The 55,813-nt window shown below is 67.4% G+C and carries 56 protein-coding genes (2 of these 56 running past the window's edge); 42 read left to right on the top strand and 14 right to left on the bottom strand.

What is annotated here, in order from left to right; genetic code table 11:
* The 3 genes in view from DIZ26_RS06850 to DIZ26_RS06840 are tightly spaced (at most 2 nt apart) and all read right to left on the bottom strand, a layout consistent with a single transcriptional unit that may run on beyond the window.
* Positions 1-300: the start of a 4Fe-4S single cluster domain-containing protein gene (locus DIZ26_RS06850; protein ID WP_112238840.1), read on the bottom strand. The gene continues 327 nt to the left of window position 1, outside the view; the window shows 300 of its 627 coding nt (coding positions 1-300); its start codon is at positions 298-300; the stop codon falls past the left edge of the window.
* 2 nt (positions 301-302) lie between these two features.
* The gene (locus DIZ26_RS06845) at positions 303-2,168 is read right to left on the bottom strand and encodes an AAA family ATPase (RefSeq protein WP_157979613.1); all 1,866 of its coding nucleotides are present in this window, start codon (positions 2,166-2,168) and stop codon (positions 303-305) included.
* A 2-nt stretch (positions 2,169-2,170) separates the two neighbouring features.
* The gene (locus DIZ26_RS06840; protein WP_112238838.1) at positions 2,171-3,226 is read right to left on the bottom strand and encodes a hypothetical protein; all 1,056 of its coding nucleotides are present in this window, start codon (positions 3,224-3,226) and stop codon (positions 2,171-2,173) included.
* A 100-nt stretch (positions 3,227-3,326) separates the two neighbouring features.
* Between DIZ26_RS06840 and DIZ26_RS06835 the strand changes: the two genes are divergently transcribed.
* Genes DIZ26_RS06835 through DIZ26_RS06820 form a run of 4 tightly spaced genes read left to right on the top strand, consistent with a single transcriptional unit; the run spans position 3,327 to position 6,388 of the window.
* Positions 3,327-4,022 carry a hypothetical protein gene (locus DIZ26_RS06835; protein WP_112238837.1) on the top strand — a complete coding sequence of 232 codons (696 nt, stop codon included), beginning with the start codon at positions 3,327-3,329 and terminating at the stop codon, positions 4,020-4,022.
* Complete coding sequence (locus DIZ26_RS06830) at positions 4,019-4,456, top strand: hypothetical protein (RefSeq protein WP_112238836.1); 438 nt, start codon at positions 4,019-4,021, stop codon at positions 4,454-4,456. The genes DIZ26_RS06835 and DIZ26_RS06830 overlap by 4 nt, the downstream gene beginning before the upstream one ends.
* A complete protein-coding gene (locus DIZ26_RS06825; protein WP_112238835.1) occupies positions 4,453-5,247 on the top strand; it encodes a hypothetical protein in 795 nt (264 codons plus the stop codon). Before DIZ26_RS06830 ends, DIZ26_RS06825 begins: the two co-directional genes overlap by 4 nt.
* 10 nt (positions 5,248-5,257) lie before the next feature.
* Positions 5,258-6,388: an OmpA family protein gene (locus DIZ26_RS06820; RefSeq protein ID WP_112238834.1), complete on the top strand. Its 1,131-nt coding sequence runs from the start codon at positions 5,258-5,260 to the stop codon at positions 6,386-6,388.
* A 326-nt stretch (positions 6,389-6,714) separates the two neighbouring features.
* Here DIZ26_RS06820 and DIZ26_RS06815 read toward each other — a convergent pair whose 3' ends face one another.
* The 5 genes from DIZ26_RS06815 to DIZ26_RS06795 form a co-directional block, all read right to left on the bottom strand.
* Positions 6,715-7,722, bottom strand: a complete 1,008-nt coding sequence (locus DIZ26_RS06815) for a helix-turn-helix transcriptional regulator (protein ID WP_157979612.1) — start codon at positions 7,720-7,722, stop codon at positions 6,715-6,717.
* Positions 7,723-8,160: 438 nt separating this feature from the next.
* Positions 8,161-8,625 carry a hypothetical protein gene (locus DIZ26_RS06810; protein WP_112238832.1) on the bottom strand — a complete coding sequence of 155 codons (465 nt, stop codon included), beginning with the start codon at positions 8,623-8,625 and terminating at the stop codon, positions 8,161-8,163.
* Positions 8,626-8,797: 172 nt separating this feature from the next.
* Positions 8,798-9,910, bottom strand: coding sequence for a DNA polymerase III subunit beta (gene dnaN / locus DIZ26_RS06805; protein WP_157979611.1), 1,113 nt, complete (start codon positions 9,908-9,910; stop codon positions 8,798-8,800).
* A gap of 99 nt (positions 9,911-10,009) precedes the next feature.
* The gene (locus DIZ26_RS06800; RefSeq protein WP_112238830.1) at positions 10,010-10,654 is read right to left on the bottom strand and encodes a dihydrofolate reductase family protein; all 645 of its coding nucleotides are present in this window, start codon (positions 10,652-10,654) and stop codon (positions 10,010-10,012) included.
* Positions 10,655-10,717: 63 nt separating this feature from the next.
* Entirely contained in the window at positions 10,718-11,386 is a 669-nt protein-coding gene (locus DIZ26_RS06795) for a peptidoglycan recognition protein family protein (protein ID WP_112238829.1), read from the bottom strand.
* A gap of 307 nt (positions 11,387-11,693) precedes the next feature.
* Between DIZ26_RS06795 and DIZ26_RS06790 the strand changes: the two genes are divergently transcribed.
* The 9 genes from DIZ26_RS06790 (at position 11,694) to DIZ26_RS06750 (ending at position 19,414) form a co-directional block, all read left to right on the top strand.
* Positions 11,694-12,686, top strand: coding sequence for a hypothetical protein (locus DIZ26_RS06790; protein ID WP_157979610.1), 993 nt, complete (start codon positions 11,694-11,696; stop codon positions 12,684-12,686).
* A 217-nt stretch (positions 12,687-12,903) separates the two neighbouring features.
* Positions 12,904-13,878 carry a glycoside hydrolase family 16 protein gene (locus tag DIZ26_RS06785; RefSeq protein WP_198675954.1) on the top strand — a complete coding sequence of 325 codons (975 nt, stop codon included), beginning with the start codon at positions 12,904-12,906 and terminating at the stop codon, positions 13,876-13,878.
* A 186-nt stretch (positions 13,879-14,064) separates the two neighbouring features.
* Positions 14,065-14,793, top strand: coding sequence for a GntR family transcriptional regulator (locus DIZ26_RS06780; RefSeq protein ID WP_198675953.1), 729 nt, complete (start codon positions 14,065-14,067; stop codon positions 14,791-14,793).
* 62 nt (positions 14,794-14,855) lie between these two features.
* Positions 14,856-15,662 (top strand): COG4705 family protein, encoded by an 807-nt coding sequence (locus DIZ26_RS06775; RefSeq protein ID WP_112238826.1) that lies wholly within the window; start codon positions 14,856-14,858, stop codon positions 15,660-15,662.
* A 121-nt stretch (positions 15,663-15,783) separates the two neighbouring features.
* Positions 15,784-16,293: a MauE/DoxX family redox-associated membrane protein gene (locus DIZ26_RS06770; protein WP_157979609.1), complete on the top strand. Its 510-nt coding sequence runs from the start codon at positions 15,784-15,786 to the stop codon at positions 16,291-16,293.
* A 13-nt stretch (positions 16,294-16,306) separates the two neighbouring features.
* Positions 16,307-16,819, top strand: a complete 513-nt coding sequence (locus DIZ26_RS06765) for a TlpA family protein disulfide reductase (protein WP_112238824.1) — start codon at positions 16,307-16,309, stop codon at positions 16,817-16,819.
* Positions 16,816-18,666 (top strand): ABC transporter ATP-binding protein, encoded by a 1,851-nt coding sequence (locus tag DIZ26_RS06760; RefSeq protein ID WP_198675952.1) that lies wholly within the window; start codon positions 16,816-16,818, stop codon positions 18,664-18,666. Before DIZ26_RS06765 ends, DIZ26_RS06760 begins: the two co-directional genes overlap by 4 nt.
* Complete coding sequence (locus DIZ26_RS06755; RefSeq protein ID WP_198675951.1) at positions 18,663-19,097, top strand: S26 family signal peptidase; 435 nt, start codon at positions 18,663-18,665, stop codon at positions 19,095-19,097. The genes DIZ26_RS06760 and DIZ26_RS06755 overlap by 4 nt, the downstream gene beginning before the upstream one ends.
* Before the next feature lie 122 nt (positions 19,098-19,219).
* Positions 19,220-19,414 carry a hypothetical protein gene (locus DIZ26_RS06750; RefSeq protein ID WP_112238823.1) on the top strand — a complete coding sequence of 65 codons (195 nt, stop codon included), beginning with the start codon at positions 19,220-19,222 and terminating at the stop codon, positions 19,412-19,414.
* Between the two features lie 51 nt (positions 19,415-19,465).
* Here the strand turns inward: DIZ26_RS06750 and DIZ26_RS06745 are convergent, their stop codons facing one another.
* Positions 19,466-22,282: an AfsR/SARP family transcriptional regulator gene (locus tag DIZ26_RS06745; protein ID WP_232828192.1), complete on the bottom strand. Its 2,817-nt coding sequence runs from the start codon at positions 22,280-22,282 to the stop codon at positions 19,466-19,468.
* Between the two features lie 212 nt (positions 22,283-22,494).
* On the opposite strand from DIZ26_RS06745, the gene DIZ26_RS06740 reads away from it, so the two are divergent.
* Positions 22,495-23,466, top strand: a complete 972-nt coding sequence (locus DIZ26_RS06740) for an alpha/beta fold hydrolase (RefSeq protein ID WP_112238821.1) — start codon at positions 22,495-22,497, stop codon at positions 23,464-23,466.
* Positions 23,467-23,521: 55 nt separating this feature from the next.
* Here DIZ26_RS06740 and DIZ26_RS06735 read toward each other — a convergent pair whose 3' ends face one another.
* Positions 23,522-23,926, bottom strand: a complete 405-nt coding sequence (locus tag DIZ26_RS06735) for a MarR family winged helix-turn-helix transcriptional regulator (protein WP_112238820.1) — start codon at positions 23,924-23,926, stop codon at positions 23,522-23,524.
* A gap of 61 nt (positions 23,927-23,987) precedes the next feature.
* Here DIZ26_RS06735 and DIZ26_RS06730 point away from each other — a divergent pair, with 61 nt between their 5' ends.
* The 7 genes from DIZ26_RS06730 to DIZ26_RS06700 all read left to right on the top strand — a co-directional run bounded on the left by DIZ26_RS06730 (position 23,988) and on the right by DIZ26_RS06700 (position 30,337).
* Positions 23,988-24,884 carry an LLM class flavin-dependent oxidoreductase gene (locus DIZ26_RS06730; RefSeq protein ID WP_198675950.1) on the top strand — a complete coding sequence of 299 codons (897 nt, stop codon included), beginning with the start codon at positions 23,988-23,990 and terminating at the stop codon, positions 24,882-24,884.
* A gap of 147 nt (positions 24,885-25,031) precedes the next feature.
* Entirely contained in the window at positions 25,032-26,075 is a 1,044-nt protein-coding gene (locus tag DIZ26_RS06725) for a glycoside hydrolase family 5 protein (protein WP_112238819.1), read from the top strand.
* 93 nt (positions 26,076-26,168) lie between these two features.
* Entirely contained in the window at positions 26,169-27,167 is a 999-nt protein-coding gene (locus DIZ26_RS06720; protein ID WP_112238818.1) for an ArsR/SmtB family transcription factor, read from the top strand.
* A gap of 49 nt (positions 27,168-27,216) precedes the next feature.
* Positions 27,217-27,981: a metallophosphoesterase gene (locus tag DIZ26_RS06715; protein WP_112238817.1), complete on the top strand. Its 765-nt coding sequence runs from the start codon at positions 27,217-27,219 to the stop codon at positions 27,979-27,981.
* A 3-nt stretch (positions 27,982-27,984) separates the two neighbouring features.
* Positions 27,985-28,707 (top strand): sulfite exporter TauE/SafE family protein, encoded by a 723-nt coding sequence (locus DIZ26_RS06710; RefSeq protein WP_112238816.1) that lies wholly within the window; start codon positions 27,985-27,987, stop codon positions 28,705-28,707.
* A gap of 48 nt (positions 28,708-28,755) precedes the next feature.
* On the top strand, positions 28,756-29,136 hold the full coding sequence (locus tag DIZ26_RS06705; RefSeq protein ID WP_112238815.1) for a nuclear transport factor 2 family protein: 381 nt from the start codon (positions 28,756-28,758) through the stop codon (positions 29,134-29,136).
* A 43-nt stretch (positions 29,137-29,179) separates the two neighbouring features.
* Complete coding sequence (locus DIZ26_RS06700; protein ID WP_112238814.1) at positions 29,180-30,337, top strand: epoxide hydrolase family protein; 1,158 nt, start codon at positions 29,180-29,182, stop codon at positions 30,335-30,337.
* A gap of 1 nt (position 30,338) precedes the next feature.
* On the opposite strand, the gene DIZ26_RS06695 is transcribed toward DIZ26_RS06700, so the two are convergent.
* Positions 30,339-31,283, bottom strand: coding sequence for a GlxA family transcriptional regulator (locus DIZ26_RS06695; RefSeq protein ID WP_112238813.1), 945 nt, complete (start codon positions 31,281-31,283; stop codon positions 30,339-30,341).
* Positions 31,284-31,353: 70 nt separating this feature from the next.
* Here DIZ26_RS06695 and DIZ26_RS06690 point away from each other — a divergent pair, with 70 nt between their 5' ends.
* From DIZ26_RS06690 to DIZ26_RS06680, 3 genes are all read left to right on the top strand, one after another.
* On the top strand, positions 31,354-32,574 hold the full coding sequence (locus DIZ26_RS06690) for an MFS transporter (RefSeq protein WP_112238812.1): 1,221 nt from the start codon (positions 31,354-31,356) through the stop codon (positions 32,572-32,574).
* A gap of 70 nt (positions 32,575-32,644) precedes the next feature.
* Entirely contained in the window at positions 32,645-33,460 is an 816-nt protein-coding gene (locus DIZ26_RS06685; RefSeq protein ID WP_112239111.1) for an AraC family transcriptional regulator, read from the top strand.
* A 106-nt stretch (positions 33,461-33,566) separates the two neighbouring features.
* Positions 33,567-34,328, top strand: a complete 762-nt coding sequence (locus tag DIZ26_RS06680; protein ID WP_112238811.1) for an SDR family NAD(P)-dependent oxidoreductase — start codon at positions 33,567-33,569, stop codon at positions 34,326-34,328.
* A 34-nt stretch (positions 34,329-34,362) separates the two neighbouring features.
* Here DIZ26_RS06680 and DIZ26_RS06675 read toward each other — a convergent pair whose 3' ends face one another.
* The gene (locus tag DIZ26_RS06675) at positions 34,363-35,184 is read right to left on the bottom strand and encodes a class I SAM-dependent methyltransferase (RefSeq protein ID WP_112238810.1); all 822 of its coding nucleotides are present in this window, start codon (positions 35,182-35,184) and stop codon (positions 34,363-34,365) included.
* Positions 35,185-35,256: 72 nt separating this feature from the next.
* Here DIZ26_RS06675 and DIZ26_RS06670 point away from each other — a divergent pair, with 72 nt between their 5' ends.
* The 3 genes from DIZ26_RS06670 (at position 35,257) to DIZ26_RS06660 (ending at position 37,978) form a co-directional block, all read left to right on the top strand.
* On the top strand, positions 35,257-35,859 hold the full coding sequence (locus tag DIZ26_RS06670; RefSeq protein WP_112238809.1) for a TetR/AcrR family transcriptional regulator: 603 nt from the start codon (positions 35,257-35,259) through the stop codon (positions 35,857-35,859).
* A 260-nt stretch (positions 35,860-36,119) separates the two neighbouring features.
* Entirely contained in the window at positions 36,120-36,677 is a 558-nt protein-coding gene (locus tag DIZ26_RS06665) for a hemerythrin domain-containing protein (protein ID WP_112238808.1), read from the top strand.
* A gap of 110 nt (positions 36,678-36,787) precedes the next feature.
* A complete protein-coding gene (locus tag DIZ26_RS06660; protein WP_112238807.1) occupies positions 36,788-37,978 on the top strand; it encodes a hypothetical protein in 1,191 nt (396 codons plus the stop codon).
* Between the two features lie 50 nt (positions 37,979-38,028).
* Here the strand turns inward: DIZ26_RS06660 and DIZ26_RS06655 are convergent, their stop codons facing one another.
* Positions 38,029-39,390, bottom strand: coding sequence for a serine/threonine-protein kinase (locus tag DIZ26_RS06655; protein WP_112238806.1), 1,362 nt, complete (start codon positions 39,388-39,390; stop codon positions 38,029-38,031).
* 21 nt (positions 39,391-39,411) lie between these two features.
* Here DIZ26_RS06655 and DIZ26_RS06650 point away from each other — a divergent pair, with 21 nt between their 5' ends.
* The gene (locus DIZ26_RS06650) at positions 39,412-39,984 is read left to right on the top strand and encodes an RNA polymerase sigma factor (RefSeq protein WP_112239110.1); all 573 of its coding nucleotides are present in this window, start codon (positions 39,412-39,414) and stop codon (positions 39,982-39,984) included.
* A 25-nt stretch (positions 39,985-40,009) separates the two neighbouring features.
* Here DIZ26_RS06650 and DIZ26_RS06645 read toward each other — a convergent pair whose 3' ends face one another.
* Positions 40,010-40,861 carry a LacI family DNA-binding transcriptional regulator gene (locus tag DIZ26_RS06645; protein ID WP_112238805.1) on the bottom strand — a complete coding sequence of 284 codons (852 nt, stop codon included), beginning with the start codon at positions 40,859-40,861 and terminating at the stop codon, positions 40,010-40,012.
* A 72-nt stretch (positions 40,862-40,933) separates the two neighbouring features.
* Between DIZ26_RS06645 and DIZ26_RS06640 the strand changes: the two genes are divergently transcribed.
* The 14 genes from DIZ26_RS06640 to DIZ26_RS06575 all read left to right on the top strand — a co-directional run.
* Positions 40,934-42,142, top strand: coding sequence for an ROK family transcriptional regulator (locus tag DIZ26_RS06640; protein ID WP_112238804.1), 1,209 nt, complete (start codon positions 40,934-40,936; stop codon positions 42,140-42,142).
* 288 nt (positions 42,143-42,430) lie between these two features.
* Positions 42,431-44,095: an ABC transporter substrate-binding protein gene (locus tag DIZ26_RS06635; protein WP_112239109.1), complete on the top strand. Its 1,665-nt coding sequence runs from the start codon at positions 42,431-42,433 to the stop codon at positions 44,093-44,095.
* Positions 44,096-44,113: 18 nt separating this feature from the next.
* On the top strand, positions 44,114-45,103 hold the full coding sequence (locus DIZ26_RS06630) for an ABC transporter permease (protein ID WP_112238803.1): 990 nt from the start codon (positions 44,114-44,116) through the stop codon (positions 45,101-45,103).
* A 147-nt stretch (positions 45,104-45,250) separates the two neighbouring features.
* Positions 45,251-46,129 (top strand): ABC transporter permease, encoded by an 879-nt coding sequence (locus DIZ26_RS06625; RefSeq protein ID WP_198675949.1) that lies wholly within the window; start codon positions 45,251-45,253, stop codon positions 46,127-46,129.
* Positions 46,126-47,070: an ABC transporter ATP-binding protein gene (locus DIZ26_RS06620; protein ID WP_112238801.1), complete on the top strand. Its 945-nt coding sequence runs from the start codon at positions 46,126-46,128 to the stop codon at positions 47,068-47,070. The genes DIZ26_RS06625 and DIZ26_RS06620 overlap by 4 nt, the downstream gene beginning before the upstream one ends.
* The gene (locus DIZ26_RS06615) at positions 47,067-47,912 is read left to right on the top strand and encodes an ABC transporter ATP-binding protein (protein ID WP_112238800.1); all 846 of its coding nucleotides are present in this window, start codon (positions 47,067-47,069) and stop codon (positions 47,910-47,912) included. Before DIZ26_RS06620 ends, DIZ26_RS06615 begins: the two co-directional genes overlap by 4 nt.
* Before the next feature lie 47 nt (positions 47,913-47,959).
* Positions 47,960-48,982, top strand: coding sequence for a YihY/virulence factor BrkB family protein (locus tag DIZ26_RS06610; RefSeq protein ID WP_112238799.1), 1,023 nt, complete (start codon positions 47,960-47,962; stop codon positions 48,980-48,982).
* Positions 48,983-49,169: 187 nt separating this feature from the next.
* The gene (locus tag DIZ26_RS06605; protein ID WP_198675948.1) at positions 49,170-49,835 is read left to right on the top strand and encodes a response regulator transcription factor; all 666 of its coding nucleotides are present in this window, start codon (positions 49,170-49,172) and stop codon (positions 49,833-49,835) included.
* Positions 49,807-50,868 carry a sensor histidine kinase gene (locus tag DIZ26_RS06600; protein WP_198675947.1) on the top strand — a complete coding sequence of 354 codons (1,062 nt, stop codon included), beginning with the start codon at positions 49,807-49,809 and terminating at the stop codon, positions 50,866-50,868. The genes DIZ26_RS06605 and DIZ26_RS06600 overlap by 29 nt, the downstream gene beginning before the upstream one ends.
* Positions 50,869-51,136: 268 nt before the next feature.
* On the top strand, positions 51,137-52,468 hold the full coding sequence (locus DIZ26_RS06595; protein ID WP_157979608.1) for a right-handed parallel beta-helix repeat-containing protein: 1,332 nt from the start codon (positions 51,137-51,139) through the stop codon (positions 52,466-52,468).
* Between the two features lie 271 nt (positions 52,469-52,739).
* Positions 52,740-53,381 (top strand): sensor histidine kinase, encoded by a 642-nt coding sequence (locus DIZ26_RS06590; protein WP_112238795.1) that lies wholly within the window; start codon positions 52,740-52,742, stop codon positions 53,379-53,381.
* Positions 53,378-54,037 carry a response regulator transcription factor gene (locus DIZ26_RS06585; RefSeq protein WP_112238794.1) on the top strand — a complete coding sequence of 220 codons (660 nt, stop codon included), beginning with the start codon at positions 53,378-53,380 and terminating at the stop codon, positions 54,035-54,037. Before DIZ26_RS06590 ends, DIZ26_RS06585 begins: the two co-directional genes overlap by 4 nt.
* Positions 54,034-54,750 (top strand): response regulator transcription factor, encoded by a 717-nt coding sequence (locus DIZ26_RS06580; protein ID WP_112238793.1) that lies wholly within the window; start codon positions 54,034-54,036, stop codon positions 54,748-54,750. Before DIZ26_RS06585 ends, DIZ26_RS06580 begins: the two co-directional genes overlap by 4 nt.
* A 91-nt stretch (positions 54,751-54,841) precedes the next feature.
* Positions 54,842-55,813: the 5' portion of a DegT/DnrJ/EryC1/StrS family aminotransferase gene (locus DIZ26_RS06575; protein WP_112238792.1), read on the top strand. The gene runs 246 nt beyond the window's last position; 972 of the gene's 1,218 nt are visible here — the first part of the coding sequence; it begins with the start codon at positions 54,842-54,844; its stop codon lies beyond the right edge, outside the window.

Genomic DNA, 55,813 nt, shown 5'->3' with positions numbered 1-55,813 from the left:
ATAGACGAGGATGTCGGCCGTCGGCCTGGTCCGGCGGGCACCGGCGATCAGTGCTTGCAGTGCTTCGGGTTGGTCGGTGGGCTCGCCACCGCTGATCGTCACGCCGTCGACCTCGTCGAACGAGACGAGCCAGTCCAGAACGTCGTCGACCTGCCGGCGGCTGGACCCGGGCGTACCCCAGGTGTCCTGGGCGACGCAGCCGGGGCAGCGGATCGAACACCCCTGCATCCAGATCGCGGCCCGGTCGCCGGGTCCGAGCGCCTGCACCGGGAAGGCCGTCCGGCTGATCAGGATCTCCATCCTCAGCCGCCCGTCTGCCGAAGGCCGTCGGGCGTGAGCGCGTCGACCCGCAGTACAGAGCCGTGACCGTGCTCGAGGAGTTCGCGGCCGAGCGGATTCACCAGCCGGCTCTCGACGACGTTCTTCACCCCGCGGCCACCGAACTGCCGAACCTCTTCGCCGGCGACGATGTCGCCCAGCTCGGACAGCACCTGTACTCCGAACCGGACCTCGACGTCCCGGCGTGCCTTGACGGTGCGGCTCAGGGTGTCGACCTTGTCTTTCAGAAGGTCGCGCGCGGTCTGCTCGGACAGGTAGTCGAAGACCAGGATGTTGTCGCCGATACGGTTCAGGATCTCCGGTCGCTTGAGCACCGAGGTGAAATGCCGGTTGACCTCCGCCCGAACCTTCGACTCGACCTGGTCGTACGGCTCGCCCGGAAGGACCAGCGGCTTCCCGCTGTCGATCTCACCGTCGCGGCGGTAGATGCCCAGGTTGGAGGTGAAGACGAGCAGCGTCTCGCCGAAATGCACTGTGCTGCCCGAACCGTCGGTGAGCCGGCCGTCTTCCAGGATCTGCAGGAACTTGTCCAGTACCAACGGATGCGCCTTGTCGATCTCGTCGAACAGCAACAGCGAGCAGGGCCGCTGCCGGACTGCGTTCGTGAGCTGACCGCCGGACTCGTAGCCGACGTATCCCGGTGGTGAGCCGATCAACCGGGCCTCGCTGTGCGAAGTCGCGTACTCGCTCATGTCGAACCGGACCATTGCCTCCACCCGGCCGAAAACGGCGATCGCGAGTTGCTTGGCGAGGAAGGTCTTGCCGACACCGGTCGGTCCGGCCAGGAAGAGGACGCCCCGCGGCCGGCTCGAGTGTTCCGACTCGTCCCAGTCGGACAGGCCGGTCACGCTGCGGCTGAGCACGTCGACCGCTTGACGAACCGCCGGCTTCTGCCCGCGGACGAGGCTGATGCCCGAGTCACCGGGTGGTTCCTTCTCGAGCAGGATGCGACCGGCTCGTACGACGCGGGCCCGCATCGCGTCCGAGCGCCAGGGCGACTCGCGCAGACCCGACCTGGTCCCGCGCACCGCGTCCTCGAGGTGGGCCACCTCGACCTTCCGGTCAACCGCGAACCGGCCTACCTCCCGCATCTGTGCCTGGGTCATGCCCTCGCACAGGTCGGCAAGTTGCCAGCCGGCCGAGGTACGCTCGTCTTCGCTGAGGTCGCCGTATCCCTGGAAGCCGGAGACGACCGAGCGGGCAACTTGTCGCCGGGTGGTCTGGTCCGGCAACGGGATCGACAGAACATGGACGCCCCTGGTCATCAGGTACCAGTTGGGCAGGTCGTGCTCGCGGTTGACCGTCCACAAGACGGTGTTGAAGAGCTGGCCACGGGTCCCCCCGGACGGCTGCGGTACGGCGGCGAGCGCCCGTTGCTGGGCCACCGCGAAGACCTCGCGCAACGGGGAGGCGGACGAGCTCTCGGCGAGGCGTTCGGCGCCGATGACGATCAGGGCGGCGCGGCCGCTCATGCCGGTACCACTCGGGCTGAAGGCGTCGACCACGCGCAGTGCCGTCATCAGGGACTGCGCGTCGCCGATCACCTGATCGCCGGACTGTCCGCCGTGACCACCAAGGAGCTGGCCGGCAAGGCCCGGTGCCGCCTCCGCAATCGGCGTGAGACCGCCGTCCACACTCCACTGGAGCACCAGTGAGTAGCCCGAGTTGAGGAGTGTGCCGGTGACTGCGTGGGTGAAGGTCCGCCACACCGGTCTGCCATCGCCGGCAGGAAGCAGGTGTTGCTCGTTCGGGGCGCCGACGAGGACGAGGTGCGGGCTGGTGGCCAGGCGGATGCTCAGTTCGCTGAGCCACTCCGGACGATCGTTCATGGTCATTCTCCGTGGTGCTTGTGGTGTGGATCAGGGACCGATCCGTTGGTTCTCGTTTTCACGACGGCCGTCGCGAGCGGTGCCGTCTCCTCGTTCTCCACTTCGCGATGGATCGTCTGAAGGCCCGCCTGACCTGCTCGTTGCTCTACTTCGGCAGCCGCGCCGCAGATGGCGTCGTACGAGCCTGGGGTCGGGGTGCGGCGTTGGCCGAGTTCGTTGGTGATACCGACCTGTTGGGCCACCGCGGCGCCGCTGACCACCCGGACCGTGACACCGCGGTCGTGGCCGGCGTGGGCAACGAACAGGTCGGTTCCGACGTCGACCTCGTAGCCGAGGTCGCGCCAGTGGCCGGCGAGGATCGCGAGAGTGTGTGCGTCGTCCTCGTCCTGGCTGAACTCCTGCCGGAGTTTGGTGGCGCTGACGACGAGCGCTTTCGACGGTACGTCGTGCCCGTCGGCATACCGCTCGGCCGCCGAGGCGAGGTCGGACTGCAGCTGCTTCACCTTCACTCGGAGGCTCTCGCGCAACTCGTTGCCCAGGGCACCCAATGCCTCGGTGATCGCGGCTGCGTGGTCGAGCTCGCCCTGGCTCCGCTCGCGATTGCGAGACCTCGCGATGGCCGCCTCGGCCTCCTCCTTCAAGGTCTCGATGGCCGCGCTGCGCTGCGCTGGCGATGCCGACCTGACCTCGGCCACGGCCGTCGTCACCGCTTCCGGTAACGACTCGACGGCGGGCACCCGGGCGAGAAGCGACTCGACCAGGCGGTCATCGGTCGCCGTACGAGCACGCGCCCGACTGAGCTGTTCTGCGAGTACGGCGGTCTGCCCCGAAGGCCGGTCGACATCTGTCGTGTTGTCGAAGGCCGCATCCACAGCTGCCCGCGACGGCAGCGCCTCGGCCGGGGCCGTCGCGGTCAGCCGGTCGAGTTGCGCGAGCATCCGTTGCCGGGCCCGCTCGACCCGGCCGGTACTGATGGCCTGGTTGAGGGCCACGACGCGGCGGACCTGGGCACGCTGGGCATCGGTCAGCTCGAAGCTGACGACTCGTTGACTGCTCACACCGGGTTCCTTTCGTCTTCACGCCCTGACGGACAGAACCGGGATCGGTTTGTCCGTCAGTGCGAGGCAGTAAGCCTTGCGTGGCGAAAGGGAAGCAACGATGCGAGTAGGCGGGAGTGCCGACGCGACCGAGCCGACGTCCGGTACTGAGCAGCTCGGCCCGCGGGAGCGACGCCGGCTGCGCCGGGATGCGCTCCGGGTGGCCCGGCAGGACGAGCCTCTGCTCGAACTGGACAACGGACCACTGACCACCCAGGAGCGAGAGCTCTTCTTCGCCCAGCGGAACGAGGCGCTCAGCCGGCTTCGGCAGATCCTGACATCCGAGCTTCTGTCGGCGGTTGAGGAGCTCGCCGTACTGGATCGGCAGATCACGGAACTGCGGGAGCAGGTGGATCGCGACCGCAGGCAGCTGGACCAACTGCAGGCGACACTTGCACCGACGCCCGAGTTGGACCAATTGACGCGTGCACGCCGGGCGCGGGTGCGGCGACGGGCCCTGACCGTGGCCGAGGCGGCGGCTTCGAAGACGTCCACGGAACTGGCCGCAGCGGTTGAGCGGCAGGCGAAGCTGGTGGCCAAGGTGCGGACCGTGAACCTGCGGTACGCGACGGAGCTCGAACTCGTCCACAGGCTGGCGGTGCTCCGGCGGTCGACCTTCGACGAGAGCCTGGTCAAGCATCACCGGCATCGCAGCTTCCTGGCGGATCGGCTCGATCAAGAGGTGCCGCCAGTACCGAAGGAGCTCGCCGAGCAGCTTGTTGGGATGGGCGGCAGGGCCGGCGAGGTGACGGAATGACCAGCATGTCCGTAGACGAAGCGGTGCCCGGAATCACCCAGCGGATCACGGCCTGGTTCCGGCGGCTCCTGCAGCCGGCCGCAGATCTCGAGATCGACCGGCAGAAGCCGGCCCTCTTCGAGGCCTATCCGTCATGTCCGGATCCGGCCGGACTGGTCCTCGAGATCCGCGACCGGATCGACGAGCTCTACGCCCGGGGCGCGATCGACGAGGGGACGCCGCGGGTGCTCGAGGACCGGGTCGAGCTTGTCCGGGACCAGTGGCAGCGCCAGATCGCCCTCGAACACCTCGAGCGGCGGCGCAAATACGGCTATGAACTCGCCGAACGCCAAGGCCACCTGGATCGCACCAACGCCCGGATCGAACAACTCGAGTCCCGGCTCAGGGACGTGGATCTCGCCATCCAGGCGGAGCGGACGAAAGGCAGGTCATGAGCATCTACAACGTGACGTCGATAGCGCCGCAGCGCTGGAACCGGTTGGCGCGGGAGATCGGCTGGTGGGTGCTGGTCCTCGCGCTGGCAGGAGTCGACGGCTGGGGCTTCTACCTGAACACGCAGCTGCTGCTGAAGGATGCCACCGACACGATCGCGCTCGTCGTCACGGCCGGCTGTACCGCAGTCTCGATCCTGCTGCCCTGGATCTTCGGTGCCACCCTCAGCCAGCGCCGTCGACGTGAGCACATCACGCTCCCGACCCTCCTGGCGACCTCCCTGTTGTGGCTGACGCTGGGGACGGCGATGGCCGTTATCCGGCTCACGTTCAGCCCTATCGGAGACCCGACCACCCTGGGCGCCGTCATCGATGATCCGTTCGCCGGCAACTCGGCAGCGGATTCCAACGCCATCCGCGAGCGGGTGTTCGTCGCCATCCTGCTGGCGATCGTATTCTCGGCGACCGCGATGCTGGCGTCGAAGCATGCCTACGACCGGCAACGCCAGCGCTTGGTGAACGAGCTGGCCAGAGAGCGCGACTGGCTGCTCCGCCACCTCAGGCGTGCGCGCGAGTCAGCCACCACGGAGGGTCATCTACTGACCGAACTGCGATCCGACGCCACCCGGCTGCGCGAGGCGCAGCTGCTGGAGGACGAGCTGGCGGAGAGCTTCGCCGGCATCGCCCACGAGGAGAAGGTCGAGCGCATCAGCCGCAACCTCGGCGAGCCCGAAGCGACCGAAGTACTGCTCACCTACGACCACCGCCGACGCCGTACCGACCCCGGAACCTGAGGAACAGCTCATGCACGTACTACGTATTGTCACGGTCGGTCTGGTCAGCGCCGGCCTGCTCGGACTGACCGGGTGCGGCCCGGCCGAGCAGCATGGCGGCGCGACGGCACTGGTCATCGGGAACCGGCAGAACATGCCGGCGCCCACGCTGACCCAAGCCGCTAGCACCGCCCTGAAGGGCGCGATCGAGCGTGGCGACCGGCTTGTCATCGTCTCTGTGACCGGGGAGCCGAGGGTGGTGGCACAGAGCAATCTGGCCTGTCCGTACGGCACCACGAAAGCCTGCGAGCAGTTCACCAAGCAGCGGCTGGCCGAGATCCCGTCGATCGTGACCAAGTACCCCGCGGATGCCAAGGAGGCCAGCCTGTTCTCCGCGATCAAGGTCGCCCGGGACAACATCAGTTCATTGGACGGGCCGAAGCAGATCATCACCATCGACAGCGGCCTCGACACCACCGGGCCGCTGACGATGAAGGATCTGTCGGTGCTCGACAGCGACCCGGTCGCGATCGGCAAAGAGTTGAAGGCCGGACACTACTCGCCCGATCTCAACGGAATCTCAGTGCTGATGACCGGACTCGGCCAGACCGCCGCACCTCAAGGACGCTTGACCTCTCCGGACTCGGCCCGGCTGACCGCTTTGTGGACCGATGTCCTGTCGGAGGCAGGAGCAGTGAAACCGGTTCAGATCGCGCCGGACTCGTTGCCCGCCGGCCCCCGTGCGGCTTCGCTGCCCACCGTCGGCGTGACGAAGCGACCTGCTCCGCCGAACCCGAAGAATCTCTGCCGGCAGTTCAGGTTCAACGAAGCGCAGCTCGGCTTCGCACCGGACAAGGCCACCTTCGTCGACCGGAACCGCGCCCGGGATGCGCTGCGGGACCTGGCGAAGGGACTCAAGGAGACCGGGTTCAACGTCGTGCTCACGGGCACCACGGCGTACAAGGAGAACAATCCCGCTAATCCGTTGTCCAAGGCTCGAGCCAACGCCGCGAAGGGGATCCTAGTCGAGCTGGGAATGTCGGCCCAGCGCATTCTGACCCAAGGTGTGGGCATCGACTGGACCGGCTACCGCCATCCGGACGGCCCCGTGGAGGCGATCTCAATGCGCCTGGTCCTGATGGACCCGACCTGTCCTCGCTAAGCAGACCAATGGGGTGCGATGCAACGAGTTACCACTCGATGCATCGCACCCCAACAGGTCTCGTCAATCACTGGCCGACTCTGCTCATCGGCTCAGCACGACGATCTCATCCCCCTGAACGGTATCCAGCACACGGACATCCTCCCCCCACCTATTCGACACCGCCAGCGCGACGGCGCGAAGACCTACTCCTCCAGCTCAAACCCGCGCTTCACGGATGCTCAGCGACCTTCACCCCGATGCTGCACGGAGCGTAGTCAGCAACGCCATACCGTGCCGGGTGAGAAGCGTCGTCGCTCGACTCACCCCGTGGGTGAGCCGCACCCCTAATGCGCCAGTCCCAGGTGCTTGACCACGTCAGCAGCGATCTCTGCTCGAGTGCTCATTCCGTACTTCCCGGCGATGTTCTTCAGATGGGTCTTGACGGTGTTGATGCTCGTCGGCCGCAACTGCTCGGAGATCGCCTGGTTGCTCAGTCCGTCAGCCAGCAGCACAGCAATCGTCTGCTCGGCAGGTGTCAACGTGTTGAACCGCAGGGTAGGCCGGTCATCGACCAGCAAGGTCATCTCGACCAGCTCTGCTTGGATGCGTAGGCAGTCGGTGGTGACATCAGCCAGCACGCCGCGAGCGCGGTCTACGGTGATGCCAGTATCGTCCAGTACCTGTTCCGCCCGTCGCCGTACCTCCCCGATCTGCTCAACCAGGTACTCCACCATCTGATCCGACGTCAGGAAACCATCGCCAACGGCGTCGTCGGTCCCAGATCTCAACACCCCGAGCGCATCGCGATCCTCCTGTTCACGCGACAGCACCCGGCCGATCACGTCAGCAATCCACTCGAAGGCAGCCACTGCCTCCCCGTTGTAGACGCCCGGCTCATAGCTCTGCATCGACATCATCCCGAACACCGCGGGCCCATCGAGGGTCCGAGACAGCAGCGGCACAGTCACAGCGTCAGCTGAGCGTTTGTGGACATCGCCGAACCCGATTCCCCCATTCAGCAAGAAGCCATGATCGAAGTCGAACCGATAAGTCCGCTTGTTGGCGAGCAGCCAGGCGGTCAGTCCGTCCCGACCGATGGTGTGGACATCCGAGTCGTCATGCCGCGCGCCGTCGTAGTTGTAAGGGAATCGAACCCTTGTCCCCGCATGGATCAGACCGACATAGAACGCGTCGACAGGTGCGATCTTCGTCATCACCACCCGCGCGTAGTCGTACAGCGCATAGTGGTTGCCGATCAACGAGCCTGACATCTTCTTGAACGCCTCGTGTAGAACAATCGCCACACTCGGACTGACGTTCGGACGAACGCTCCTCGCGGACACCAACACCACACATCCCCACCTACTCGCGAACCTGCACCCAGATCAGTTCAGCCCAGTCCCACTCCGGACCTATCGTGCGCGGAGGTCGATCTGTTACCGAGCGTCATCAGATCACGATCGTGGTACCGGCCAGGGCGCGTTCAGAGCCCTGACTCAAACAGGGATCTCGAGGCGTGTGGTTAAGGTGCTTGTTGCTCCTCGGACACAGTAGTTATCCGCGCCGTCGGCCAAGGGGTCGATTTTCACGTCGACGATGTGGTCGGCGTGTTGGTGGATCGGCGGCAGCTGGAGCAGGTTGTGGGGCTGCGGTCGCTTCTGCGCTTCGGCTCGGTTGGAGGCTTGCGGGCGTCGCGCGGACGGCTGGGTCGTGATCGAGCTGCTCGACGGCTTGTGTGCGAGCGACTGAGAAACTACCCGATCGCCTTTCGGCTATCGGGTGGTTGGTGTTCAGCAGAAGCGTTTTTCGTCTGTGGACCACCAGCCGGGGCCGTATTCGAGCATCGCTATTACGTGGATGCAGTAGCCCTGGGGGGCGGCCAGGGCGCCGGCGTACTCCGAGAAGGTGCCGTACTCGACTGACCAGTCGCTGTTGTCGGTGCGGCCCCAGATCTGGATCTTGTGGTCGCCGGCGGCGTGGTCGGCGGTGAATGCGCAGAGGCGACCGCCTCGGCGGTAGAGATACTCCCGTCCTTGCACGCGTGTGGGGTCCGATTCGAGGTGCAGGTGGCGCATGCTCACGAAGGTGCCTGCCTCGCAGTACTCCCTGGTCCACAGGTTCCACCCCGGCTGCAGACTGAGCACGGCTGAGGCGGTCAGCTCGCTGGTGCACAGAACGACGAGAGACAGTACAGCGACGGCGGTAGCGCGCAGTACAGACCTGCGCGGGCGCCGATCGAGTTGCCGACGAAACATCGATCCTCCCCTGAATGACGTGTCCCCTACCCGAGTTGTAGGCGGATGCTAGACCGGCCTCCGGCGCCGCACCAGAGTTCGGCGTCGGGTGCATTCGCAGCGGATAGCCAGCCTTGCGCACGCGACAACGCTGTTCGGCCGGGCGAGTAGGTCAGCGGCGAACGTCGTGCTGCTACTGCGGAAGGAGGCGTGGGGTGAGCACATGCAGGTAGTCGCAGTCCGGTTCGCCGTTGCCGTTGGCACCGGTCAGTACGGCGGGCTTTCGCGCACCCGTGTACGCCGTGGTCAGCTTCGCGCTGTCGAACGAGTTGATCGCGTCGAGCAGGAGATGCGCGGTGAAGGCGATAGTCAAGGCGTCTCCGGTGCCGGTACTGGCCAGAGTCTCAGCTCCAGACGCGTCGTCGTCCGAGCCGGCGCGGACCCGGAGCGTGCCCGCGCCGTGCTCGAGCCAGATCGGCGTCATGCCGTCGGCGACGACGCTCAGGCGTCTGACGACGTCTCGCAGGGCCAGGCGGTCGACGGTGGCGCTGATCGGGGTGTGCTGGGGAACGATCCGCCGGTACGACGGGTAGGGGCCGGTCAGCGTGCGGACCCAAGCCGAGCGGGTGGTATTGCGTAGGTGAAACGTCTCGCCGGTGAGTGAAAGCAGGAGGCGGCCGCCGTCGCCCGCGAACGCCCGGGTCAGCTCGGCCAGTACCTTCGCCGGCACAAGCACCTCGTACGGGTTCGCTTGCTCGGTCACCTCGACGCGGGCGATGCCCAGCCGGTACCGGTCGGTGCTTGCCAGCTCGACCGCGTCGCCTGAGAAGTTGAGGTTGATCCCCGTCAGCGCCGGGACCACGTCGTCCCGCGCGGCGGAGACAGCGACTTGCTCGACAGCCGCGGCGAACGCGCCGGCCTCGAGCGCCAACTCGTACTCCGCTGCAGGTGAACCGGTTGCCGGGTAGTCGGCCAGTGGTAGCAAGGGAAGCGAGTAGACGGCATCCCCGCAACTGATGGCGAACCGGTGACCATCTGCGGTGAGCGTGACCGGCCCTGGTGGGAGCAGCTTGGTGATCTCCGCGAGGATTCGTCCCGGGACGAGACAGGTGCCTTCGGCATCGATCTGACAGTGCAGGCTGATCCGGGCCGACACGGCCTGGTCCGTGCCGGAGATTGTGGCGCCGTCCGGACCGGCCGTGAGCAGCAGGCCCAGAAGGATCGGCGTACCGGTGTGACGAGGTAGGCCTTTCGCGACCCAGCCGACGGCGGTCGCGAACTCTTGTTGATCTGCTCTGAGCTGCACCCGCCGCAGCTTAGGAGGGCCGGTGAAGCGCCGAACCTTCAGCTAGATCGAAGGTGAGTGACCGCTGCGACTGTGTCGAACAGATGCCGCATCAGCTGTTCAGACTTTGCGGATGAAGGTGAGGTGCGTGACGCCGCTCGGCGTTGAGATCGCCTCGATGTCGAACGCGTCCTCCAGGGACTCCTGGTTGTCCCAGAGGCGTTCGCCGCGGCCGAGGACGATTGGGACCACGGCGAGGTGCATGTAGTCGATCAGTCCCGCGGTCAGGAACTCGCGGATCACCGTGGCGCCGCCGCCGAGCCGGATGTCGGCGCCGTTGGCGGCCGCTCGCGCCTGCTCCAAGACCTCGGCCGCCGGCGCGTCGACGAAGTAGAAAGTCGTACCGCCCGCCATCTCGATCGGCGGCGGCGGACGGTGCGTCATCACGAACGTCGGCGAGTGGAACGGCGGGTTCGGCCCCCACCATCCGGTCCAGTCCGCGTCGTCCTGCCAGCCGGGCGGCCCGAACTTGTTGGCGCCCATGATCTCCGCGCCGATCCCCGGGTCGTGCTGCCGCGCGAACGCGTTGTCGACACCCTGCGTCCCGCCCGACTCACCCCGCATCTGCTGGAAGTACTGCGTGCCGACGTACCAGTCGTGCAGCCGTTCGCCGGCATGACCGAACGGCATCTCCCTGGACTGGCCCGCACCGGTGCCGAACCCGTCCAGGGAGATCGCGAAGTTGTGCACTCGTACCTTTGACATGTTTCTGATCCTCTCAGGGCTAGCGTTCACCCTTGAGTCGGAGCAGTCACGGCCTTCTTGACATCAACCGAGCATGACGTCCGCGACGCGGTTCCGCAATTCCGGAAGTCGCGAGTAGAACACGTCACCTGGGCACACCGTCGTCGAGACGTAGTCCCGGTGCCCGACGATCGCCGCGTGCGGGTCGAGGTTGTACTTCGTACAAAGCCAGGCGCACGTCAGCACCGACATATCGAACAGCGCGACCGTCGGGTTCACGCTCGTGTAGAGGCCCTCGTGCTCGATCCCGATCGTGTGGCTGTTGTTGTTCGCGGTCTGCGCACCGAGGACGTTCTGTCCGTTGTTGATCGCCGACAACGACTTGCTTCGGCCCTCCATCAGGAAGCCCCCGCGGCTGATCGTGAGCTGGTTGCCGATGTCGATCCAGCCGTTGGTGTCCATGTGCAGGTCCTGGATCCAGTGCTGAACCTTGTACGCCGCCGCGAGCGAGTAGTCGGTTACGTTCGCACTCGCGGTGTGGTGGATGACGATGTGGTCGGGCTTGCCGATCACCTGGGTCGCCGAGGTGGGCGGGCGCGCCGACCACTCGGTACGCGTGTAGCAGCGCGGCGCCGGAGCTGCCTGCGCGGCTTGGGGCAGCAAGGCGCCGCCGAGCAGTACGCCGCCGGCGGTCGCGCCGAGCAGCGCACGCCGGGAGACCCGGGCACGTTGGATATTTCCTGGGGCGGTCATGCTAAAGAAAATTCCCTACGAACGAACCCGCGAAACCGAACCAGCGGTGATCTCGCCTCGCGTGGTTCTCGACGGAGGTCCGGCGCTTGGCGGGGGTCGCTGGTTTGGGTTGGGCGGCGTACGGTCGAAGGGGCTTCGGGAGGGGTGACCCGTGCGAGCGCGCCGTTTTGATGCAGGGAGGGTGCCGGACGGTGGTGGCGCGCGCTCGCGGGAGGGGGCGGGTCGGCGCGATGTCGGTGGGGTGGGGCGGCGCCGGGTCGATCGGGAGTCGGTTGTCGTGCTGCAGCGGGCTGCTGGGAATCGCGTTGTGGGGCAGTTGCTGGCCGGACGTGCGCCGGTTGTGCAGCGTGCCAGTTATGGCCTCGACAAACAGACGAGCCAGGACAAGTACGTGAACGACGCCGTCAAGCTGTGGACAACGCAGCCCGGTATGTCGCTGCAGAAGTTCGCCGATGCCCTGCTGAAGGTGATCGGGGTGGAGTTGAAGGGGTACGGGGTTCCGTTCTTCGGGTGGACATTCGTCTCCGACGCGGGCGCGGCAGGGCTTTTCGACTCCGGGGTCTGGAAGGTCAAGGTGAATGTTTCGAAGTTCAGCAGTAGTACGACGGCGAAGCGCCTCAAGGATCTGACCGAGGCTGAGGTCACGGATGTCGTCGGGACGCTGTATCACGAGTCGCGTCATACCGATCAGGATGTCTTGATCATCCGCACGCTCCTCGATCAGAAGAAGACGGTCGACCAGATCTTTGCGGACACCAAGATCCGCAAGGACGTGATCAAGGCGGTATCGGCTTCGAAGTACGGCGATCCGCTGGACGCCGATCAGATCGCTCATGCGAAGCGCATGTTCGACGTCATGTACGGCGCGCACAAGGAGTTCCTCGAGTTCCTCATGCGGCACTCGGACGCCTTTGAAGGTCTCGTGACCTTGGCGGCGCCGGGCTCCAAGCTCTCGGCTGCTGCCGCACACCTGAAGACCTTCGACACCTGGCAGTCAGCCGTGCTGCAGCCGAAACTCAAGCAAATGAGCGCGGCGAAGAATCTGACCCCGGCCGAAACGGCACTCCGCCAGCGACTTCAGGCGGTCGATACTTCGTTGACGAAGCTCGTCGCCGATTGGAAGAAGGTCACCGGGACGAAGCACCCGACCCCGGTGGAGACGGGCGACCTCCGAGAGCTCGCGGCAGACGCCCGGGACGCGATAACCGAGGCGTACGTGAAGCTGGAGGGCGAGCAGGACGCCTTCCGGGTCGAGGGCGAGGTCAAGGCGGCGTTCGCCTCGAAGGTTGCCAAGCCTTAGCACCGCAGTGGTAAATACCACCGTTGGCGCCTCCGGGCGGCAGGAAAGTGCAAATAGCAGAGCTTGGTATTTACCAGTATTCTGCCCTGGAATTACTTATGCTGGATTCGTTCCAAAAGATGCGCGAAACTCTTGCGGTTCGCTCGTGCGGGATTCATGCTCGACCATCAGGCAGCCATTCCGCCCGATCTTTGCCGTGAAGGAGAACCGAGTAGCCATGTCACGTCAGCGAACGACAAGCTTCCTCGTCGCAGCCGTCTCGATCGCCTCGATGGTGGGTGGTGCGACTGCCGCCGTCGGGTCGACCGGGCAGGCCGGCCGCAGCACAGGTGCGTGCGGCGTACTGTTCGACGACTTCCAGTACAAGTCGGCCACCGATCCTGATCTCGCCGCACACGGCTGGAATGCGCGCAGCGAGATGGGTGGCCCAGGTGTGCCGGGTTCGGCGTGGCCGGCGAGCAACGTCTCCTTCGTCAGCTCTGGCGGCCAGACGGTCGCTCAGCTCCGGGCGACGACGAACGGCACAGCCGCCGGTACGACGAACGCCGAGCTCCGCCGGACCACCATGAACCTGCGCAACGGGACCTACGCGACCCGGGTCCGGTACGCCGACAAGCCGGCCGCCGGACCCGATGGTGACCACATCAACGAGACCGCGTTCGCCATCGGCCCGACGAGGTTCGACTACGACCCGATCTACAGCGAGCTCGACTTCACCGAGTACCTGCCGAACGGGGGCTGGGGCGAGACGGGCCCCATCAACTACCAGACAAGCTGGCACACGTTCCGCGAAGACCCGTGGGACGCACGGACCGCGGAGAATCACCAGAACAGGTCGCTCGACGGCTGGCACACCTATGTCACGCAGGTCGGCAACGGCCACGTCAGGTACTTCATCGACGGCAAGCTCACCGCCGACCACACCGTCGACCAGGACGGCAACACCGTCCTGCCGCGCCAGGACATGAGCATGAACTGGAATCTGTGGTTCATCGACCTGGACGCACACCAGGGCACGGCAACCAGCGAGTACCGCGAGCAGGTCGACTGGGCCTACTACGCCAAGAACGAGACGGTCTCGCCCGCACAGGCCGACGCTCGCGTCGAGAAGTACCGCAATCACGACACCCGCTACCAGGACACCATGATCAACACCGGGAACTGCGAGAACTACCAGCCGCCGGAGCACTGAGCTCAGCACGAGCTGTGGCGCATGAATCAGCCCGGGCCTGATTCCTGCGCCACAGCAGGTGAAACGACGCCTGCGCAGCCGCCACCCGGGCCGCCGCGGCCGGTGGGACCATTCCGAAGCAGTCAGTCGAGCCTGCAGGGCGGCGTAAGATGCGAGACCTTCCGGCGTCGACAAGGATGGGTCCTCGTGGCAGGCAGCGTGCGCAAGCGAGATCGGGCACGCGAGTACCTGCTCGGCCTGGTCGAGTCGCGGCCCGTCGGTGAGGCGATCCCGTCCGAGCGCCAACTGTCTGCCGAGCTCGATATCTCCCGTCCCACCCTGCGAGCAGTCGTCGACGACCTGGTCCGCGACGGCCGGCTGGTGCGCGAGCACGGCCGCGGCATGTTCGTCGGCAGCGCGAAGGTCGCTCAGCAGATCACCGGCACCCACGCAGCGACGGCCCCCGGGACCTGGACCAGCAGAGTCCTGAGCCACGCCACGATCCAGGCTGGCACCCTGATCGGCAACCGGCTCCGGGTCACCCCCACCACACCGGTACTACGGATCGCCCGGCAACGCCTCGTCAACGGCGACCCGATCTGTCTGGAGACGATCCACGTCCTGCAGGAGCTCGTCCCGGACTTCGACGTACAAGTCATCGAACAGAACTCGTTCTACACGTTGCTCGAAGAGCGTTATGGCGTGATCCCGACCGACGCCGAGGAAACCCACGCGGCGGCAGCGGCCGATGCCATCGAGTCGGCACTGCTCGGCCTTCCGCTGGACGCGCCCATCCTGATCCTGGAGCGAACCACCCGGGACCAGAACGGCCGCAGGTTCGAGTTCACCCGCGCCGCCTACCGCGGTGATCGCTACCAGGTCACCACCCACCTCGGCCTCACCAAGCCCACCGCCGATCCTCCAAACGCCGAATAGTCCCCCGGCCTGGAAGCCGCACTCAGCTGATTGTCAGCTTGGGACATCTAGCCTTCGGGACCATGCGAACACGAGTGTTCCCGGCTCCCAAGGTCCCCGCGGTCTTCCTCATGTTCTGGGTGATCAAACTGCTGACCACCGGGATCGGCGAGACGGGCTCTGACTTCCTCGGCACCGTCAGCATCCCGCTGGCCGCTGTCATCGGCATCGGCGCCTTCTCGACAGCTCTGTACATACAGCTGAAGGCCGAGACCTACCACCCAGTGCGCTACTGGGCCACCGTCCTCGGGGTCGCGCTGTTCGGGACAATGATCGCCGACGGACCGCACGTAGCACTCGGTACGCCGTACTGGTTCGACTCCATCGTCTACCTCGTACTCCTCTGCGGTCTGCTCACCTGGTGGCAGCGTAGCGAGGGCACCATCTCGGTGCATTCGATCACCACCGCGCGACGCGAGCGGTTCTACTGGGGCGTCGTCCTGCTGACGTTCGGTCTCGGCACCGCTGTCGGCGACGCCACCGCGATCGATTTCGGGCTCGGCTTCACCTGGTCGATCCTGCTCTTCGCCGTGCTCATCGTGGTGCCGCTCGGCCTACGGAAGCTCGGTCTCAACGCCACGGTGGCGTTCTGGGCGTCGTACGTGCTGACCCGGCCGCTCGGCGCTTCCGTCGCCGACTGGCTGGGCAAGGGCACCCACGACGGCGGCGTCGGCTGGGGCACCGGCCCCGTCACCGGAATCGGCCTGCTCCTCTTCGCGGCACTCGTCGCCTACCTTGCTCTGACTCACAGCGACGTCGACCACGCCGCCGTCCACGCCCGTGACGCAACGGCCAGCGAAACGGACCTGGCCCTGGACGCAACGCCCTAGAAGCCGTCCCCTCGCGTAACCACCTGACCGGCCCCTGCGGCTGTACAGCGGATGTGCAGGTGTCTGTATGCCGTGCTTCTAGCGTCCACTCCGAGAGTCAGTCGATCGAGGAGTGAATGCTGTGGAGTACCTGACCGTTGCGAGCCAGGCGTTGCTCACCGCGGTCTTCGGCTGGGCAGCGATCGCCAAGCTGCGGGGGTTCGCCACCTTCCGTCAGTCGGTACGGACGCTCGGTCTACTGCCCAACCGGTACGCCGGCGTCGTCGCAACCGGGATCGTCGCGACCGAGTCTGGCTGCGCGCTGGCCGTGCCGTTGTCGGCCGCCGTCGGCCTGATCGCCTGCCTTTGCCTGCTCACGCTCTTCTGCGTGGGCATTGTCGTGCTGCTCATGCGCGGTGTCAGCGCGAACTGCGCCTGCTTCGGCGCGACTGGCGCTCCGCTCGGCCGCAAGCACCTGGTCCGCAACGGTTTGCTCGCCGCGATCGCGCTCGGCGGGCTGCTCACCAACACCGCCGGCGATCCCCATCCAGGCGGCGTTCTGACCGCAGTGTTCGCCGGCCTGATCGGCGCCGCGCTGCTGGTCGCTTTCGACGATCTCGCCGAGTTGTTCACGCCATCGACCGCACGCTGACACAGGAGTTCTCATGCCGTATCTGACTGTCGCCGTCGTTCTCCTCGCTGTGCTGGGCATGCTCAATCTCCTTCTCACGCTCGCGATCATCCGGCGGATGCGAACCATGAATCCCGTCCAGCTACCACCCGAACCGCTCCCCATCGGAAGCGCGATCCGTCCGTTCACCGCGGCGACGATCGACGGACAGACCCTCTCGGAGCACGACCTGCGCGGCGGCCAGACCCTGGTCGGGTACTTCTCCCCCGGCTGTCCGCCCTGTGAGGCTGCGCTGCCGCGGTTCGTCACGTACGCCGCCGGTCTGGATCGCGAGCGGGTCCTCGCGGTGATCGTCGACGGCACCGCAGCAGACGCCGCCGATGATCTCGCCGCGGTCGCCCGGGTGGTGGTCGCCAGTGAACGCGACAGCGTGGTCGATGCCCTGTCGGCGCACGGCTACCCGGCGGTGTTCCTGCTCGACGAGGACGGCCGGGTCGCTGCCGCCGACACGACGGTCGAAGGCCTGCCGATGGTGACCGCGCGGTGAGCAGATTCGCCGCGACCCGTTCGGCGGTGCTGCTCACGTGGCAGGCAGCGCCGCACCTGGTGATCGGCCGGGCACTCGTCATGGTCGTTCAGGGGGTCGCACCGCTTGCCGCAGCATGGTGCACGAAGTACACGCTGGATCGCTTGACCGGGCCTGATCCAACCGTGGCCCTGGTTGCGCCCCCGGTCCTGTTGCTCGCACTCAGTGCGTTGCTGGTCGGTGTCCTTTCGCCGGTCGACAACTACCTCGGCAACGAGCTCGGCCGACGAGCCGGGCTCGTCGCCCGGCGCCGCCTGTTCGATGCCGTCGCCGGGCTGCAGGGCCTGCGGCGGTTCGAGGATCCCGAGTTTCTGAACCGGCTCCGGGTCGCCGATTCCCCGGGATCCAGCACGCCATGCCAGCTCCTCAGCGAGCTGCTGAGCCTGGGCAAAGCTCTGGTCGTCGTCAGCGGCTTCGTGACGTCGATGCTCACCCTCAGTCCACTCGTCACCGGCGTGGTCGTGCTGGCGGCAGTGCCCGCCGTACTCGCGCAGCTTGCGATGAGCCGCCGACGTGCGGCCCTGCTGTGGAACACCAGTCCGCTGGAGCGACGGGAGATCTTCTACAGCAGTCTGCTCACCCAGATCCAGGCGGCGAAGGAGATCCGGCTGTTCGGCTTGGCCGGTTTCCTCGGGGATCGAATGCTGGCGGAGCGACGGTCCGCCGACGTACTGCGGCGCGGAGTCGACCGTCGTGACTTCGCCACCCAAACAGGCCTCGCGCTGCTCGCCGCACTGGTCAGCGGCGCCGGCCTTGTCTGGGCGGCGTTCACAGCGGTCGGCGGCAGCCTCACCGCCGGTGACCTCACCATGGTGGTCGCCGCGGTTGCCGCGTTGCAGAGCGGGATCGGCGGTGCGGTGATGGCAGTTGCCGAGCTCAATCACGATCTGCTGGTCTTCGAGCACTTCCGCGAGGTCGAACGGACCGAGCCCGACCTCGTCGAGCCGGCCCGGCCCAGCGCCCTGCCGGTACTGCGGCATGCAATCGAATTCCGCGATGTCTGGTTTCGCTACGGCGAGGACCTGCCGTGGGTGCTGGCCGGTGTCAATCTGACCATCCCGGCCGGCTCGGCGGTCGGCCTGGTCGGGCACAACGGCGCGGGGAAAAGCACGCTGGTCAAGCTGCTCTGCCGCCTGTACGACCCGACTCGTGGCGCGATCCTCTGGGACGGCGTGGACCTTCGCGACGTCCCGGTCGCCGAGCTGCGCCTGCGCATCGGAGCGGTGTTCCAGGACTTCATGTGCTACGACCTGACCGCGGCCGAGAACATCGGCCTCGGCGACCTGAGCGCGATCACCGACCTGAAGCGGATCGAGGCCGCCGGTCGCAACGCCGGTGTCGACGCGGCGATTCGCTCGCTGGGCAAGGGCTACCGGACCCTCCTCAGCCGCAACTTCGCCGACGAAGCCGTCGAAGCCGACGAGTCGGACGAAGACGACGAGGCCGGCGAAGGGCCTGGCAGCACCGCGTTCCTGTCGGGCGGCCAGTGGCAGAAGCTCGCAACCGCCCGGGCGATGCTGCGCGAAGACCGCGATCTGATGATCCTCGACGAACCGAGCTCCGGCCTGGACGCCGACGCCGAGCACGATCTGCACAACCGCCTGCGCAGCCTGCGTCGAGGCCGCACCAGCGTGCTGATCTCGCACCGGCTCGGCGCACTCCGGGAAGCGGACCTGATCATCACCTTGTCCGAGGGCCGCGTCATCGAGCAAGGCAGCCATCACGCCCTGCTCGCGCGGAGCGGTGTGTACGCCGGTCTGTTCCGCAAGCAGGCCTCCGGTTATCAGTTGGAGGAACTGGCCCAGTGATCCGGCCGCTCCTCGTCGCCGCTGTGTTGTCGGGGACGATCCTGTGGTGGGTACGCGGTCACTATGTCGTCATCACCGTGGACGGCAGCAGCATGGAGCCGGCGTACCGGCCCGGAGACCGGCTACTGGTCCGCCGGACCTCGGCCGACAAGCTCCGGCGAGGAGACGTCGTCGTGGTGACTGCGTCCCCGTCGACGTCACCTCCGTTCGGCGCTGTCGGCGACCGCCGATGGGTGGTGAAGCGGATCGCCGGCCTGCCCGGAGAGGTGGTGCCGCCCGAGGTCGCCCGACGCGTGCCACAGCTGACCGTTCCGGCCGGACAGCTGATCCTCCTGGGCGACAACGCGGCCAACAGTGTCGACTCGCGGACGGCCGGCGGCTACGCGATCGACCGGCTGCTCGGCGTCGTACTGCGGCAGCTCGGCCGATGACGGTGCGCACGAACAACGCAGTACGTCGTACCTGTATGCACCATCGATCCCGATCTGTACGCCGCGTGCCTAGCGTCAGCGTCAATCCGGTCGACCGACCGGCTGACCAAGGAAGGACTCGCATGCTCACCAAACTCAGGGCGGTTGCGGACCAGGCGCTGGCGCGGATCGTGCCACAGGCAGAGGCGTCGGCCTGTCCCGTGACCTACTACGACTACAAGTGCCTCGACCACGTCAAGTTCCGCCGGACGTGCTACCGGAACGTCGAGTGCGCGACCATCAGCTGCGGTGCCTGGCAGCACATCGGGAGCTGCTGACCGTACGCCGTCCCGGGGTGGCAGGCGTCACCCCGGGACATCGCCGGCCGGTCACGCGGTTGCCAGGGCCGTGTCCCGCTCGGGGTCGGCGGAAGGATCCGCGGCGGCCACGAGCACCTGGGATCGAGCGGTCAGCTGCCCCACGACCTCGCACAGGTCCAGCGCCCGAGCCAGCTCGTCCTGGGCGTCGGCAACGCGGCCGAGGCGATTGAAGACCTGCATCCGGGCGATCCGGCCCTCCCGCTCGAGATCACGGGCCGACAGGTCGACGGCCAGATCGACCAACGCGTCCAGGTGGAGCAGCGCGTCCTCAAGCTGGTCTGAGGCGAGATACGCCCGCCCGAGCTGGTACCTCGTGTAGGCCTGCCCAACGCGGTCTCCGACCCGGCTTCGAATCGCCAAGCTAGCCAGTAGATGTTCGACGGCCTTGGCGTTGTCACCGGCCCAGCGCGCGTTCATCCCCTGGGTGTTGAGCAGGATTCCGAGTGCGACCTCGTCGCTGTCGCCGACCAGGCCCAGGGCCTCTGTCAGCAGGGATTCGGCCGCATCGAAGTCACCGCTTTCGGTGCTGAAGATCGCCAGCGTGTTGAGGGCGGACACGAGCCGGGTGGTCTGGCCCGTCTTCCGGCCCAGCTCGATACCCCGTGCCACGTAGTCGCGCGCAAGCGCCCGATTGCCGAGTCGCTGATGACAACTCGCCAGATAGCGCCAGCACTCGGCTGCCTCGACGGTGTCGCCGTTCCGCTCGGCGATGCGGGCCAGTGTCTCGTTGAGCTCGATCGCTTCGGGCAGCCGCTGGTCACGTTCCAGGTCGGTCGAGAGCGCGTCGACGATGACCGTGGTCGGTAAGTACAGCGCTGCCGAACCGCGATCAGCAATCCCCACCATTGCCCGCAGCGCCTCGCGCTCGGAATCGAACCAGATCGCCGCCTGGTCGATCGTGTCGCACTCTGGACGCTTTGCCTGCTTGGCGATCGACAACACCACAGGGAGATCACGTCGTACCGGTCGGAACTGCTCGCGCGCCTGCCGGGAAGCTTCGGCGCAGTAGCTGAAGACACGGGCCAGCGCAGCCTCGCGTTCGGATTCGGCCAGCTCGTGCTCGGCAAGTTCGGCAGCGAACAGGCGCAGGAGATCGTGCAACACGAATCGGCCCGCCCGAGGCTCGACCGCATGCAGGTCGACAAGACGCCGAAGCGCCGACTTGAGCTCTGCCTCGGTGACATCGGCGAGAGCGGCCAGCACCTCCTCGCCGTACGTCGGCAACGGCAGTGCACCCATCAGCCGGAAGAGCTCGGCGGCCGTGGATTCGCCGGGCTTGTCGCCGAAGCGCAGTGCGTCGAAGGTCGCCGCGAAGGCCGCCCGGACACTGACGTCATCGGTGCTCAGCTCGTCGAGGCGACGCCGGTCGTCAGCGAGCTGGCGGGCCAGCTCGGCGAGTGACCAGTCCGGACGCGAGGCGCGACGGGCTGCCGCGATTCGAAGGGCTAGTGGCAGTCGCCCACAGAGCTCGGCCACATCCGCGACAGCACCCTCGTCCTGCTCGCCGGGCGGCCCGTACTCCGTCAGCGTGGCGCGGGCCGCCTCCGGCGACAGCACGTCCAGCGACAGACACAACGAGGCGTCCAGCGTCGTGAGCCGACGCCTGCTCGTCACGAGAGCGGTGCAATTGCCGCTGGCCGGGAGCAGTGGCAGCACCTGCTGGGTGTGACTGGCGTTGTCGAGTACGAGCAGCAGCGCGCGATCGGCTGTGATCGTGCGGAACCGGGCGGAGAGTTCGTGCTCGTCGAGGCTGGTCTGGTGCGGGTCCCCCAACGCGCGGAGGAGTCCGGCCAGCGCGTGGACGCTCGAAACCGGTTCGAGTCCAGTCGTGGTGCCGCGCAGGTCGACGTACAGCTGTCCGTCGGGATGTCTCCCGGCGAGCAGATGCGCGGCGCGCAACGCAAGCGCGGACTTGCCGACTCCGGCCTGTCCGTCGATCGACACCACCCTCGGCTGGGCCGGGTCCCGGGCTGCACCGGAGCAGACCGTCATGATCGCCGCCAACTCGTCATCGCGGCCGACCATCACCCGGCTGTCCCTCGGCAGCTGCCGAGGAATGTCGGACACCGGCGCAGCGGGAGTCCTGACAGTGCCTTCCAGGGCAGGGTCCCTGGCCAGGATCGCCTGTTGCAGATCACGTAGCTCTTGGCCCGGCCGCATACCTAGTTCGCGGTCCAGTGCGTCGGCGGCCGCACGATAGGCGGCCAAGGATCCGGCGACATCACCGCTTCGGTACAACGCGGTCATGAGCACGGCCCACAATCGCTCCCGAGTCGGATGATCGGTCAGCAGCACCCGTACTTCGGTCACCGTCTGGCGCAGGTCGGCAAGCTCCAACCGCAGCAGCAGGCTGTCCTCCAGGACGAGCAGGCGCTGTTCGTCGAGCAGACCGAGGTGCCGGGCCAGCGGGATATCGCCAGGCAAGTCTTCACCACATCGGCCGCGCCACTGGTCGAGCGCCTCGCGCAGCAGGATGTCCGCCGCCGACTGATTCCCGGCGGCCAGTTCCGCCCGGCCACGCGACACCAGTTCGCCGAACCGCTCGACGTCCGACTCCCCCGGAGCGACGACCAACTCGTATCCGCCGTCCCGGGCCAGCAGGCGATCGCCGATCACCCGGCGCAGGCCGGACGCGTAGGTTCGGAGGTTCGCGGTCGCCGATTGCGGCGGCTCGTCCCAGAGCAACCCAGCCAACCGTTCGAGCGCGACCCGCCGGTTCGAGTTCAGCAGCAGCGCCGCCAGCAGCCCGCGCTGCTTCGGCCCACCCAGCAGCAACTCCTCGCCACCACACGTCACCGACAGCGGCCCAAGGACCCGGAACTCCACCCGCCGCAACGACGCCTCCAGCGCCCCCCACCCCTTCGCGTATCGAAGCAGACCCGCCTGAGTCTACGAACTCAAGCCGCCTTGCCGCCTGTTGGCAAGTCGTCACCCGCAGCGAGGTCGTCAAGTTTCTGGCCCAAGTGAGCCAGTGGCGTCCTAGGGTCGCGGCAGTGGCGGCGCCGGTGGGCGGTGGCGCCTGGAGAAGGGTGGGGTGGATGGACATCAACCGGAGGCGATTGCTGGCGTTGGGTGCCGGGGCAGCGGCTGTGGCGGGTGCGGGTGGGGTGGCGACGCCTGCTGCGGCTGTGGATACGAGCAGTGCCGGCGCTGTGCCGTCGGATGCGGCGCTGGCGCGGAAGCTCGGGCTGCGGAGCAAGTACGCGAAGGGACAGCACTATGTGATCGGCGGGCACGGTGAGCCGTTGGTGTTGCTGCCGGGTTGGCCGCAGACCTGGTGGGAGTTCCACAAGATCCTGCCTGCGCTGGCGAAGCGCTACACCGTGATCGCCGTCGATCTTCGTGGCATGGGCGGATCGGACAAGCCCGCGGACGGGTACGACAAGAAGACGATGGCGCGCGACGTCTACGAGCTCGTCCGGCACCTGGGCTACGACTCGGTGAACATCGCCGGCCACGACATCGGCGCGATGGTCGCGCACAGCTTCGCGGTCAACCACCGAGCGGCGACGCGGAAGGTCGTCCTGATGGATGTCGGGCACCCCGACGAGTCGCTCTACCAGCTGCCGTTGCTGGTCAAGCCCGGGCAGGGCTTCAGCCTCTGGTGGTTCGCCTTCAACCAGGTTCAAAGCCTGCCGGAGCAGCTGATCGCCGGCCGTTCGCGGTACGTGGTCGACTACTTCATGAATGCCTTCCCGCCGGACCCGTCGATGATCGACGAGCTCTCGCGGCGGGTCTATGCCCACGCGTACTCCGGTCCGGAGGCGATCCGGGCCGGCAACGCGTGGTACCAGGCCTTCCACACCGATGTCGTCGACTTCGCCGGCTACGACCGCATCACGGCACCGTTCCTCGGGCTGACCTCGGAGTACAGCTACGACACCATGAAAGCCGTGTGGGCCAACCAAGGCACCGACGTACGCGTCCACAAAGTCCCCGGCACCGGCCACTTCCTCGCCGAGGAGAACCCGCAATCCGTCATCGCAGAACTGACCGCCTTCCTGGGCTAGCCCGCAGGCGACGTCTAGATGTTTTGGGACAGGCCAGAAGGTCGGCGACAACTCGTCATTCGCCGAGCAGGAGTCGCAGGTCCTTGCGGAAGCGGTCGGGATGCGGGATCGGGGCGAGGAACCTGCGCTCGACGTCGAGGCGGATTCGTTCGGCCGCTTCGAACGTGGACTCGCCTTGCGGGGTCAGGACGACCACGTTGCGGCGGCGGTCCTCCGTACTGCGCCGGCGCTCGACGAGACCTCGTTCTTCCAACCCGTCCAGCAGGTCTCCGATCGACGTCCGGTCGACCCGAAGCCGCGCCGCGACCTCCAGCTGTGACAACGGCTCCCCCGACGCGACGGCCGACAGTACGGCGAGATCGCGGCCGTTGAGCCCCTGTGGCGCCAGCGCTGCCGCTTGGGCCTCGGTGAGTTCGGCCAGCACGTGCTTGAGCAGATACCCCAACCGGTCGGACACCATGCTGCCCAATCTACCGCTCTCCTGATCGTCAGGTGCGCTGATCATCAGTTACGCTGACGATATGACTGTGACCTTCGGCCTGAAGACGACCCCGATGCATGTCCCGTACGCCGATATTCAGCGCGTCTGGCTCGAGGCCGACGAGGCCCCGCAGATCCAGGACGCGTGGCTGTGGGACCACTACCTCCCGCTCGCCGGCCCCAAGGACGGCGAGATCTACGAAGGCTGGACGCTGCTGACAGCACTTGCCGCGCAGACCGTCCGTCTCCGCTTCGGCCTGCTCGTGACCAGCAACCGCATCCGCCCGCCGGCGGTGCTCGGCAAGATCGCCACCACCCTCGACGTCATCTCCGGCGGCAGGCTCGTCATGGGCCTGGGAGCCGGCGGCACCCACCAGCCGGCGGGCCTGAGCGGAATCCCCGGCCCCAACCCGGCCATCGAGGAGTACGCCGCCTACGGGCTGACGCTGGTGCCGCCAGGTGAGGGCGTCGACAGGCTTCGCGAAACGATCCAGATCCTGCGCGGGATGTGGACCGAGGACGTGTTCGATTTCCACGGCCGCTACTACACCCTCGAGCAGAACCGGAACGAGCCGAAGCCGATCCAGCGACCCGGCCCGCCGCTTCTCATCGGCGGCTGGGGCAACCGGATGCTGCGACTCGTTGCGGAGTACGCCGACAGCTGGAACATCGGCGGCCCACCACACACCGACTTCGACACCCTCGCCGACCGGCTACGACGGCTCGACTCGGAGTGCGAGCGCATCGGCCGGGACCCCGCCACGATCAGCCGCTCCCTGCAGCAAATCGTCTCGTACTCCGACCCGGCGGAGACGCGCGCGATCGTGCGCAAGGCGATCGCACTGGGCTTCGATCACATCGTCCTCTCGCTTCCGCGACCGTACCCGGACCACGCCGTCGCCTGGCTGATCAAAGAAATCATCGAACCAACCTCCTGAAATGATTCAGTTTCATCACGCCTGGCGTGTTCGGATCTGAACGTTCGTGCCCACCTCTGATCAACGGATGGACACCGCTCGGTGCGGGCCGGATATTCCTGAACAGGTAAAGCCGTAGACCCTCGAGCGCTCAGAAGAGGCAAAACGATGAACGGAAGACCGCCCCATTCCCGCAGCACCGTATTACGTCGATCGCTGACCCTGCTGGTGGTGGCCGCCCTTGCATTGGGCGGCCTCGTCGCGACGTCGACGCCGGCCAGCGCCACCACCAATCAGTTCCGAGGTATGAACTGGGCCGTTCTCGGTGACAACTTCAGCAAAGGCCCGCTCGTCATTTCGGGACTGAGCCAGACCGACAGCAACGCGACCGTGCGCGCCAAGGCCAATGCCGTGTACGACGATCTGGCGGCGGTCGGCGTCAACACCGTCCGGCTGCCGATCAACACCCACACCGTCGGCACGACCTGGTGGAACAACTACCGCGGCGCCATCGACGCCGCCGCCGAGCGCGGATTCAAGGTCATCCTCGCCTATTGGGAGGACGGCGCCGCTTCGGGCGGCCGGGTCACGGACTACGCCGCGTGGAACACGATGTGGTCCCGGGTGACCAGCACCTACGGCGCGAACACCAACGTCTATTTCGAGCCGATGAACGAGCCGCACGGCTACAGTTCGGCGGACTGGCGGAATGTCGCGGCGGACTGGCTCGACTACCACTATTCGGCCGTGCGCAGCCGAGTACTCATCGGCGGCACCGGCTACAGCCAGGACCTGCGGGACATCTGCAACGACAGCCGTTTCAGCGGCACGCTGCTGTCCTTCCACTACTACACGTTCTTCTACGGCCCGATGACGTACGACGCTTTCCGCAGCCACATCCAGACCCGGCTCGGAAACTGCGCCTCCCGCGCGGTGATGACGGAGTACGGCGCGCCGATGTCCACCGGCCTGAACTATGCGAATTCGAGCAGCACCGACAACTACGTGCGATATCTGCGGGCCGTCACCCAGGTCATGCGGGACAATCAAATGGGTGGCACCTATTGGCCCGCACTCGGCGGAAAGCCCACCGACGGCGGCAATTACGACTGGTATTCGATGTTCGCCCTGAGCGGCAGCGGCACCAATCTCAACCTCACCATCCGCAACTCCTCCGGCCGAGACCGCATCCGATACGGCTGGGGCCTGTGACCAGCTGACAACAACCCAACACAGAGGGCAGATCGGCCACCACCGATCTGCCCTCTCGCAGTAGCCCGAGGCGGGCTCCGCGGCAGAGCCGTCATGACGGAGCCGATGATCGAGTACGAGTTGACTTCGGCCGACCTGGCGTCGGTGCGGTTCGTGATCTCGCCGCTGAGCGAGGCCGTGCTCAGCCTCCGCGTCGTACAGAACCCCGCGCGGTACCCGTTCCACCAGGCCTGGGTGCGGCAACTGCCTGAGCTGCGGCAGCTACCTGACTTCGGCATTCTGCTGTCGTCACTGACCTCTCGCGGCTGGTCGCCCGACTTCCTCAGCCCGATCCCACCGGCGCCGTACGCCTGTTTCGACGACGAACTCGCGAGGGTCGCCGGCACCGATCCCGAGCAGGTCCAAGCTGATCTCGCCGCGATCTCAAGTCCGGTACGGCGAGAAGGCGCGCCATCAGTTCGAACAGCGACCGAACTCCTGTCCCGCCTGGTGTCCGGGCTGCAGGCGTACTGGACAGCCGCGATCGAACCGCACTGGCAGCAGTTCAGGGCGGTCCTCGAAGCCGACATCGGCTACCGCAGCCGAGTCTGCGCGCGGGACGGCCTGGGGGCTATGTTCTCGGGTCTCTCCGATCGCCTCAGCTTCACTCCCCCGCTCGTGCGAGTCGAGATCCCCGGCGCGCTGTCCCGTCACGTCGTGACCGACGGCGGCGGGCTCGCTCTCATGCCGAGCCTGTTCGCGTTGCACACCGCCGTCCCGGCCAATCCAGCCGGACCGCCGTTGATCGTCTACGGCGCCCGCGGCGTCGCGACTGTCTGGGAGGAGGTCTCGCCAATTCCTTCGGCTGCGCTTGCGAACGTGCTCGGCGAGACCCGAGCCGGCTTGCTCACGCGACTCGCGGAACCCGCGAGTTCCAGCCAACTCGCCCGCCGCCTCGGGATCAGCGTGTCCGCGGTCAACCAGCATCTCCGTGCACTACGGGCTGTGGGTCTCCTGCAGTCGACCCGAGTCGGCCGGTCCGTGGAGTACCGGCGTACCGCTCTCGCCGAGGAGATGTTGAAGGACCTGGCTTCATCCATGCCGCCGCGGTAGCGGCCCGCTGACAATGGTCCGGCCTGCCCACCAGTGATCTGGACTGCCAATGACTCCTGCAACGTACGCCGTCTCCGACGTACACGGTCACGTCGCCGAATTGAGATCGGTCCTGTCGGCAACTGGTCTGACCGACGCAGCCGGGCAGTGGACCGGTGGCCGTTCCACGTTGTGGTTCCTGGGCGACTACATCGATCGCGGTCCGAGTGGCCTGGCGGTGATCGACCTGGTGATCGGGCTGCAGGCCGGTGCCGCTGCGGCGGGCGGCAGGGTCGGCGCACTGCTCGGCAACCACGAGGTGCAGTTCCTCGCTGCTCATCGGTTCGGATCCGAGCCGGTACCCGCACTCGCGCCGTACTCGGACTGGCACAGCGGCTGGCGCGCCTTCGGCGGACGACAGACCGACCTCGACGGGCTGCAACGCCATCACCTCGACTGGCTGACCGGCCTACCTGCCCTTGCCCGGCACAACGAAGTACTGCTGATGCATTCCGACACCGACCGCTACCTCGAGTTCGGCGCGACCATTGACGTCGTCAACATCGAGACAGCCCGAGTACTCCGTTCCGCCGACGTCGACGACTGGGTTCGGCTCTGCGACGTACTGAGCTCGCGACGCGCCTTCCTCAACGGCAAACTCGATCGCGTCCTCACCACCTACGAGGTCGACCAGGTGGTCCATGGCCACAGCACGCTCACGAAACATTTCGGCCTGCGATCGCCGAGCCGCCCTTACCGGTACGCCGACAGGCGCGCCACCGCGATCGACGGCGGCGTTTTCGACGGCGGCGCCCTCCTCCTCGCCACCCTCTGAACCGTGGACCCCCTGACCTTGCTCCTGGCGTCCACGGCCGCCTTCGCACTAGCCTCGCTGTCCGCAGTAGCGGGATTCGGCGGCGGTGCGTTGCTCTTGCCGGTGTTCACCGCACTCTTCGGCCTGCGGGTCGCCGTACCGATGCTGACCTTGACCCAATTGTCGAGCAACGGCGCCAGGGCCTGGATCAACCGCCGTGAGCTGCACTGGCCACTGGTCGCATGGTTCGCGCTCGGAGCGATCCCATTCGCAGTAGCCGGCGGCCTCCTCCTCGGTCATGCACCACTGGCGCCGCTGAAACGCCTACTCGGTCTGTTCTTGATCGCCGTGGTCGTCTGGCGTCGGCTCCGCCCCTCGCCGCGCCCACCCAGCGACCCGGCCTTCGCCGCTGTCGGAGCTGCCTCCGGGCTCGGCTCGGCCCTCCTCGGCTCCGTCGGCCCGCTGACCGGACCTTTCTTCCTCGCCTACGGCCTGACCCGCGCTGCCTACATCGGGACCGAAGCGACCAGCGCGCTCCTCATGCACCTGACGAAAATCGTCACGTACGGCGGCACCAACCTCATCAGCCGGCAGACCCTGCTCCTCGCTGTGGCCCTGACCCCCGCGACTCTCCTGGGCACCTGGACCGGCAAGCACGTCCTCCGCCGTACCACCGACCGCCTCTTCATCACCTTGGTAGAACTCGCCCTACTCACCGCCGGCACCATGTTCCTGGCCGGCCTCTGAGCACCCGCGGGACACGCGCCCCGTTCGACGGGCTGGGAAGATGGGCTCGTGGGAGCTGCTGAGGACGAGGTCGTGAGGGCTGCGCTCGAGAGGGCGGAGGCGTTGGCGGCGAGGGATGGCGAGCGGTTGTCGGCGTTGCTTCATCCTGAATTTCATTGGACTTCGCATCGTGGTGAGCAGTTCGATCGGGACCGGTATGTCGCGTCCAACACGTCGGGATCGCTGGTCTGGCATACACAGGTGCTGACCGACATCGAGGTGGTCGTGGTCGGTGACGCCGCCGTATTGCGTTGTGTGGTGACCGATCAGGTCGATGCGGGAGTAGGAGTCGAAGCCTTTCGGATGCCTATGACGCAGACGTGGGTCCTGGTGGCCGGCCGCTGGGTCTGCCTTGCCGGTCATGCCGGGCCGCGCGTCGTCACGGCCTGAAACCCGAATGCGGCACCGGGCCGGTGTGCGAGAGGGTGTTGCTATGAGCATCGAATCGTTTCGGCTGGATGTTTCGCAGGGCGAGCTCGACGAGCTTCACAGGCGTCTCGATATGACGCGCTGGCCGGAGGAGTTGCCCGGCGTCGGGTGGGCGTACGGCGTACCGCTGAAGTACTTGCAGGAACTCGTGCACTACTGGCGGCACGAGTACGACTGGCGGAAGGCCGAGGCGCGGCTCAATGAGTGGGAGCAGTTCACCACCACGATCGACGGCACTCGCATCCACTTCGCGCACGTCCGATCGCCCGAGCCGGACGCGACACCGCTACTGATCACGCACGGCTGGCCCGGATCGATCGTCGAGTTCCAGCAGATCGCGGGCCCACTGACAGACCCACGCCGGTACGGCGGTGATCCGGCGGACGCGTTCTCTCTGGTGATGCCGAGCATCCCCGGCTTCACACTCTCCGGACCGACCCACGAGACCGGCTGGGAGGCTGCCCGAGTCGCCCGTGCTTTCGCCGAGTTGATGCAACGCATCGGGTACGACCGGTACGGCGTACAAGGTGGTGACTGGGGTGCGGCGATCTCGCAGGAGCTCGGCAGGATCCACCCCGAGCGCGTCATCGGCGTACACCTCAACCTGATCCCGGGCGCAGGGGCAACCTCCGAGCCGACCGAGGAAGAACTCGCGCCGCTCGATCCCGCGGAACGCGAACGCACGTGGGCGTCATGGCACCGGTTCGAGGGCTGGCTCAAGGAGAAGCAGGGGTACGCCGACCTGCAGGCCACCCGTCCGCAGACAGTCGCCTACGCGTTGACCGACTCCCCCGTCGGGCAACTGGCCTGGATCGCGGAGAAGTTCGAGGAGTGGTCGGGCAGCCCGATCGATCGCGACCACCTGCTCACCAACGTGTCGCTCTACTGGTTCACCAGGACCGCCGGTTCGGCCGCGCGGATCTACTACGAGCGCAACCATGCCGCCTCTTCGGGTCCGATCGAGCCGTCCACCACGCCCACGGCACTCGCCGACTTCCCCGATGACAACTTCATCCCGCTGCGACACATCGCGGAGAAGACGAACAACATCGTCCGCTGGACGTCCTACCCGAGCGGCGGCCATTTCGCCGCCCTGGAAGAACCGGAATTCCTGGTCACCGATATCCGCGCTTTCTTCCGCGACCTGGCGAACCGTCGCTGAGTCAGGCGGTGAAGGTTCTGCGGTAGAGGTCCGGGGTGGTACCGAGGGCGTCCTGAAAATGCCGGCGGAGGGCGGCCGACGTACCGAAGCCACCCAGACCGGCGATCCGTTCGATCGGCAGGTCGGTCGTTTCGAGGAGTTGCTGGGCGCGCTGAACGCGTTGATTGTTCAGCCATTCCAGCGGTTTCGCACCGGTCCGCTGAACGAAATGCCGGTGCAAGGTGCGGACGCTGACCCGAGCATGCCTGGCGAGTTGCTCGACAGTGATTCCTTCGTCGAGGTGCTCGAGTGCCCACTGCATGGTGAAGCCGATGCTGTCGCTGGTTGGCGGGGCAGGCCGCGGATCGACGTACTGCCGCTGATCGCCTTCCCGCTGGGGTGGCGCGACCAGGATCCTCGCGACCTGGTTGGCGATGTGGGCGCCGTAGTCCTTGCGTACCAGGTAGAGGCAGAGGTCCGTGCCTGCTGATTTGCCGGCCGACGTCAGCACGTTGCCCTGGTCGATGAACAACGGCGCCGGGTCGACGATGACGTCGGGGTGGCGCTCGGCCAGCGTCGGCGCGTGCATCCAATGCGTCGCCGCCCGACGTCCGTCCAGCACGCCCGCGGCGGCCAGGACGAAGGCGCCGGTGCAGATCGACACCATCCGGGCGCCCCGGTGCGCGGCGGCTCGTACGGCGTCGACCAGGTCGGGTGCCGGCCGCAGACCCGCGTCGTGGCAGGCCGGCAGGATGACGGTGTCCGCGACGGCCAAATCGTCGTACGTGTACGGCGTTGTCGCGGCGAACCACCGATCCACCTGCGCTTCCGGCGGGCCGCAGACCTTGAGCGTGTACCAGTCGGTGCCGGTCAGTTCGCTGCGATCTTCGCCGAAGATGGCGCACGGGGCCGCCAGTTCGAAGATCGGCACGCCTTCGCTGAGCGCGAGGGCGACGACATGGGTCATGTCCGAAATTGTAGCAATGCGGTCAGATCGGTCACTGTTGAGCGGCTGCCCGCCCAGCCACGGTGAAGATATGACTCTTCAAGACACCACTGAGCAAGTGGAGCTGAGCGGTGCCGCAGTGATCTTCATGTCGGTCGCCGCCGCGCTGGGCACCTCGACCCTGTACGTTCTCCAGCCGTCGGTCGCGGAGGTGGCCGGCTCGCTAGGTTCGCCGATCGGCGACATCGGCCTGGCGCTTGCCTGCGGACCGATCGGCTACCTGCTGGGCCTGCTGGTCCTGACTCCGTTGGTCGACCGGTTTTCACCTCGGCGAGTTCTGGGGGCGCAATTCCTGGCGCTCGCCGTCACCCTGGCCGCCACCGCGACGGTCCAGGATGTGCCGCTGCTGGGGCTGCTGATCGCGATCACCGGTACGAGTTCCGTGGTCGGCTCCGGGATGAGCTCCATCGTCGGGCGGCTGGCGGCGCCGCACCGGCGTGGCACCACCTTGGGGATCGTCACGTCCGGGATCTCGGCCGGGATCATCGGCGGGCGGATCGTCGGCGGATTCCTGGCCGATCACTTCGGATGGCGGGCCACCCTGCTGATCTTCGCCGCCGCGAACGCCGGGTTGGCCCTCTTGTGCGTGCGCCTGCTGACCAACAGCCGGGCAGCTGTTTCCGGGAGCGTCCTCGCCACCATCCGTTCCATTCCCGGGCTCTTCGTACGCCATCCGGCCCTGCGGTCGGCCGCACTGCGAGGCGCCCTGTGGTTCTTCGCGTTCTGCACCATCTGGTCCGGCCTGGCCGTCGCCCTCGCGGAGCCGCCCTTCAGCTACTCGCCGGAACGCATCGGCTTCTACGGCCTGGCAGGGCTGTCAGGGATCGCAGCAACACAGGTCGCCGGACGCTGGACCGACCGCGTCGGCGCCCGCAAGGTCATTCTGGCCGGCCTGGCGCTGGCGGTGGCCGCCACAGTCATCGGCGCCGCCACCCTCCACCTTCCGGCCGTGACGATGGTGTGCCTGGCGCTCTTCGACGCCGGCCTCTTCGCAGCCCAGGTGGCGAATCAGAGCACGGTGCTGGCCATCGACCCTTCCGCGCCCGCGCGCTTGAACGGCGGCTACATGGTGGTGTACTTCGTCGGCGGCAGCCTCGGTACGGCGTACGGACCCTCGGCCGTGGCGTGGTTCGGTTGGGGTATCACCGCACTGACCACAGTCGCCGCGATGCTGATCGCCGCACTCCTGACGATCCTCAGCCGGTCACGGGGACGGCGGAATCATGAAGCTGGTCATAGCCTGAGCGGGTGAAGAGCGCTTTGGCGGAGTTACGGAGGCTGATCGTCGCGGCGGCCGGTCGCGAAAGGTGGTCGACGGGCTGATGCTGTCGATCGTCGATGCGCCGACTCCGCCGATGTCGTCGTTGGCCACACCGACGTTCGCGCTGGTCGCGCAGGGGCGGAAGCGCCTAGCGCTCGGCGACCAGGTCTTCGAGTACGGCGCCGGCGACTACCTCGTCGTATCGGTCGACCTCCCCGTCACCGGCCATTTCGTCGAGGCATCCAAGGACCGGCCGTGCCTGGGAGTGGGGCTCGCTTTGCGGCCCGAGGTGATCGCGTCGCTGCTGCTCGACGCGGCCGATCGACAGCCACCTGGTCCGTCCATCCGCGGCCTCACCGTCAGCGCGGCGCCGGCCGAGCTGGTCGACGCGGTGATCAGGTTGCTTCGCCTGGTGGACGAGCCGGCGGACGCACCGGTACTGGCACCGCTGATCGAACGCGAGATCCTCTGGCGACTGTTGCGCAGCCCACAAGGCGCTGCCGTCCGCGAGATCGGCCTCGCGGACAGCAGTCTCTCGCACGTCGCCCGGGTGATCCGCTGGATCCGCGACAACTACACCGAACCGTTCCGCGTCGATGAACTGGCTGCGATGGCGGGCATGAGCACCTCGGCGTTCCACCGGCACTTCCGCACGGTGAGTGCGATGACGCCGATCCAGTTCCAGAAGAAGATCCGGTTGCAGGAGGCGCGGCTGCGGATCGTCGGTCTCGGCGAGGAGGTCACTCACGCCGGGTACGCCGTCCGCTACGACAGTCCGTCGCAGTTCAGCCGGGAGTACCGTCGCGAGTTCGGTACGCCGCCCAGTCGCGACACCGGGCGGACTCGCGAGGAGGCGTCGTACCAGACCTCACCGTAGAGCAGGATCGTGCATGTTGCTGCTGGCAATGATCTAACAGTTCGCGTGGTTCTTCGCGTCTACTGGACGAGCCCGTTCAAACGACATTCGAAGGACTGACACGATTATGCAAACAGCTGTCATCACCGGCGGGAGCTCCGGCATCGGCCAGAGCGCCGCGGTCGAGCTCGCCAAGCGCGGCGTCTCGGTGATCGTGAGCTATCACGGCAATCCCGACGGCGGCCTGGAGACGGTCGAACGGATCACGAAGGACGGCGGTACGGCGGTGGCGCTGCCGCTCGACGTCGGCCGGACCGGCACGTTCGCCTCCTTCAAGGACGCGGTCGCCGACGTACTGCGGGACTGGGACCGCACGTCGCTCGACTACCTCCTCAACAACGCGGGGGTCGGGCAGCAGCCGGTGATGTTCGAGGACACCACCGAGTCGTTGTTCGACCAGATGCTGGGTGTCCACCTCAAGGGCCCGTACTTCCTCACCCAGACCTTGCTGCCGCTGATCGCGAACGGCGGCGCGATCGTCTACACCAGCAGTACTTCGGCGTTGCCGAACACCCACCCTGAGCCCGGGTACTCCGTGTACGCGAGCATGAAGGGCGCCCAGCTGGTGCTCGTCCGCTACCTGGCCAAGGAGCTCAGCAGTCGCGGCATCCGCGTCAACGCCGTAGCCCCTGGCGTGACCCGGACCCGCCTCGGCGACGACGCGTTCGCTCGCTACCCCGAGCTCATCCCGCCGATCGCCGCCCGCACCGCCCTCGGCCGCATCGGCGAACCGGACGACCTCGGCAAGGTGATCGCCTTCCTCCTCTCCCCCGACGCCACCTCGATCACCGCCCAGACCCTCGAAGCCTCCGGCGGCTACGACCTCTGACCACGTCGGTTCCGCATCAGCCGTCTCGGCCGGTTCAAGAGAGATCGGCGCGTACGGCGGTCGTCGCCAGCGTGACGTACTGCATCGTGAAGCGACCGCCCAGCGCGTCGATCGCCTCGCCGACCGCGCCGAGGATTTCGGCCAACTGATCGGGACGAAGCCGGGTCAGGCCGCCCGTGGTGGGCAGCAGCGCCAGCCACTGGTCGCGCGAGTAGGACTGCTCCCAGTCGAATCGCCACTGGTCCGGTTCGCCGAACTGTCCGGTGGCGCGTAGCTCGTCGGCGATCTTCGCGTACCCCGCTTGATAGATCTCCAGCGGACGTCGCCCGGACTGCGCTCCGAAGGGAGAGTCGGGCACGACCCGACGGAATGCCCGCGCGAACGGCTCGGCCACTTCGGCGGGCGGCTCGAACACGTGCCCGAAGATTGCCAGCCGGCCGTGCGGACGTAGTACTCGAGCGGCCTTCTCCGCTCCAGCCACCGGATCCACCCAGTGCCAGGACTGAGCGGCGATCAAGGTGTCGAACGTCCGGCCGGCCGGTTCCCAGGCTTCGAACGTCGCCACCTCCACCTGCAGACCTCGGTCTCTGGCGAACTCGGCCATCCGGGCGTCTGGCTCGACGCCGAGCACCGCACACCCGGCCGCCTGGAACTGACGAGCCGCGATCCCGCTCCCGCAGCCGACGTCGAGCACCTCCGAACCCGGACTCCCGGCAACGACCCGTCCTACCAGCTCGTCGGGATAGCGCGGTCGGGCATCGTCGTAGCCCTGCGGGTCCACGCCGAAGGACTCGGCCATCTGCCGAGCTTGGTGCAGCGACGGTCGCTCGGGCTGCTCTCGCGGTAGAGTGGGCATGCGTTCACTTTAGTGGGCGCATGCCCATTTGCCAATGATTGCGCTGGAGGTCCGGCGCTCAGAGGAGTTGAGGTGCCGACTGGCGTACACCTTCGCGACGCGCGACAGCAGCTGTTCGACGCTGCCGAACGGGTCCTGCTGCGAGACGGTCCCAACGGGCTCACCAGCCGGGCGGTCACTGACGAAGCCGGCTGCGCCAAGGGCGTTCTGCACCGGCATTTCGCGGACTTCGACGCCTTCCTCGCCGAGCTTGTGCTCGATCGGGCCGCGCAGCTCGAAACGCAGGCGCAGGCGCTGCGCGAGACCGTCGGCACCGGGACTGTGGCCGACAATCTCACCGGTGCGCTGACCAGCTTGTTCGGGCCGGTGCCGGTGGCGATCATTCCGCTGATCACGTTCCGGGACGAGCTGCGGGCGCGACTCCGGCAGGTCAAGCCGGGTGGCGGTATCGCGATCCTCTCCCAGGTCACCTCTGCGGTCTCGGCGTACCTCACCGACGAGCGCGCGATCGGCCGTATCTCGGCCGACGCCGACATCGACTCCCTCACCCTCTCCCTGGTCGGCGGCGGCCACCTACTGTTCGCGGACCGCGACCCCGGTCCACCCGACCCGGCGACCATCCACAACCTGGTCACCACGATCCTCGCCGACGTCACCCACCGCCGCTCACGCTGAAGCAGTCCGACAAGTTGCCAGCAGCAACAGTTGTCGCCAGCTGGCGCGTGACTCAGAGATCTTTGCGGAGGTAGCGGTTCGAGTGGCCGAGCGGGTTGGCCAGGGTCAGGTCGATCGGCCCACCAAGGAGCCGATTCCCAATTCGCCGAGGAATCCGTCCCGGCTTCGGCGGGACGGCGTGTACGGCTTCGGCGGGACGGCGTGTACGGCGGTTCGATCGGGGTACCCGCAGGGATCACTGTCACCCCGAGGAGGAGTTCATGACTGCCACCGATCCGGACGTGATCGACGTCCTCACCACCGACCACCGCGAGGCCGAGGAACTCGTCGCGCAGATCACCTCGACCGCCGATGCCGAGCAGCGCCGCGATCTGACCGACCAGTTGATCGCCGAACTGGTACGGCACTCGGTCGCCGAGGAGATGTTCGTCTACCCCGCGATGCGCGACCACCTCCCGAACGGCGATCAGGCCGTCGAGCACGACACCCAGGAACACAAGGAACTCGAGCAGCTGATGAAGCAACTCGAGGGGGCGGACACCGGCAGCGCCGAGTTCGACGTTGCCTTCGGCAACCTTCGGCAGGTGCTGCTCGACCATGTGCGGGACGAGGAGGCCGACCAGTTCCCCCAGCTGCGAGCCCACATCCCGGCCGCCAAGCTGATCGACCTGAAGGAGAAGGTCGAACTGGCCAAGAAGGTCGCACCCACCAGACCGCACCCGTCGGCGCCGAACTCCGAACTCTTCCACAAACTCGTAGGCCCCGGCGTAGGCCTGGTCGACCGCCTCCGCGACCGCCTCACCAACCGCTCAACCTGACCACCTACGCCGTACGCCGCTCCCGGCGCCCTCGTCTCGTGAACCGATCGGGTCGGTTGACCATCAAAGCCTGTCGGTAGGACACACTGAGGGCTTATTCGGAGGGCATCATGAATCGGAATATCAAGCTGGCCGGCCTGGTAACGGGGGTTTCGGTTGCTGCCGTGGTTGCGGGCGCGCTGGTTGCCGCGCAGCAGACGCCGACGCTTGCGGCGGCATCCGGTGGGGGCGGCGTCAAGCCGATCGACAGCGTGAGCCACCCCGCGCCGACGAAGCCAACCACGTCGACGACGTCGGGCAAACCGTCGAGCTCGACCACCTCGGCGGCGAGCAAGCCGGTCAAACTCACGCTCGATCTCGGCAAGCTGAAGCAAGGAGCAGCACCGAGTACGGCGTACGTCGATGGTCGTACCGTGCGCTTCGGCCAAACCCAGTTCACCTTGCCGAGCTCGGACGGCCCGGTCTGGGACGTTGCGAGAGCAGGGACCGACAGCGCTCTCGTCCTGCACAGTCCGAAGGACGACGGGAAGGGCGTGCTCACCACATGGACCGGCGGCTCGCGCCGGGAGTCCGTCAGCGACGTCAGCTCTGTGCTGTCGTCGACTGATCAGACGACCAGCGCGTACGCCGTTCAGCCGACTGCCGCGGACGGCACGGAGCTCGCCCGTTTCACGCTGGTCTGGCGCGACAACGCCAGCGGCACGAAGTACTCGCTGCAGCGCACCGGCGAGCACGGGCCGGTCGTGCACGCGGTCCAGGGCAGCGAGGTCTACTTCAGCGCGTTGTCCAAGAGCGGCAAGCAGACCCTCTACAAGTGGATCGCCGGCGACACTGCGCCGAAGGCGATCAGTGCCGCACCGTCGCCGTCCGCGGTGTCTTCGGACCTCCAGCTCGCGGCGTCAATCGTTTCGCAGGCCAACGACGGTAGCTGCACCGCGCTCGTCGACCTGGCCTCGGCCGGCAAGCGCTGGACGACGTGCACCTATGCGGTCGACGAACTGCGGAGTGGAAGCGACTTCGCACTCGGCGGACCGGCGTACCGCGACGGGTACGGCGACGGCCTGTTCGCGGCGCTGGATCTCAAGACAGGCAAGGCGATCCGTGAGTGGTCGGGCGGTTCCGAGGTCGCGATCATCTCCACTGTGATGGAGGACACCGGCCACGTGCTGGTGCTCGCCGAGCAAAGCGGCCGGACCGCGATCGCCCGCTGCGAACCGAAGACCGGCACCTGCGAGCTGGCCGCTCCGTTGAAGAAGGGCACCGGCGAGAGCAACAACCGGCCGTACCAGCTCGGCCACTGACCCACCGAAGGCGGTGCGGCCTCCTCTACAGCAGAGGAGGCCGCATCGCCTTATTTTGTTGGCGTGTAGTCGACCGAGTCGAGCACTCGCTGAGCCTGTGCATCGTCCTCGGCACGCACCTGGATGCGTACCAGCGCGCCGCGAATCTCCTTCACCCGCTCGTACGTCGTCATGCCGGCCGGGCAGCCCACGTACTTCGCCGTCGCCACGGAGGGCTTGTCGACCCAGTCGGACGACACCGTGCAGCCCGTCGGAACTGGGAATCCAGCAGCGCTAGGCAGCTCGCCGGGTGGCAGTACCCCGGCGAAGACACCCGGCACCTTCCTGTCGGCCTTGCTCCACGAGTCGTTGTCGGCGCTCACCAGTAGGCCAGGCAACGTGTTCGTCGATCCCTGCGGCCGCCAGCCCTCGCCGGCCCGAGTACGCGCCCAACTGCGCGGCAACTCGACCGACAGCACCTGCTGCTGGTCCACAACTCGCACCCGCTGACGCTGTACGCCGTACTGCCAGCCCAAGTAGCCACCCGCGCTCCCGAGCACGGCCGCCGCGATCGTGGCGGCCACCCACGGTCGCACCGAAGGACGACGCACAGTCGCAGGAACCAGAGCAGCCGCCCGCAACGCCACGGCGAACGACCGCACGTCCGGCCACCGTTGCTCCCGGTCCTGGCTCAACCCGCGCAGGATGACCGCGTCCACCTCGGCAGGAACATCGTCGCGGACCGTCCGCAACGAGGCCGGCGGCCCCTCCACGGCAAGCACCGCAGCCAGAGTGGTCGCGCCGTACGGCGGTTGGCCGGCCAGCGCGGCATAGGTGACCGCGGCCAACGCGTACAGGTCGGCACGCGGATCCAGTACGTCGCCGCGCACCTGCTCCGGCGCGACATAGGCCGGCGTACCGCCCGGCATCGTCACTCGCGACACCGCGTCGAGAGACTTGCCCAGCCCCAGGTCGCCGAGCATCGCCCGCTCCCCTGTCGGCGTACTGCGGAAGAGGACGTTCTCCGGCTTCACGTCGCGATGCAGAACACCGCGGTCGTGCAGTTCCTGCAGGCCGGTGCTGACGTTGCCGATCAGCTCCACGGTGTCGGTCAGCGGCAGTGGACCGGCCTTGATCCGGTCGGCCAGCGTGCCGCGATCGGCGTAGGTGAGCACGAGGTACGGCCGGTCGTCGTCGGTGGTGCCGGTGTCGTGTACGCCGACGACGTACGGCGACTCGACCTTGCGCAGGAAGCGGCCTTCCTCGACGAAGCGTCGGCGTACGTCGAGATCGTCGACCCAGTGCTCCGCCAGCACCTTGACGGCGACCTCGGCGTCCAGCTCTTCGTCCCGGGCGAGCCACACAGCGGCGAAACCACCGCTGCCGAGCCGTCGGATCACCGCGTAGCGGCCGAAGTGGGAGGGCTGGACCATGGCGTCATTATGCTCAACGCCATGGCGAACGACGCGGACGCGCTCGACGAACTGGCCCGGCGCGCTGCGCAGGATCCCGCTCTGCTGGACGAGCTCATCCGCCAGGTGCAGCCGCAGGTGATGCGGATCTGCCAACGGGTGCTGCCGCATCGCGCCGACGCCGAGGACGCCTGCCAGGACGCGCTGCTGGCGATCGCCACGAAGATCGGCACCTTCTCCGGCCGGAGCCGGTTCTCCACCTGGGTTCACGTGGTCGCCTCGAACGCCGCGCGCGAGACCTACCGGCGCCTGAAGCGCCGCGCGGTCGAGAACACCGCAGCCTGGCAGGACGACGACCGCCCGGCCAGGTACGACCGGCCCGATCCGCGCACGACCAGCGTCGTGGCCGGCACCCGGCTGGACCTGCTGGACGCGCTGGAACAGTTGGAGACGGACCTGCCCGAGACGGTCACCTCGGTGATGCTGCGCGACATCTACGAGCTCAGCTACGACGAGATCGCCGACCAGGTCGGGATTCCGGTCGGCACCGTCAAGTCCCGCATCAGCCGCGCCCGCGCCTCCCTCAAGGCCCACCTACTCCCCCGCCAAGACTGACCACCGGGCAGAGGCGCCGCCTCTTTCACTTCCTGACGGCGGTGGACTGAGCCAGCCGGATCGTAGGTTTCGGCACCTCGTACGTCGTGGTCGCGGCGCCGTCCATCGCGGCGAGAACGGCCTGGCCGACGACGATTCCGAGGCCGTGGACATCGACGGTGACGACGCTCAGCGCAGGATGGGCGAGCCGGGCGACCGCGGTGTCGTCCCAGGCGATGACGGACAACTGGCCGGGAATCTCGACGCCCAGCTCCCTGGCGACCGCGAGGCCGCCGACCGCCATCAGGTCGTTGTCGTAGACAACAGCGGTCGGGATCCGGCGGCCGGTGAGCAGTTGCCGGGTTGCCGCCCGGCCGGAGTCTTCGGAGTAGTCCCCTTCGACGACCGTCCCCTGGATGCCCCGCTCTTCGCAGGTTGCCATGAACGCGTCGTCGCGGGCCTTGCAGTGGGCCATGTCGCGCGGACCGCTGACTCGGGCGATGTCGTCATGACCGAGATCGGCGAGCGCGCGAACCGCTGCCCGGGCGCCCTCCGCGTTGTCGACCTGCACCGTGGTGATCGGAACCTGCAACTCCGGACCGCCGAGCAGGACGGCCGGCACCCGCAGGTCTTCCAGTTCGGCCAGCCGCGGATCGCCGATGCGGAGGTCCACCAGGACGATGGCGTCGACGAGGCCGCGGGCCGCCCACCGATGCCAGATGTCGATCTCGCCGGCGACCTCCGCGGTGAACTCGATCAGCAGGCTGCAGTTCCGGCCGGCGAAGTACTCCTCGATGCCTTGACTGAGGTCGGCCATGAACGGTTCCAGGCCGAGCACCCGGCCGGCACGGACCAGCGCCAGCCCGACGACGCGATCCCGAGCCCTCACCTGCTGCATAAACTGCCCTCCTGGGTAACCGTTGGCACTATATTCACAGATCTAACTAAGTCGGCAAGACGGGCGGACCTCATGCAGCAGGGCAGTGACTCCTCGCGAGCACCGGGCTACGAACCGGCGCCGACGAGCAGCCGTGCCCTCATTCTGGACAGCATCCGTTCCGCGGGCACCCTCAGCCGGGTCGAGCTCACCCAGATCACCGGTCTCACCGCGCCCTCGGTCACGGCTCTCGTCCGCCGCCTGATCGACGACGGCCTGGTCGGCGAGGCCGGCCGCGGCACGTCCACCGGCGGCAAGCCACGGACCTTGCTGCAGATCAGATCGGCAGCCCGGTACGTCATCGGTGTCCATCTGAGCTACGACAGTCTCACCTACGTCCTGGTCGACTATGCCGGCGGAATCCTGGCCCGCTGGCGGCGGGACGGGCCGGGCGAGGACAGCGACCCCGAGGAGGTCGTCGAGCGGATCGCGACCCAGACCGGCGAACTGATCGAGCGTGCGGGCATCGACTCCACTCTCGTCCTCGGCCTCGGCTTCGTCTGCCCCGGCCCGCTGATCCGCAACAACGGCGTCGCCTCGGCTCCGCCGATGATGGCACGCTGGGTGGGATTTCCGGTGCATCGTCGCCTGGAGGAGCGACTCGGCCTGCCGGCGCTGCTCGAGAACGACGCGACCGCTGCCGCCGCGGGGACGCGGCTGACCACGCGCCACGACGTCTCCGTGATGGCCGCATTGTTCATGAGTGAAGGAATCGGCTCCGGTCTGCGGCTCAACGGCAGCATCTATCAGGGGGCCCACGGCAACGCCGGCGAGGTCGGGCACATCTGTGTCCAGATCGGCGGTCCGCGCTGCTGGTGCGGGAGCACCGGCTGCCTCGAGGCGGTCGCCGGGCCGGCCACGGTGATCGCGAAGGCCCGCGCGGCGGGGCTCGACCTCGGCTCGCACCGGCGTACCGGCATCGCGGCCTTCGCGGCCATCGCACGGCTGGCGCTGACCGGGGACTCCCGGGCCGAGGCGATCATCAAGGACTCCGCGGCGTGGCTGGCGCTCGGCGCCCAGGCGATCACCAACATGTACGACGTACAGGTGCTGGTCCTGACCGGTCCGGCCTTCGCCGTCGCCGGGACGATCTACCTGCCGATCCTGCAGGAGCGGATCCTGAGCTCGGCGTTCGGCCGAAGTGTGACCACCGAGGTGATCCTCGACGAACGGGGCCACGACGCCGCCGCGATCGGCGCCGCCCTGATGATGCTCAGATCCGAGCACGCCGTCACGGCCTAGCCGCCACACCCACCCGAACCACCAGCCGGCACTCTCCCGCTGCCGGCCGCCCTCGGCTTCATCTCGCGCGGCCGGGCTTCACCGTCCGCTGTCGAACCGTTACCGGTCAGACCCTTGCGCATCGTTTGTTAGGCAAACTAAGTTACCCGCTCAAAGAAGCTTAACCGCTTCATCTCCTGTGCTCCTGGTGGCGTCAGGTGATGCCCCGCAGGCCCCGCCCTCCGGGCGGAACGACCGTTCCCGGAAAGGAATCAACCAATGCTCCGGAACCCGACGAACCGTACGAGGATGCGCCGCCTGCTCGGGGTAGCGGCCTCCGCAACGGCTGCCGCAGTCCTGCTCGCCGCCTGCTCCGACGCCGCGGGCAACCAAGCCGGTGGCTCCAAGGATGCTTCGATCACCATCGCCGCCGGCGCCATCACCACCAAGAACTTCAACCCGTTCAGCACCACCGCGCTGCAGCCGACGCTCGGCGTCATCTACGAGCCGCTGTACTGGTACAACTTCGCCAAGCAGTCGGACCCGACACCGGTGCTCGCCAGCGGCTTCTCCTGGAACCCGGCCGGGACCGAGCTCACCATCAAGATCCGCCCGGGCGTGAAGTGGAACGATGGCCAGCCCTTCACCGCGAAGGATGTCGCGTTCACCTTCAACCTCGTCTCGAAGACACCCGCTCTCAATCCGTCGGGCCTGGCCGCGACGGCCAAGGCGGTCTCGGACGACACCGCCGTACTGACCTTCAAGTCGAAATCGCTGATGCAGGAGCCCGCCGTACTGGCCAACCAGGCGATCGTGCCCGAGCACATCTGGAAGGACATCAAGGACCCGACGACGAACCTGAACGAGAATCCGGTTGGAACCGGTCCGTTCAAGCTGAAGTCGTTCACTCCGCAGAGCTTCGTGCTCACCAAGAACGATCAGTACTGGGAGCAGGGCAAGCCCGCCATCAAGGAGGTGCGCTACATCCCGATCGAATCGGCGGACGCCGCCAGCGCCGCGCTGGTCGCGGGCAAGGTCGACTGGGCCAGCGCCTATCTGCCGGGCATCGACAACATCATCAAGTCGGGCAAGAACCTGTCGTACGTGAACACCCCGGTGATGACGACCCTGATCGTGACGTGTGCCAACGCGGGTCTCGGTTGCACCGGGCCGCAGACCGACCCCGCCGTCCGCAAAGCGATCTACCTCGCCATGAACCGCGAACAACTCGCCAAGCTCGCCGGTGGCGGGGTCGCGGGCGTCGGATCGCCGACCCTGCTGCTGCCCGATCGTGACCGCGACTGGATCGCCTCGTCCGGATCCGCCGCCCTTCCGCAGTCCGCCGACGCCGCAGAGGCGAACAAGATCCTCGACGCCGCCGGCTGGACCAAGGGCGGCGACGGAATCCGGACCAAGGCCGGCAAGCGGCTCTCGCTGACGATCCAGACGGTCACCGGCTGGAGCGACTACATCTCGATCAACGACACCCTCAAGCAGCAACTGGCCGCGGCCGGCATCGAACTCAAGCCGAGCCAGGTCTCCTGGAACGAATGGAACGCCGCGCAGACCAACGGCAAGTTCCAGCTGTCACTGGACTCCGTCGGCCTCGGCGCGTCCACGAACCCGTACTTCGTCTACAACGGCAAGCTGGCGACGGTGAACACCGCGCCGGTGGGCAAGACGGCGACGGCCGGCAACTTCGCCCGGTTCTCGAATCCGACCGTCGACGCGGCACTCACGGCGGCGGCAGGCACGGCCGACAAGGCCGCGCAGAAGGCTGAGTTCGCCAAGATCCAGGCCGTCATCTCCGACCAGCTCCCCTACATCCCGATCTACGTGAACTCGATGCTCACCGAGTTCAACACCTCGCGCGTGACCGGCTGGCCGACCAAGGACAACCTGTACGTCCTGCCCGCGGCCTGGAAGGCCTGGGACGCCGGGATCGTTCTCAAGACGATCACGCCCGCCGGCTGAGCAGCGCAGGCGACCGCTGTGCGCTACCTACTGCGAAAACTGGTCTTCTACGTCGCCGCCCTCTGGGCCGCGCTGACCCTGAATTTCCTGATTCCCCGGCTGATGCCGGGGAACCCGGTCGACCTCATGTTGTCGAAGCTGGCGACCAAGGGCCCGGTCACGCCGACCACCCGAGCGGCGATCCAGGCGCTGCTCGGGACGGACACGAACGGCTCGCTGTGGAGCCAGTACGGCAAGTACCTTCACCAGTTGGTCTCCGGCAACCTGGGCACGTCGATCGCGTACTTCCCCGCCCCGGTCTCGCAGGTCATCGGCCAGACGCTGCCCTGGACCGTCGGCCTGATCGGCCTGGCGACGGCGATCTCGTTCGCCTTCGGGATCCTGCTCGGCCGTGCCGCGGGCTGGCGGCGCGGTTCGTGGATCGACAACCTGATCCCGGTCACCACCATGCTGCAGTCGGTGCCCTACTTCTGGCTCGCGCTGCTGTTGCTGTTCCTGCTCGGCAGCACCTGGCCGATCTTCCCCCTCAACGGTGGGTACGACGTGTACTCGGTGACACCGGGATGGAACCTGCCGTTCGTCCAGTCGGTCGCGTACCACGGCGCGCTGCCGGCGCTGACCATCGTCGTGTCGTCCGTCGGCGGCTGGATGCTGGGCATGCGCAACATGATGGTTTCCACCCTGTCCGAGGACTTCGTACTCACCGCGGAGGCGAAAGGACTCACCCCGCGCCGGATCCGTTCGCGGTACGTCGCGCGCAACGCGGTCCTGCCGTCCATCTCGGGATTCGCGATCTCGCTGGGCTTCGTGGTCGCCGGTTCGATCGTGACCGAGGCCGTCTTCTCCTATCCCGGCATCGGTTCCGCCCTGTTGCTTGCCGTGAGCAACAACGACTACGCGCTCATGCAGGGCGTGTTCCTGATCATCACCCTCGCGGTGCTCGGGGCGAACCTGCTGGTCGACCTCCTGTACGGCGTCATCGACCCGCGCACCCGTGCGCGGTCCTAGGAAGGGGTGAATCCGATGGAGACGACCACTCAAGGGACCACTCAAGGCAGCGCTCAAAGCAGCCCGCAAGGCAGCACTGAGGCGGCGGCGCCGTCGGCCACCGCGGAACGGCGGCCCGTCACCCGGAAGAGGCGCCTGTTCCCGCCGATGACACTCAAGCTCGGCGTCGGTCTGAGCATCGCCGGTCTGATCGTCCTGTTCGGGCTGATCGGCCCGCTGGTCGTCGGCGATCCGTCGACGGTCCGTGACATCGGGCTGACCGGTCCGGGGCACGGCTTCCTGCTCGGAACCACGCAGACCGGGCAGGACATCTTCGCCCAACTCGCCTACGCGACGCGCGGCTCGCTGATTATCGGCGTCGTGGTCGGTGCGATCACGTTGCTGCTGTCGTCCTTCTTCGGTCTCGTCGGCGCCTTCGTCGGCGGCTGGGTCGACGAAGCGTTCTCGCTGCTCACCAACATCATGCTGGTCATCCCCGGCCTGCCCTTGGTGATCGTGATCTCCAGCTACGTACCGAACAAGTCCATCTGGCTGGTGGCGGCGGTACTGGCCATCACCAGCTGGGCCGGATCGGCGCGGGTCCTGCGCGGCTTCACTCTCAGCGTGCGCAGCCGTGACTACGTGCTCGCCGCCCGGATCGGCGGCGAGAAGCGCTGGCGGATCCTGCTCGTGGAGATCCTGCCGAACCTGATTCCACTCCTCGCGTCGCAGGTGGTCTTCGCGGTGATCTTCGCGATTCTCGGCGAGGCCGGTCTGTCGTTCCTCGGACTCGGGGCGTCCGGATCGTTCACCTGGGGCACGATGCTCTACTTCGCCCAGAACGGACTCTCGCTCCGGCTCGGCGCCTGGTGGTGGTTCGCGCCGCCGGGCCTGTTGATCGCGCTCTTCGGCGCGGCTCTGTCCCTGATCAACTTCTCCATCGACGAGATCATCAACCCGAAGCTGCGCTCGCAGACGCGGGCCGAACGCAACCGCTGGGGTATGAGCCGCGAGCAGCGCCAGGCGGCCGCGGAGGTGACCGTATGAAGCCCGCCGAAACGGTGGACCACCCGGTTCTCAGCATCGAGAACCTGAGCATCGACTACCTCGCCGAGACCACCGTGCACGCAGTACGGGAGGTCTCTCTGACCCTGCGACGCGGAGAGATCCTCGGCCTGGCAGGCGAAAGCGGGTGCGGGAAGTCCACGCTCGCGTACGGAATCACGCGGCTGCTGAAACCGCCGGCCCTCATCACCGGCGGACGGGTGGTGTTCTCGTCGCGCGAGGGCTACGACATCGATCTGTCGAGCCTGAGCGGTGAGGACCTGCGGGCCTTCCGCTGGGACAAGATCGCGATGGTCTTCCAGGGCGCGATGAACTCACTCAACCCGGTACTGCGGATCGCCGAGCAACTCGAAGACGTCTTCACCACACACCGGCCGGAGCTGGACAAGGCCGAGCGGCGCCGACGCTGCGGTGAACTCCTCGAACTCGTCGGCGTCGACCGTGCCCGGCTCCGCGCCTATCCGCACGAACTGTCCGGCGGCATGCGGCAACGCGTCATGATCGCGATGGCGCTCGCACTCGAACCGCAGGTCCTGATCATGGACGAGCCGACCACTGCACTCGACGTGGTCGTGCAGCGCGAGATCCTGCTCGAGATCACCCGGCTGCGGTCGGAACTCGGCTTTGCGGTCGTCTTCATCACCCATGACCTTCCCCTGCTCCTCGAGATCAGTGACCGGATCGCGGTCATGCGGGCCGGCCTGATCATCGAGCTGGACGACGCGCTGACGCTCTACACGAACCCTCAGCATCCCTACACCAGAAGGCTTTTGTCGTCGTTCCCCAGCCTGACCGGCGAGCGCGGCGACTTCATCCGCAGCGGCGTCCTCACCGGCGACATCGCGCTGGAGGAGACCGAACAGACCGTCGAGGCCGCGGCGGCCGAGGATGTCCTGATCGAGAAGGCAGGTGAGGCACGATGACCGTGCTGGAGATGCGCGACGTGGTCAAGGACTACCGGCTGCGCAACGGGCTGCGCAGTACGCGGCTGCGCGCGGTCGACGAGGTGAGCTTCACCCTGGAGCCCGGGCGCACGGTCGCCCTGGTCGGTCAGTCCGGCTCGGGGAAGTCGACGATCGCGAAGCTTTTGATGCAACTCGAGCGGCCCAGCTCGGGCGAGATCCTGGTCGACGGCGAACCCATGCCGTACCGCGGGGCGCGTGCCGCGGCTTATCGCAAGGCCGTGCAGATGGTGTTCCAGGATCCGTTCGGGTCGCTCAATCCGTACCACACCATCGGCCATCACCTCGCCCGTCCGGTCCGGCTGCACCACCCCGCCTTCTCGCGCCGGCAGGTCGCCGAACGGGTGCTGGACCTGTTGCGCCGCGTCCGGCTGGACCCCGATTTCGCCGACCGGAAACCGCACGAGCTGTCAGGTGGTCAGCGGCAGCGGGTGGCGATCGCCCGCGCGCTGGCGCCGGAGCCGGCGATCCTGGTCGCCGACGAACCGGTGTCGATGCTCGACGTGTCGATCCGGCTCGGCGTACTCAACCTGCTCGCGACCCTGCAGCGCGAGGAGAACCTCGGGGTCCTCTACATCACCCACGACCTCGCGACGGCCCGGCACTTCAGCGACGAGATCATGGTGCTGTACCAAGGCTCCGTCGTCGAGCACGGGCCGGCCGACGAGGTGATCCTCAACCCCCAGCACGAGTACACCCAATTGCTCGCCGATGCCGCCCCCGCTCCCGAACGCCGGCTGGCCAGGCATCGCCAGCCGACCCTGGCCGCCAGGGAAGGTGGCGGGCAGCAACCGCTCGGTTGACCGCGTCGCGGTACCGGTCCGGGTGACGTGGACCGTACGGTTGGGGCGTGAGCACCTTAGGACGCCGGTTGGACGCGGCCCAGCGGCGGCATCGGCGGCTCGGGTTCCCGCTCGCCGTGGTGTACAAGTTCTTCGACGACCAGGGCAGCTACCTCGCGGTGATCGTCACGTACTACGCCTTCGCCGCGATCTTCCCGATGCTGCTGATCTCGTCGTCGGTTCTCGGCTTCGTCCTGCAGGGCAACAAGGACCTGCAGAGGGCTGTCCTGCAGTCGGCGCTCAAGGAGTTCCCGATCGTCGGCACCCAGTTGGCGACTCCGCAGGGTCTGCAGGGCAGCACTCCGGCTGTCATCGTCGGCACACTCGCCGCCGTGTACGGCGTGATCGGGCTCGGCCAGGCGGTGCAGAACGCGGTCAACGTCACCTGGGGCGTTCCGCGCAACGGCCGTCCCGATCCGTTCCGGGGGCGCCTGCGCTCGGGGGCTCTGCTCTCGCTCGCCGGTCTCACCGTGCTCAGCTTCGCCACCCTGACCGTCCTGGTCGGCAGCCAGGTCTCGCTGTCCAGCGGGGTGGCCAACAGCATGGGCTGGCTCGTTTCGATCGGTTCGGTCCTGGTGCTCACCGCCATGCTGACGCTGTGCCTACGGCCGGGGCGCAGGCCACGGCCGGCTTTTCGCAAGATCGTCCCGGGTGCGCTGTTCACCGCTCTCGGCTGGCATCTGCTCGAGCGATTGGGCGGCGTCTACGTCAACGACGTACTGGCCAAGACCAGCGAGGTGAACGCCGTGTTCGCACTGACGCTGGGACTGATCGGGCTGATCTACGCCGCCTCGGTCATCGCCGTCATCGGCGCGGAACTCAACTCGGTGATCGCGCACCACCTGTACCCGCGCTCGCTGCTGGCCCTGTTCACCGACTCGGCCACCGACCTGACCCCGGCCGACCACCGCGCCTACGCGATGTACGCCCAGGCGCAGCGCCACAAGTCCACCGAAACCATCGCGGTCACCTTCGAACCACCCGCCGAAGAGGCCCCACCCGACGACGGGCCGGCTGCGGGTCCCAGCTGAGGTACGCCGTCGAAACCGACACCGGGTGGTCGGCAGATCGCTCTGTGTCAGTATTCGTCACCGGGTCGGCAGACGTTAGTGAATCTCCATCCGTTCACGGCCTTCTGGCCCTATCGCAGGCGGCCTAGTCCTGATCACAATGGGCGGCGGAGCTGTACCAGTAGGTCATCATCCTGAGGGGGGCGAGATGACCAAGATTTTGGTGATCGACGATGAACCGGACCTGGTCCGATTCGTCCGGGGAGCGTTGGAGACCGAGGCCTACCAGGTCCTCACGGCCACGAACGGGCACGACGGCATCCGGCTGGCGCTGACCGAGCGCCCTGATCTGATCGTGCTCGACCTGGTGATGCCGGGCGTCCACGGCGAGGCCGTGCTGTCCGCCCTGATGGCACAGGACCCGCGCCTGCGGGTGCTGATCCTGTCAGCCAGCCCGGACGTCCAGCTGCGGATCTCCTGTCTCGAACTGGGCGCGGTCGACTTCCTGGCCAAGCCGTTCGCGGTCCGGGAACTGATCGCCCGGGTGCGCAACCGGCTGCAGGAGACCTCCTCGTCAAAGCGGCGAGAGATCCTCCAGGTCGGCGACATCGTGCTGGACCTGCAGGCGCGGCGGCTGGTGGTGGACGGCAAACCGACGGTGTTGTCGCAGCGGGAGTTCCTGCTGCTCCTGCACCTGATGCGCAACCCGGGTGCGGTCTGCTCGCGGCAGGAACTGCTCTCCGAGGTCTGGGGCTACGACTTCGATCCGGCGACCAACGTGGTCGACGTCTGTATCGGCAGGTTGCGGGCCAAGGTGCGGCCCGACCTCATCCTGACCGTGCGCAATGTCGGTTACCAACTCCAGAGCGCCTGAGTTGCGGACCGTACGACGCCCCTGGGCCGGTCCGGCCGTCGACGCCTGCCTCGTCGTCTTCGTGCTGGCGATGATGGGCCTGATGGTGGCGCTGCCGGGCCACGAGGCGGCGCCGTTCCACATCATGTTCCTGGCCGTCGCCGTGGCTTACGGCTTCCGCGTCTGGCCGGTCCTGCCGACCGCGGTGCTGCTCGTCGCGATGACCTTGCCGAGCGGGTGGCTGATGTGGACCCACGCCGAGGAGGGCCTGCTCGCGCGGGCCGAACTGGCCGAGGTCCCGTTGCTGCCGATGGTGGTCGGCGTCATGGTCTGGCATGCGCAGCGCCGGGCGACCGCACTGCGCCAGGTCGAGGAGATGGCCGCGCGGCAACTGGCCGGGGTGGAGCGCGAACGAGAGTTCTTCCGGGACACCTCGCATGCGATCAGGACGCCGGTGACGGTTGCCCGGGGTCATCTGGAGCTCGCTGCCGGCAGCGCGCTCACGGACGGCGCCAAGCAGAATGTCGCCGTGGCGCTGAACCAGCTGGACCGGATGTCGGCGTTGTCGAACCGCTTGCTCGCGCTGGCCCGGCTGGACTCGGGCGGGGGACTGAGACGCCAACCGACCGACCTGTCCGAACTCGTCGAAAGTCTCGGCACCAACTGGTCGGCGAGCGCCGACCGGCGATGGCAGCTCCGCAACGAGCCGACCAGCACCGTCGCGCTGGATCCGGAGTGGATCACCCTGGCCATCGACGCGCTGATCGAGAACGCGGTGCGCTTCACGTCCGACGGCGACACCATCACGCTCGGCTGCCAGTCGCTGGAGAGGACCTGTGTCGTCACGGTCGCGGACTCCGGTCCGGGAATCGCGGCCGACGACCTGGACAAGGTCTTCGACCGGTTCTGGCACCGGATGCCACCCAACGGGCCGATGGGCAGTGGTCTGGGCCTGCCGATGGCCAGGGCGACCGCCATCGCGCACGGTGGTTCACTCACGGCCGCCAACCATCCGCTGGGCGGCGCGGTGTTCGAGCTCACGCTGCCGCGTTGACCGCTCGATGACAAGCCTGTCATCTTTCTTGCCTCGACGGCCTCTCGGCGCGCAGCCTGATGAGGACTGCGTACGTCGACACGCTGGGACGGCACATCCCCCGTTCGCCTCAACGTCGTGCCGCCGCCGGCTCACCGGCTTCCCCCAAGCCGCGGCCCGCCACCGGCACCCTTGGCCGGCGTACGCAGGTCGCTCTCCACCAGTGGACACCGACCGTTTACGTCGTTTGCATGATGCAACTATTCTCGCCGCTTCCTACCTTGGATACATGAGACCGACCAGGACGCTGGGACCGTGCGCGATGGCGCTGGTGCCGGCTGTCCTGCTGGTGATCCCCACCCAGGCGGCAGCCACAACCACCACCCTGTACGTCGACCGGACGACTTCGTGCTCGGACTCCGGGCCAGGCACCAGCACCACGCCGTACTGCACGATCGGCAGGGGTGTGAGCAACCTCGCCGCGGGTCGCACCCTCTACATCGGCAACGGCAGCTATGCCGAGACCATCAAGCCCATCGTCTCCGGGACGGCGTCCGCACCGATCACGATCGCCCGCTGGCCGGGACGCAGCCCGACCATCGTCGGCTCGAGGTACTACGGCGCGAACCTGACCGCTCTCAGCTATGTCACCGTCTCCGGGCTGACCTTCGCCGGAACCGTTGCCGACGGCATCTATGTGTCGAAGGGCAGTCATCTCACCGTCACCGGCAACACCGTCACGGGCGCGGGTCGCCCGGCCCAGAGCAGGACGGCACCAGGGATCAGCATCCGCGGCGCCACCTCCTCGGTCGTCAGCGGCAACTACGTGCACAACAACAACGGCACCGGCATCTTGCTCACTGCCGGCGCGACGGGGATCACCGTGTCCGGCAACACCGCGAGTTTCAACGCCGACGGCTTCCAGCGCAACGCCAACGGCATCGACGTGATCAGCCCGGGCAACGCCGTACTCCGTAACGTCACCCATGACAACGAGGACTCCGGGATCCAGTTCTATTCCGGCGGCAACAACAACCTGGCGGCGCTGAACGTCAGCTACAACAACGGCGACCACGGCATCGACAACCTCAACGTCACCGGCGGCCGGATCATCTCGAACACCGTCTACCGCAACTGCACCACCGGCATCAACGTGGAGGGTACGTCGGGGAGCTACCACGTGGTGAACAACATCGCCGTCGACAATGCCGTCTACCCGGCCTACCGGGGCATCTCCTGCGCCCGGCGGGCGGGCAACATCGGCATCTGGGACTCGGCGCCGGCCAGCACCGTCGTCGACCACAACCTGGTCTGGCTGACCACGACCGGGAAGCTCTACGCCTTCACCTCGACGTACACGTCGCTCGCGGCGATGCAGGCAGCCACTCATCAGGAAGCTCACGGCGTGCAGGCCGATCCCCGGTTCCTGTCCGCCGGCACCTGGAACCTGCGGTTGCGCGCCGGTTCGGCCGCGATCGACCGCGCCGACTCGGGCACCTCCGGTGCGCAGGCGACCGACTTCGCAGGCGCTGCGCGGTACGACGATCCCGCGACGGCGAACACCTTCGCCGAGGGCCTCCGCCGCTACGACGACCTCGGGGCGTACGAATTCCGGGGCTGATCGCAGTCACCGTCCGTGAGATTCTTACCGTACGGAGCGGGTGAACGGTAGATGACGAAAAGATGACCACCCGATGACGGAACCGTAGAACGGCCCCGTTCAGGCGGGCGAACGCCTGTACTGGAGCCCTGGGACCGAGACGTGCGTCCTTGGGGGGCTCGTCGAAACGGCACGGCGGCGTGACCGTCAGTAGCCGAGATCATGAGCTTGAGGCAGCACGGAACCGCGGGGGCAGCGGTTCGCTCGGTGATGACTCTGAGGGGGGTCACAGATGAGTGCTGTCAGTGCGCCGGAACCGTTGGTCGGCCAAAGTTCTCCGACCGGCGGTCCGGACCAGACGATGAGGCTGTGTCACGACCTGCGGCAGTACGTCGCCGCGGGTCTGCTGTTGTCCGAGCCGAGAGCCGGGCAAGAAGCCGGGCAGACCCGGATGACCTTGATCCACCAGCAGTTCACCGCGATCGCCGAGTTGCTGGCCGCCGAGTTCGACCGCGGCCAGGGCACCGGCGCGGTCAACCTTTCGCGGCTCGCCACCGAGTGCGCGGACGTCGTCCGGCTGACCCATCGGGGCCGGATCACCGTCACCCGCTCCAAGCACGTCCTCGTCGACGGCGAGCAGGCGCTGCTGCGGCGGGCGGTCGGCAACATGCTGGACAACGCCTGCCGCGCCGCGGGCCCGAGCGGGACGGTCGTCGTCAGCGTCGGCCTGGACGCCGATGAGGCGAAGGTCGAGGTGGTCGACGACGGCGCCGGTTTCGGCGGCATCCAGTCCGGCACCGGACACGGCCTGCAGGTCGTCGCCGCGGCCGTGCGCGCCTGCCGCGGCCGGGTGGAGATCTCCAGCGGACCAGGGGTCGGTACCACGGTCCGGCTCTGCGTCCCGGCGCTACGGCATCCGGTCCGGCCGGCATGAGGCTCGCCGTTTGCGACGAGCAGGAGTTGTTCGCGTCGGTCCTCGCCACCGCGCTCGACCAGCAAGGCCACCTGACCGTACTGACCACCCATGAACCGGCGGTACTGCTGAGTTCCGCCGCCGAGGCCCGGATCGAAGTCTGTGTCCTCGACATCGTGACCGCCCGACCGTCCGCGGTCCAGGTCGCCGAGCGACTGGCCACCCTCGATCCCCGGCCGGCCGTCGTGCTGCTGACCGACGCGTGCCAGGACGGTGTCTGGGAGGCCTACCAACGAGGGCTCTTCCGAGGTGTCGTCAACAAGGCCTGCCCCTTCGCGGTGCTGACGTCGGCGATCGAACGGGTCGCGGCCGGCGAGCAGGTGTCCGAGGGCTGGCAACCGCCCGAGCGGCGACCGGACCACGGGGTGGTCGACGCCCTGACCAGCCGCGAACTCGAAGTACTGCGGCTGGTCGTACAAGGACGGTCCACCCAGCTGATGGCGGACGAGCTCGGCGTGAGCCGGCACACGATTCGCACCCACGTGCAGCAGATCCTGCGCAAGCTCGGTGTCCACGGCAGAGGCAAGATCGCCCGCGTCGCCGAGGCAGCCGGTCTGCTCGACGAGGCATCCGTACTGCGGGCCGGCTCGCCGACTGCCGAAAGGCGGTCGCGATGACGGCCGGCGCCGCGGGGGCGGTCATCCTGCTCGTCGACGACCACCGGGTGTTCGCGGAGGTCCTGCGCGAAGCACTGCTCGCACAGGACGGAATCGACCGCGTCACGCACGCGGCCTCGCTGGCGGCCGCGCGGGTGCTGCTCGCCACCGATCCACCCGATGTCGTGCTGCTCGACCTGGTGCTGGCCGACGAGTCCGGCTTCGAACTGCTCGGCGAACTGGCCCGCAGTACGAATGCCCCGGCTGCGATCGTGCTGTCGGGCAGTAGCGACCCGCGGCTGATCGTCAAGGCACTCGAGCGTGGCGCCAAGGGATGGCTGTCGAAGACCACTCGGCTGGACGCGCTGGTGACGGCGGTGTGGCAGGTGCTCGACGGCCAGATGTACCTTGCGCCGGCCACGTTGCGGCCGGTACTGACCCATCTGCTGAAGGACGCGCGGGAGCGCGAGGAGGCAGCCGGCTTCGTCGCCGGCCTGACACCCCGCGAGCTCGAAGTACTGCGCTGCCTGGTGTCCGGGATGACCAGGGCCGAGGTCGCCCAGCACCTGTTCGTGTCTATGAACACAGTGCGCACGCACGTCCAGAGTCTGCTGCGCAGCTCGGAGCAGCACTCGGCGCTGGCACTGGTCGCCTTCGCCCGGTCACACGGCGTGAAAGGTATCGACGAATCCGGCGATCTCCCGGCCGTTCACAGGGCCGAATCGTCTTATTGACGTAGGTGTTCTCACCTCCTCGTCGGGCGCGGGAGCTGTTCACAGCCCGTAGCGTCGAGGTCAAAGCAGGGGCTCTGAGGGGGGCTACGGGATGACGACCCGAATCAATGCTGTGCCGCGCGCCGTACCGGCCGAAGAGGTCGAGGTTCCATTCGCCGACTGCTACATCACCACCGCCGCACAGCAGGCCGCACTGCGCGTACTGCGGTCCGGCTGGCTGACCACCGGCCGCGAGGTGGCCGCGTTCGAGACCGAGTTCGCCGAGTACGTCGGCGCCGACCACGCGGTCGCCGTTTCTTCTTGTACACAAGGGATCGAGCTGTCGCTGCGTTCGTTCGGACTGCCCAGCGGCTCGCTCGTCCTGACCTCCACGATGACGTTCTGCGGAGCGGTCCAGGCCATCGTGCACGCCGGCCTGCAACCGGTTCTCGTCGATGTCGATGTCAGCACCGGAATGCCCACACCGGCCACGGTGCGGGACGCGGTACGGGCCTACGGGCCGCCGGCGGCGATGACTGTCGTGCACTGGGCCGGCGACCTCGCGGACGTGCCGGCGCTGGCCGAGGCGGCCGGGCTGACCTTGGACCGGATCGTCGTCGACGCGGCCCACGCGCTCGGCACGTCGGCCGGGACGACACCCATCGGGTCGCAGTGCGGGGCGACCTGTTTCAGCTTCTACGCAACGAAGAACCTACCGCTGGGCGAAGGTGGCATGGTCACCACCAACGACCCGGACCGGTCCCGATGGTTGCATCAGGCCCGTTTACACGGGATGACCGCCGACGCCTGGCGGCGCTACCTGCCCGGTGGCAGCTGGCGCTACGACGTCGGTGAGGCCGGCCTGAAGGCCAACATGACCGATCTCCAAGCAGCGATGGGACGCGCACAGCTGACCCACCTTCCGGCCTGGCAGCATCGCCGCGCCCAGATCGCGGCCCGGTACGACGCCCTGCTCACCGCGCAGCCAGGGGTCGCACTCCCCCACCGCCCTGCTCCCGGAACCGGCACGCATGCGTGGCATCTGTACCCCGTCCGGCTGGCTCCTGACCTCAACAGGGACGAG

The sequence above is a fragment of the Kribbella monticola genome, assembly GCF_003261635.1.
GTDB lineage: Bacteria > Actinomycetota > Actinomycetes > Propionibacteriales > Kribbellaceae > Kribbella > Kribbella monticola.
The sequence above is the reverse complement of the archived record's forward strand: the minus strand, read 5'-3'. Positions and strand labels throughout refer to the sequence as shown.

What these genes read in the sequence shown, in the direction of transcription:
- DIZ26_RS06595 (WP_157979608.1), top strand. Translation starts at nt 51,137, where the DNA reads ATGAGACCGACCAGGACGCTGGGACCGTGCGCGATGGCGCTGGTGCCG.
- DIZ26_RS06765 (WP_112238824.1), top strand. Translation starts at nt 16,307, where the DNA reads ATGCCGTATCTGACTGTCGCCGTCGTTCTCCTCGCTGTGCTGGGCATG.
- DIZ26_RS06625 (WP_198675949.1), top strand. Translation starts at nt 45,251, where the DNA reads ATGACACTCAAGCTCGGCGTCGGTCTGAGCATCGCCGGTCTGATCGTC.
- DIZ26_RS06795 (WP_112238829.1), bottom strand. Translation starts at nt 11,386, where the DNA reads ATGACCGCCCCAGGAAATATCCAACGTGCCCGGGTCTCCCGGCGTGCG.
- DIZ26_RS06690 (WP_112238812.1), top strand. Translation starts at nt 31,354, where the DNA reads ATGACTCTTCAAGACACCACTGAGCAAGTGGAGCTGAGCGGTGCCGCA.
- DIZ26_RS06680 (WP_112238811.1), top strand. Translation starts at nt 33,567, where the DNA reads ATGCAAACAGCTGTCATCACCGGCGGGAGCTCCGGCATCGGCCAGAGC.
- DIZ26_RS06700 (WP_112238814.1), top strand. Translation starts at nt 29,180, where the DNA reads ATGAGCATCGAATCGTTTCGGCTGGATGTTTCGCAGGGCGAGCTCGAC.
- DIZ26_RS06605 (WP_198675948.1), top strand. Translation starts at nt 49,170, where the DNA reads ATGACCAAGATTTTGGTGATCGACGATGAACCGGACCTGGTCCGATTC.
- DIZ26_RS06810 (WP_112238832.1), bottom strand. Translation starts at nt 8,625, where the DNA reads ATGTTTCGTCGGCAACTCGATCGGCGCCCGCGCAGGTCTGTACTGCGC.
- DIZ26_RS06775 (WP_112238826.1), top strand. Translation starts at nt 14,856, where the DNA reads ATGCGAACACGAGTGTTCCCGGCTCCCAAGGTCCCCGCGGTCTTCCTC.
- DIZ26_RS06665 (WP_112238808.1), top strand. Translation starts at nt 36,120, where the DNA reads ATGACTGCCACCGATCCGGACGTGATCGACGTCCTCACCACCGACCAC.
- DIZ26_RS06635 (WP_112239109.1), top strand. Translation starts at nt 42,431, where the DNA reads ATGCGCCGCCTGCTCGGGGTAGCGGCCTCCGCAACGGCTGCCGCAGTC.
- DIZ26_RS06640 (WP_112238804.1), top strand. Translation starts at nt 40,934, where the DNA reads ATGCAGCAGGGCAGTGACTCCTCGCGAGCACCGGGCTACGAACCGGCG.
- DIZ26_RS06825 (WP_112238835.1), top strand. Translation starts at nt 4,453, where the DNA reads ATGAGCATCTACAACGTGACGTCGATAGCGCCGCAGCGCTGGAACCGG.
- DIZ26_RS06735 (WP_112238820.1), bottom strand. Translation starts at nt 23,926, where the DNA reads ATGGTGTCCGACCGGTTGGGGTATCTGCTCAAGCACGTGCTGGCCGAA.
- DIZ26_RS06655 (WP_112238806.1), bottom strand. Translation starts at nt 39,390, where the DNA reads ATGGTCCAGCCCTCCCACTTCGGCCGCTACGCGGTGATCCGACGGCTC.
- DIZ26_RS06695 (WP_112238813.1), bottom strand. Translation starts at nt 31,283, where the DNA reads ATGACCCATGTCGTCGCCCTCGCGCTCAGCGAAGGCGTGCCGATCTTC.
- DIZ26_RS06685 (WP_112239111.1), top strand. Translation starts at nt 32,645, where the DNA reads ATGCTGTCGATCGTCGATGCGCCGACTCCGCCGATGTCGTCGTTGGCC.
- DIZ26_RS06800 (WP_112238830.1), bottom strand. Translation starts at nt 10,654, where the DNA reads ATGTCAAAGGTACGAGTGCACAACTTCGCGATCTCCCTGGACGGGTTC.
- DIZ26_RS06715 (WP_112238817.1), top strand. Translation starts at nt 27,217, where the DNA reads ATGACTCCTGCAACGTACGCCGTCTCCGACGTACACGGTCACGTCGCC.
- DIZ26_RS06740 (WP_112238821.1), top strand. Translation starts at nt 22,495, where the DNA reads ATGGACATCAACCGGAGGCGATTGCTGGCGTTGGGTGCCGGGGCAGCG.
- DIZ26_RS06650 (WP_112239110.1), top strand. Translation starts at nt 39,412, where the DNA reads ATGGCGAACGACGCGGACGCGCTCGACGAACTGGCCCGGCGCGCTGCG.
- DIZ26_RS06820 (WP_112238834.1), top strand. Translation starts at nt 5,258, where the DNA reads ATGCACGTACTACGTATTGTCACGGTCGGTCTGGTCAGCGCCGGCCTG.
- DIZ26_RS06725 (WP_112238819.1), top strand. Translation starts at nt 25,032, where the DNA reads ATGAACGGAAGACCGCCCCATTCCCGCAGCACCGTATTACGTCGATCG.
- DIZ26_RS06620 (WP_112238801.1), top strand. Translation starts at nt 46,126, where the DNA reads ATGAAGCCCGCCGAAACGGTGGACCACCCGGTTCTCAGCATCGAGAAC.
- DIZ26_RS06720 (WP_112238818.1), top strand. Translation starts at nt 26,169, where the DNA reads ATGACGGAGCCGATGATCGAGTACGAGTTGACTTCGGCCGACCTGGCG.
- DIZ26_RS06835 (WP_112238837.1), top strand. Translation starts at nt 3,327, where the DNA reads ATGCGAGTAGGCGGGAGTGCCGACGCGACCGAGCCGACGTCCGGTACT.
- DIZ26_RS06675 (WP_112238810.1), bottom strand. Translation starts at nt 35,184, where the DNA reads ATGCCCACTCTACCGCGAGAGCAGCCCGAGCGACCGTCGCTGCACCAA.
- DIZ26_RS06600 (WP_198675947.1), top strand. Translation starts at nt 49,807, where the DNA reads ATGTCGGTTACCAACTCCAGAGCGCCTGAGTTGCGGACCGTACGACGC.
- DIZ26_RS06660 (WP_112238807.1), top strand. Translation starts at nt 36,788, where the DNA reads ATGAATCGGAATATCAAGCTGGCCGGCCTGGTAACGGGGGTTTCGGTT.
- DIZ26_RS06750 (WP_112238823.1), top strand. Translation starts at nt 19,220, where the DNA reads ATGCTCACCAAACTCAGGGCGGTTGCGGACCAGGCGCTGGCGCGGATC.
- DIZ26_RS06580 (WP_112238793.1), top strand. Translation starts at nt 54,034, where the DNA reads ATGACGGCCGGCGCCGCGGGGGCGGTCATCCTGCTCGTCGACGACCAC.
- DIZ26_RS06830 (WP_112238836.1), top strand. Translation starts at nt 4,019, where the DNA reads ATGACCAGCATGTCCGTAGACGAAGCGGTGCCCGGAATCACCCAGCGG.
- DIZ26_RS06785 (WP_198675954.1), top strand. Translation starts at nt 12,904, where the DNA reads ATGTCACGTCAGCGAACGACAAGCTTCCTCGTCGCAGCCGTCTCGATC.
- DIZ26_RS06590 (WP_112238795.1), top strand. Translation starts at nt 52,740, where the DNA reads ATGAGTGCTGTCAGTGCGCCGGAACCGTTGGTCGGCCAAAGTTCTCCG.
- DIZ26_RS06585 (WP_112238794.1), top strand. Translation starts at nt 53,378, where the DNA reads ATGAGGCTCGCCGTTTGCGACGAGCAGGAGTTGTTCGCGTCGGTCCTC.
- DIZ26_RS06730 (WP_198675950.1), top strand. Translation starts at nt 23,988, where the DNA reads ATGACTGTGACCTTCGGCCTGAAGACGACCCCGATGCATGTCCCGTAC.
- DIZ26_RS06845 (WP_157979613.1), bottom strand. Translation starts at nt 2,168, where the DNA reads ATGAACGATCGTCCGGAGTGGCTCAGCGAACTGAGCATCCGCCTGGCC.
- DIZ26_RS06615 (WP_112238800.1), top strand. Translation starts at nt 47,067, where the DNA reads ATGACCGTGCTGGAGATGCGCGACGTGGTCAAGGACTACCGGCTGCGC.
- DIZ26_RS06645 (WP_112238805.1), bottom strand. Translation starts at nt 40,861, where the DNA reads ATGCAGCAGGTGAGGGCTCGGGATCGCGTCGTCGGGCTGGCGCTGGTC.